50 protein-coding genes and 1 tRNA gene (2 of these 51 only partly in view) are annotated in these 56,182 nt (G+C 66.9%); 26 read left to right on the top strand and 25 right to left on the bottom strand.

Going from position 1 to position 56,182, the window contains the following annotated elements:
* The 3 genes from aroQ to R9J51_RS11760 all read right to left on the bottom strand — a co-directional run.
* Window positions 1–182, bottom strand: the 5' end (the start) of a protein-coding gene (aroQ, locus tag R9J51_RS11750; RefSeq protein ID WP_179504546.1) for a type II 3-dehydroquinate dehydratase. The gene continues 265 nt to the left of window position 1, outside the view; only the first 182 of its 447 coding nucleotides appear in the window; the start codon lies at window positions 180–182; the stop codon falls past the left edge of the window.
* Window positions 183–273: 91 nt separating this feature from the next.
* A complete protein-coding gene (locus R9J51_RS11755) occupies window positions 274–696 on the bottom strand; it encodes a hypothetical protein (RefSeq protein ID WP_218847416.1) in 423 nt (140 codons plus the stop codon).
* A gap of 143 nt (window positions 697–839) precedes the next feature.
* Window positions 840–916, bottom strand: a tRNA-Pro gene (locus tag R9J51_RS11760).
* A gap of 261 nt (window positions 917–1,177) precedes the next feature.
* Between R9J51_RS11760 and yajC the strand changes: the two genes are divergently transcribed.
* The 3 genes from yajC to secF are packed head-to-tail and all read left to right on the top strand — an operon-like array spanning window position 1,178 to window position 4,120.
* A complete protein-coding gene (gene yajC, locus R9J51_RS11765; protein ID WP_168554636.1) occupies window positions 1,178–1,501 on the top strand; it encodes a preprotein translocase subunit YajC in 324 nt (107 codons plus the stop codon).
* Between the two features lie 27 nt (window positions 1,502–1,528).
* Window positions 1,529–3,127 carry a protein translocase subunit SecD gene (secD, locus tag R9J51_RS11770; protein ID WP_168554637.1) on the top strand — a complete coding sequence of 533 codons (1,599 nt, stop codon included), beginning with the start codon at window positions 1,529–1,531 and terminating at the stop codon, window positions 3,125–3,127.
* 15 nt (window positions 3,128–3,142) lie between these two features.
* Window positions 3,143–4,120, top strand: a complete 978-nt coding sequence (gene secF / locus R9J51_RS11775) for a protein translocase subunit SecF (protein WP_168554638.1) — start codon at window positions 3,143–3,145, stop codon at window positions 4,118–4,120.
* Window positions 4,121–4,256: 136 nt separating this feature from the next.
* Here the strand turns inward: secF and R9J51_RS11780 are convergent, their stop codons facing one another.
* Together R9J51_RS11780 and R9J51_RS11785 are read right to left on the bottom strand one after the other, a co-directional pair.
* On the bottom strand, window positions 4,257–5,450 hold the full coding sequence (locus tag R9J51_RS11780) for a glycosyltransferase (protein WP_169474941.1): 1,194 nt from the start codon (window positions 5,448–5,450) through the stop codon (window positions 4,257–4,259).
* Between the two features lie 105 nt (window positions 5,451–5,555).
* Window positions 5,556–6,128, bottom strand: coding sequence for a helix-turn-helix domain-containing protein (locus R9J51_RS11785; protein WP_168554639.1), 573 nt, complete (start codon window positions 6,126–6,128; stop codon window positions 5,556–5,558).
* Window positions 6,129–6,345: 217 nt separating this feature from the next.
* Here R9J51_RS11785 and R9J51_RS11790 point away from each other — a divergent pair, with 217 nt between their 5' ends.
* The gene (locus R9J51_RS11790; RefSeq protein ID WP_432787409.1) at window positions 6,346–8,172 is read left to right on the top strand and encodes a DUF885 domain-containing protein; all 1,827 of its coding nucleotides are present in this window, start codon (window positions 6,346–6,348) and stop codon (window positions 8,170–8,172) included.
* 45 nt (window positions 8,173–8,217) lie between these two features.
* On the opposite strand, the gene R9J51_RS11795 is transcribed toward R9J51_RS11790, so the two are convergent.
* Together R9J51_RS11795 and R9J51_RS11800 are read right to left on the bottom strand one after the other, a co-directional pair.
* The gene (locus R9J51_RS11795) at window positions 8,218–8,937 is read right to left on the bottom strand and encodes a hypothetical protein (RefSeq protein ID WP_179504549.1); all 720 of its coding nucleotides are present in this window, start codon (window positions 8,935–8,937) and stop codon (window positions 8,218–8,220) included.
* A 136-nt stretch (window positions 8,938–9,073) separates the two neighbouring features.
* Window positions 9,074–10,864: an ABC-F family ATP-binding cassette domain-containing protein gene (locus R9J51_RS11800; RefSeq protein ID WP_179504550.1), complete on the bottom strand. Its 1,791-nt coding sequence runs from the start codon at window positions 10,862–10,864 to the stop codon at window positions 9,074–9,076.
* Window positions 10,865–10,968: 104 nt separating this feature from the next.
* On the opposite strand from R9J51_RS11800, the gene R9J51_RS11805 reads away from it, so the two are divergent.
* From R9J51_RS11805 to R9J51_RS11815, 3 genes are all read left to right on the top strand, one after another.
* Window positions 10,969–11,274 carry a hypothetical protein gene (locus R9J51_RS11805; RefSeq protein WP_168554642.1) on the top strand — a complete coding sequence of 102 codons (306 nt, stop codon included), beginning with the start codon at window positions 10,969–10,971 and terminating at the stop codon, window positions 11,272–11,274.
* Window positions 11,275–11,401: 127 nt separating this feature from the next.
* Window positions 11,402–12,076 (top strand): response regulator transcription factor, encoded by a 675-nt coding sequence (locus tag R9J51_RS11810; protein WP_168554643.1) that lies wholly within the window; start codon window positions 11,402–11,404, stop codon window positions 12,074–12,076.
* 118 nt (window positions 12,077–12,194) lie between these two features.
* Window positions 12,195–13,514 carry an ATP-binding protein gene (locus R9J51_RS11815; protein WP_168555483.1) on the top strand — a complete coding sequence of 440 codons (1,320 nt, stop codon included), beginning with the start codon at window positions 12,195–12,197 and terminating at the stop codon, window positions 13,512–13,514.
* A 67-nt stretch (window positions 13,515–13,581) separates the two neighbouring features.
* Here R9J51_RS11815 and R9J51_RS11820 read toward each other — a convergent pair whose 3' ends face one another.
* The 4 genes from R9J51_RS11820 to rph all read right to left on the bottom strand — a co-directional run bounded on the left by R9J51_RS11820 (window position 13,582) and on the right by rph (window position 17,132).
* Window positions 13,582–14,493 carry a tyrosine recombinase XerC gene (locus R9J51_RS11820; RefSeq protein ID WP_179504551.1) on the bottom strand — a complete coding sequence of 304 codons (912 nt, stop codon included), beginning with the start codon at window positions 14,491–14,493 and terminating at the stop codon, window positions 13,582–13,584.
* A gap of 6 nt (window positions 14,494–14,499) precedes the next feature.
* Entirely contained in the window at window positions 14,500–15,651 is a 1,152-nt protein-coding gene (hemW, locus tag R9J51_RS11825; protein WP_179504552.1) for a radical SAM family heme chaperone HemW, read from the bottom strand.
* A 138-nt stretch (window positions 15,652–15,789) separates the two neighbouring features.
* Entirely contained in the window at window positions 15,790–16,419 is a 630-nt protein-coding gene (gene rdgB / locus R9J51_RS11830) for an RdgB/HAM1 family non-canonical purine NTP pyrophosphatase (protein WP_179504553.1), read from the bottom strand.
* Window positions 16,416–17,132, bottom strand: coding sequence for a ribonuclease PH (gene rph, locus R9J51_RS11835; RefSeq protein ID WP_179504554.1), 717 nt, complete (start codon window positions 17,130–17,132; stop codon window positions 16,416–16,418). Before rph ends, rdgB begins: the two co-directional genes overlap by 4 nt.
* A gap of 132 nt (window positions 17,133–17,264) precedes the next feature.
* On the opposite strand from rph, the gene hrcA reads away from it, so the two are divergent.
* The 3 genes from hrcA to R9J51_RS11850 all read left to right on the top strand — a co-directional run bounded on the left by hrcA (window position 17,265) and on the right by R9J51_RS11850 (window position 19,334).
* A complete protein-coding gene (hrcA, locus tag R9J51_RS11840) occupies window positions 17,265–18,341 on the top strand; it encodes a heat-inducible transcriptional repressor HrcA (RefSeq protein WP_168554648.1) in 1,077 nt (358 codons plus the stop codon).
* On the top strand, window positions 18,338–18,910 hold the full coding sequence (gene grpE, locus R9J51_RS11845; RefSeq protein ID WP_179504555.1) for a nucleotide exchange factor GrpE: 573 nt from the start codon (window positions 18,338–18,340) through the stop codon (window positions 18,908–18,910). The genes hrcA and grpE overlap by 4 nt, the downstream gene beginning before the upstream one ends.
* Window positions 18,911–19,082: 172 nt before the next feature.
* Window positions 19,083–19,334: a glycine zipper domain-containing protein gene (locus R9J51_RS11850; RefSeq protein ID WP_179504556.1), complete on the top strand. Its 252-nt coding sequence runs from the start codon at window positions 19,083–19,085 to the stop codon at window positions 19,332–19,334.
* Here R9J51_RS11850 and R9J51_RS11855 read toward each other — a convergent pair whose 3' ends face one another.
* Window positions 19,335–19,784 carry a vgr related protein gene (locus R9J51_RS11855; RefSeq protein WP_179506445.1) on the bottom strand — a complete coding sequence of 150 codons (450 nt, stop codon included), beginning with the start codon at window positions 19,782–19,784 and terminating at the stop codon, window positions 19,335–19,337. It abuts the gene before it with no gap.
* 18 nt (window positions 19,785–19,802) lie between these two features.
* Window positions 19,803–20,351: a copper chaperone PCu(A)C gene (locus tag R9J51_RS11860; protein WP_179504557.1), complete on the bottom strand. Its 549-nt coding sequence runs from the start codon at window positions 20,349–20,351 to the stop codon at window positions 19,803–19,805.
* Between the two features lie 177 nt (window positions 20,352–20,528).
* Between R9J51_RS11860 and dnaK the strand changes: the two genes are divergently transcribed.
* The gene (gene dnaK, locus R9J51_RS11865; RefSeq protein WP_169474250.1) at window positions 20,529–22,436 is read left to right on the top strand and encodes a molecular chaperone DnaK; all 1,908 of its coding nucleotides are present in this window, start codon (window positions 20,529–20,531) and stop codon (window positions 22,434–22,436) included.
* A gap of 120 nt (window positions 22,437–22,556) precedes the next feature.
* Window positions 22,557–23,696: a molecular chaperone DnaJ gene (gene dnaJ, locus R9J51_RS11870; RefSeq protein ID WP_179504558.1), complete on the top strand. Its 1,140-nt coding sequence runs from the start codon at window positions 22,557–22,559 to the stop codon at window positions 23,694–23,696.
* Here dnaJ and R9J51_RS11875 read toward each other — a convergent pair.
* Window positions 23,693–26,107 carry a patatin-like protein gene (locus tag R9J51_RS11875; protein ID WP_179504559.1) on the bottom strand — a complete coding sequence of 805 codons (2,415 nt, stop codon included), beginning with the start codon at window positions 26,105–26,107 and terminating at the stop codon, window positions 23,693–23,695. The genes dnaJ and R9J51_RS11875 overlap by 4 nt on opposite strands.
* Window positions 26,108–26,309: 202 nt before the next feature.
* Between R9J51_RS11875 and R9J51_RS11880 the strand changes: the two genes are divergently transcribed.
* From R9J51_RS11880 to R9J51_RS11895, 4 genes are read left to right on the top strand one after another with little or no spacing between them, the layout of a single operon-like run.
* A complete protein-coding gene (locus R9J51_RS11880) occupies window positions 26,310–27,695 on the top strand; it encodes a TIGR03013 family XrtA/PEP-CTERM system glycosyltransferase (RefSeq protein ID WP_179504560.1) in 1,386 nt (461 codons plus the stop codon).
* Complete coding sequence (prsK, locus tag R9J51_RS11885; RefSeq protein WP_432787413.1) at window positions 27,685–29,850, top strand: XrtA/PEP-CTERM system histidine kinase PrsK; 2,166 nt, start codon at window positions 27,685–27,687, stop codon at window positions 29,848–29,850. The genes R9J51_RS11880 and prsK overlap by 11 nt, the downstream gene beginning before the upstream one ends.
* Window positions 29,850–31,214 (top strand): PEP-CTERM-box response regulator transcription factor, encoded by a 1,365-nt coding sequence (gene prsR, locus R9J51_RS11890; protein ID WP_168555487.1) that lies wholly within the window; start codon window positions 29,850–29,852, stop codon window positions 31,212–31,214. The genes prsK and prsR overlap by 1 nt, the downstream gene beginning before the upstream one ends.
* A complete protein-coding gene (locus tag R9J51_RS11895) occupies window positions 31,207–32,793 on the top strand; it encodes a tetratricopeptide repeat protein (RefSeq protein WP_179504562.1) in 1,587 nt (528 codons plus the stop codon). The genes prsR and R9J51_RS11895 overlap by 8 nt, the downstream gene beginning before the upstream one ends.
* Before the next feature lie 93 nt (window positions 32,794–32,886).
* On the opposite strand, the gene panB is transcribed toward R9J51_RS11895, so the two are convergent.
* The gene (gene panB / locus R9J51_RS11900) at window positions 32,887–33,756 is read right to left on the bottom strand and encodes a 3-methyl-2-oxobutanoate hydroxymethyltransferase (RefSeq protein WP_179504563.1); all 870 of its coding nucleotides are present in this window, start codon (window positions 33,754–33,756) and stop codon (window positions 32,887–32,889) included.
* A 216-nt stretch (window positions 33,757–33,972) separates the two neighbouring features.
* Here panB and R9J51_RS11905 point away from each other — a divergent pair, with 216 nt between their 5' ends.
* Window positions 33,973–35,493 carry an amino acid permease gene (locus tag R9J51_RS11905; protein ID WP_168554657.1) on the top strand — a complete coding sequence of 507 codons (1,521 nt, stop codon included), beginning with the start codon at window positions 33,973–33,975 and terminating at the stop codon, window positions 35,491–35,493.
* A gap of 83 nt (window positions 35,494–35,576) precedes the next feature.
* Here R9J51_RS11905 and R9J51_RS11910 read toward each other — a convergent pair whose 3' ends face one another.
* Window positions 35,577–36,059 (bottom strand): pyridoxamine 5'-phosphate oxidase family protein, encoded by a 483-nt coding sequence (locus tag R9J51_RS11910; RefSeq protein ID WP_179504564.1) that lies wholly within the window; start codon window positions 36,057–36,059, stop codon window positions 35,577–35,579.
* Window positions 36,060–36,084: 25 nt separating this feature from the next.
* The gene (locus R9J51_RS11915; protein WP_168554659.1) at window positions 36,085–36,978 is read right to left on the bottom strand and encodes an alpha/beta fold hydrolase; all 894 of its coding nucleotides are present in this window, start codon (window positions 36,976–36,978) and stop codon (window positions 36,085–36,087) included.
* A gap of 125 nt (window positions 36,979–37,103) precedes the next feature.
* On the opposite strand from R9J51_RS11915, the gene R9J51_RS11920 reads away from it, so the two are divergent.
* Together R9J51_RS11920 and R9J51_RS11925 are read left to right on the top strand one after the other, a co-directional pair.
* Window positions 37,104–38,351, top strand: coding sequence for a putative DNA modification/repair radical SAM protein (locus tag R9J51_RS11920; RefSeq protein ID WP_169474257.1), 1,248 nt, complete (start codon window positions 37,104–37,106; stop codon window positions 38,349–38,351).
* 9 nt (window positions 38,352–38,360) lie between these two features.
* Entirely contained in the window at window positions 38,361–39,743 is a 1,383-nt protein-coding gene (locus R9J51_RS11925; RefSeq protein ID WP_432787414.1) for a UdgX family uracil-DNA binding protein, read from the top strand.
* A gap of 130 nt (window positions 39,744–39,873) precedes the next feature.
* On the opposite strand, the gene R9J51_RS11930 is transcribed toward R9J51_RS11925, so the two are convergent.
* Complete coding sequence (locus R9J51_RS11930; RefSeq protein WP_179504566.1) at window positions 39,874–42,588, bottom strand: hypothetical protein; 2,715 nt, start codon at window positions 42,586–42,588, stop codon at window positions 39,874–39,876.
* Window positions 42,589–42,659: 71 nt separating this feature from the next.
* Here R9J51_RS11930 and R9J51_RS11935 point away from each other — a divergent pair, with 71 nt between their 5' ends.
* The 5 genes from R9J51_RS11935 to R9J51_RS11955 all read left to right on the top strand — a co-directional run bounded on the left by R9J51_RS11935 (window position 42,660) and on the right by R9J51_RS11955 (window position 47,345).
* Complete coding sequence (locus tag R9J51_RS11935; protein ID WP_168554663.1) at window positions 42,660–42,995, top strand: Hpt domain-containing protein; 336 nt, start codon at window positions 42,660–42,662, stop codon at window positions 42,993–42,995.
* A gap of 105 nt (window positions 42,996–43,100) precedes the next feature.
* Entirely contained in the window at window positions 43,101–44,345 is a 1,245-nt protein-coding gene (locus R9J51_RS11940) for a hypothetical protein (RefSeq protein WP_246865889.1), read from the top strand.
* Between the two features lie 10 nt (window positions 44,346–44,355).
* On the top strand, window positions 44,356–45,336 hold the full coding sequence (locus R9J51_RS11945) for a hypothetical protein (RefSeq protein ID WP_179504567.1): 981 nt from the start codon (window positions 44,356–44,358) through the stop codon (window positions 45,334–45,336).
* A 2-nt stretch (window positions 45,337–45,338) separates the two neighbouring features.
* The gene (locus R9J51_RS11950; protein WP_179504568.1) at window positions 45,339–46,787 is read left to right on the top strand and encodes a sensor histidine kinase; all 1,449 of its coding nucleotides are present in this window, start codon (window positions 45,339–45,341) and stop codon (window positions 46,785–46,787) included.
* A gap of 150 nt (window positions 46,788–46,937) precedes the next feature.
* Window positions 46,938–47,345, top strand: a complete 408-nt coding sequence (locus tag R9J51_RS11955) for a hypothetical protein (RefSeq protein ID WP_168554666.1) — start codon at window positions 46,938–46,940, stop codon at window positions 47,343–47,345.
* A gap of 54 nt (window positions 47,346–47,399) precedes the next feature.
* Here R9J51_RS11955 and R9J51_RS11960 read toward each other — a convergent pair whose 3' ends face one another.
* Genes R9J51_RS11960 through gltX form a run of 3 tightly spaced genes read right to left on the bottom strand, consistent with a single transcriptional unit; the run spans window position 47,400 to window position 50,426 of the window.
* Window positions 47,400–47,591: a hypothetical protein gene (locus R9J51_RS11960; protein WP_168554667.1), complete on the bottom strand. Its 192-nt coding sequence runs from the start codon at window positions 47,589–47,591 to the stop codon at window positions 47,400–47,402.
* A gap of 32 nt (window positions 47,592–47,623) precedes the next feature.
* Window positions 47,624–48,910, bottom strand: a complete 1,287-nt coding sequence (locus tag R9J51_RS11965; protein ID WP_168554668.1) for a citrate synthase — start codon at window positions 48,908–48,910, stop codon at window positions 47,624–47,626.
* Between the two features lie 49 nt (window positions 48,911–48,959).
* Window positions 48,960–50,426, bottom strand: coding sequence for a glutamate--tRNA ligase (gene gltX, locus R9J51_RS11970; RefSeq protein WP_169474263.1), 1,467 nt, complete (start codon window positions 50,424–50,426; stop codon window positions 48,960–48,962).
* A 115-nt stretch (window positions 50,427–50,541) separates the two neighbouring features.
* Between gltX and R9J51_RS11975 the strand changes: the two genes are divergently transcribed.
* Window positions 50,542–52,758: a ComEC/Rec2 family competence protein gene (locus R9J51_RS11975; RefSeq protein WP_432787993.1), complete on the top strand. Its 2,217-nt coding sequence runs from the start codon at window positions 50,542–50,544 to the stop codon at window positions 52,756–52,758.
* A gap of 376 nt (window positions 52,759–53,134) precedes the next feature.
* On the opposite strand, the gene R9J51_RS11980 is transcribed toward R9J51_RS11975, so the two are convergent.
* Both R9J51_RS11980 and R9J51_RS11985 read right to left on the bottom strand, forming a co-directional pair.
* A complete protein-coding gene (locus R9J51_RS11980; RefSeq protein WP_179504569.1) occupies window positions 53,135–53,764 on the bottom strand; it encodes a LysE family translocator in 630 nt (209 codons plus the stop codon).
* 107 nt (window positions 53,765–53,871) lie between these two features.
* Entirely contained in the window at window positions 53,872–54,225 is a 354-nt protein-coding gene (locus R9J51_RS11985; protein WP_168554672.1) for a darcynin family protein, read from the bottom strand.
* Between the two features lie 139 nt (window positions 54,226–54,364).
* On the opposite strand from R9J51_RS11985, the gene R9J51_RS11990 reads away from it, so the two are divergent.
* Window positions 54,365–54,949 (top strand): TetR/AcrR family transcriptional regulator, encoded by a 585-nt coding sequence (locus R9J51_RS11990; protein ID WP_432787415.1) that lies wholly within the window; start codon window positions 54,365–54,367, stop codon window positions 54,947–54,949.
* Window positions 54,950–54,975: 26 nt separating this feature from the next.
* Here the strand turns inward: R9J51_RS11990 and lexA are convergent, their stop codons facing one another.
* Together lexA and R9J51_RS12000 are read right to left on the bottom strand one after the other, a co-directional pair.
* Window positions 54,976–55,656, bottom strand: a complete 681-nt coding sequence (lexA, locus tag R9J51_RS11995) for a transcriptional repressor LexA (RefSeq protein WP_179504571.1) — start codon at window positions 55,654–55,656, stop codon at window positions 54,976–54,978.
* A 57-nt stretch (window positions 55,657–55,713) separates the two neighbouring features.
* Window positions 55,714–56,182 carry the 3' portion of a molybdopterin molybdotransferase MoeA gene (locus tag R9J51_RS12000; RefSeq protein ID WP_179504572.1) on the bottom strand. It continues 776 nt past the right edge of the window, so only the last 469 of its 1,245 coding nucleotides appear in the window; its start codon lies off the right edge, out of view; it ends in the stop codon at window positions 55,714–55,716.

Below are 56,182 nucleotides of genomic sequence, written 5' to 3' on the forward strand. Positions count from 1 at the left end.
TGGCCTTCGTGATTCGATTGGCGCACGTCCACGCTCAGGCCCAGTTCCTGTGCTCGGTCTTCCAGGCGGCCGGCAATGTCATCGAGCGTATCGTGGCCATAGATTTCCGGCTCGCGCATACCCAAGAGATTGAGGTTGGGGCCGTTGAGCACGAATACGACAGGTGCGGCGGTATCGGTCATGATCGGGCAAAACTCCTGCCGAAAGCGGTGCGCGCGTGATAGCGCGCTGCCGCTTGCGTGCAAGGGGCGCCGATAGCGCGGTGTGCGCGGCTCAGGTGGCGACGGGCGGGTTGCCCACGTCGACCGGGCCGGGCACGTTGGCCGGCGGCGGCTGGATCACCAGTTGCGGCCCTTCGCCATCGGGTGCGGCGTCGAACGAGGTGTCGTTGTTGCTCTGCTGCTGCTGCTGGTCGAAATCACCTTCCACCGGCGGCTGGTCGTCGGGGTTGGCGTCCTGGTTTTCGGTGTCGGCGCTGTCGTCTACCGTGCCCACGGTGACCGGGGAACTGGCGCCGGCGGCCGATTCCGCCGCCGCGGCGCGCTTTTCCGCGGCAGCGGCCTTGGCCTCGGCGGCGGCAATGCGCTCTTCCAGCTTGCGATCGCGCTCGCTTTCGCAGCCCGCCAGGGCAAGCGCGCCCAGGCCCAGCGCCAATAGCGGCAGGCGGACGAGCGTGGCGCGCAGGGATTTGTGCAAGTTCGGCATCTTGGCCAATGGCCTAGCAGGCAAAGGTTACTGCAAGCTAACCAGACTGATGTCTGCGCCGATCGCCGGCACGCAAACGAAAGAGGCGGCCCGCTTGCGCTGCCGCCTCTTTCGTATCGACGATGTCGAATGATTGGTCGGGACGAGAGGATTCGAACCTCCGACCCCCACACCCCCAGTGTGATGCGCTACCAGGCTGCGCTACGTCCCGACCGGTGGGGCGCCTCTAGGCGGATCGTTTGGGGATGGCAAGCCCCTTGGCGCGCATCTTTTTCGCGCTGGCCGGTTTTGCCTGTGGATTGTGGCACGGCTGAATTGTGGCGCGGTTTGGGCACGCCCTGCCGCTTCATTGCCTTGGCCCGCCCAAACTGCTAGCAGCCCCGGCCAATTGCAACAATCTGAGGGCAGCGGGGCCAAACGTGCCGCGCCGGGGTTGCAAACCCTTGTCCTCGATCCCACGAACGGTCCTGTCATGCTCACCCTTCTTTCTGCCGCCGCCGCCAATGCCGGTTCGCCGCCCGCCTACCTCCAGTTCCTGCCGCTGGTGGCGATGGCCGTGATCTTCTATTTCCTGATCCTGCGCCCGCAGATGAAGCGGCAGAAGGAGCATCAGCAGCGCATCGCCGGCCTGCAAAAGGGTGACCAGGTGATCACCGCCGGCGGCCTGGTCGCCAAGGTGGTCCGGATCGACGATCACTACGTCGATCTCGAATTGGCGCCCAATGTGCGGGTCAAGGCCGTGCGCTCCACCCTGGGCGAAGTCGTCCAGCCGGGCGACAAGGCCGCCAACGACTGACCTTATAGACTTTCCGAAAGTCCGATCATGCTCGATTTCCCGCGCTGGAAGGTGCTGATGCTATGGGGGGTGACCATTCTGGTCGCGCTTGCATCGCTGCCTTCGCTGTTTTCGGTCTCCGGCCTCAACTGGCCCGCGGCCCTGCCTTCGCCCAAGATCAACCTGGGCCTGGACCTGGCCGGCGGTAGCCACATCCTGCTCGAGGCTGATCCGTCGCAAGTGCGCCAGCAGCGGCTGGAAGGCATGGACGAATCCGTTCGCAACAAGCTGAAGACGACCGATGCGACGATCCGCATCAGCGACATCAGCAACAACAACGGCAGCCTCACCTTCCTGGTCGACGATGTCACCAAGGTGGACGCCGTGCGCGAGGCGATCCTGCCGCTCACCTCGGGCGCCGGGCTGACCGGCCAGCGCGACTGGAACATCCAGGTGGTGGACGGCAACCGCTTTGTCCTTACCCCCACCCAGGAAGGCATCGACCAGGCGGTGACGCAGGCGATGGACACCGCGGTGGAAGTGGTGCGCAAGCGCATCGACGGCCTGGGCACCAAGGAACCCACGATCCTGCGCCAGGGCGCGCAGCGCATCGTGGTGCAGGTGCCCGGCCTGCAAGACCCGCAGCAGCTCAAGAACCTGCTGGGCCAGACGGCCAAGCTGGAATTCAAGCTGGTGGACCAGAGCGCCCTGCCATCCGACGTGGCGCGCGGCATTGCCCCGGTGGGCAGCCAGATCGTGCCTTACGCCGATCCCAAGATGGGTGCGCCGATCGCGGTCAAGCGGCTGGGCGGGATTCGCGGCGATGAACTGACCAACGCGCAGACCGGCAACAACCCGCAGACCAACGAACCGGTGGTGAGCATCACGTTCAACACCGAAGGCGGCGCCAAGTTTGCCAAGCTGACCACGCAGAACGTGGGCAAGCCCTTTGCCATCATCCTCGATGGCAAGGTGCTGTCTGCGCCCAATATCAACGAGCCGATCCTGGGTGGCAGCGCCCAGATTTCGGGCCACTTCACCACCGAAAGCGCGGGCCAGCTGGCCATCGCGCTGCGCTCGGGCGCCTTGCCGGTGGACCTCAAGGTGGTGGAAGAACGCACCGTCGGGCCAGACCTGGGCGCCGATTCGATCCGCAAGGGCGTGATCGCGATGACCGTGGGCACGCTGGCGCTGGTGGTGTTCATCATCGCCACTTATGGCCGCTTCGGCGTCTATGCCTGCATCGCGCTGGTCATGAACATGCTGATGATCCTGGGCGTGATGGCCACGATCGGGGCCACGTTGACGCTGCCGGGCATTGCCGGCTTCGTGTTGACGATCGGTGCCGCGGTCGATGCCAACGTGCTGATCAACGAACGCATCCGCGAGGAACGCCATCGTGGCCGACGCGTGGTGGCGGCCGTCGAAACCGGCTACAAGGAAGCCAGCCGCGCCATTTTCGATGCCAACGTCACCAACGTCATCGCCGCCGTGCTGATGGCGGGCTTCGGCACCGGCCCGATCAAGGGTTTCGCCGTGGTGCTGATCATCGGCATCGTCACGTCGGTCTATACCTCGATGTGGCTCACCCGCATGTGGGTGGCGCAATGGCTGCGCCGCGCCCGCCCGTCCGATCTCAATCTGTAAAGGGGAGCGCAGACCATGAAACTCTTGAAGCTCGTTCCCGACAACACCAACATCCACTTCCTCAAGTGGCGCCTGCCGTTCTACATCGGCAGCCTGCTGCTGATGGCGGCCTCGCTGGGGCTGGTGTTCACCAAGGGCCTTAACCTGGGCGTCGATTTCGTCGGTGGCCAGATGATCCGCGTGACGTTCGAACGCAGCGCCGAAGCGCCCGTGGCCGACCTGCGCGAGGAAGTGACCAAGCTGGGCTATGGCGAACCGATCATCCAGCGCTACGGCAAGCCCAACGAGATCTCGATCCGCATGAAGCTGCCCAGCGGTGCGGACCACGATCCCGCGCTGTCGGACAAGATGGCCCGTACCATCACCGCCGATATCAAGGGGCACTACGCCGATGCCCGCATCGACGGGATCGATTCGGTTTCGGGCAAGGTGTCCAAGGAACTCGGCTGGGACGCATTCCAGGCGCTTGGCCTCGCCGCGCTGGCGGTGGCGGCCTATATCTGGCTGCGCTTCGAATGGCAGTTCGGCATCGGCGCGCTGTTCAGCCTGGTGCACGACGTGACGCTCACGCTCGGCATGTTCGCGCTGACGCAGATGGAATTCGATCTCAACATCGTGGCAGCCTTGCTCACGCTGATCGGCTATTCGCTCAACGACACGATCGTGGTCTACGATCGCGTGCGCGAAAACCTCAAGAAGTATCGCAAGATGCCGCTGCCCGAGCTGCTCGATCTCTCGGTCAACGAAACCCTGGCGCGCACCATCGTCACGTCGCTGTCGATGCTGATCACCCTGGTGGCGCTGCTGGCCTTCGGGCCGGAAGTGATCTTTGGCTTTACCGCCGCGATCACGCTGGGCATTTTCGTGGGGACCTACAGCTCGATCTACATGGCCGCGCCGATTCTCATCTGGCTCAAGGTCAATCCCAAGAGCTTCGTGCCCACCGAAACCGCGCTCGAAAAGCAGGAACGCCTGGCGCGCGACGGGGCTTGATCGGTCCCGGTTGCGCCAGCCTCGCACCACCCCCAACCCCCTCCTCTAGAGAGGAGGGGGCTTTTTTGTGCACGGCTTGGTTCCCCCTCCTCTTCAGAGGAGGGGGCTAGGGGGTGGTGGAAGCCTCGCGCAACGCTTATCCGCCCCTCACAACCTTCTCATAAACCCCTGCCAGCGCCGCCGCATTGGTTTCCCAGCTGAACCGCGCGGCGCAGGCTGCCACCGCTTCGGGTGCGCTGGGCTGGGCAATCAGCGCGGCCAGCGCGCGGGCGATCGCTGCCGGTTCGCGCGCGGCGATGCGGCCCGCAGCCGGCGCCGTCACCACTTCGCGCGCTCCACCGATATCGGGGATAACCAGCGGGGTGCCGCAGGCCAGCGCCTCGATCCACACGTTGGCCAGTCCCTCGCGCTCGGATGGCAAGACCACCGCGCTAGCCCCCGCCATCAGCACGGGGATGAAATCGTGGCCCAGTCCGCCCAGGAAATAGACGCGGTGTGCCACGTCGAGCTGGCGCGTCAGCGCGCGCAAGGCTGCTTCATCGGGGCCGGTGCCGGCCAGGGCCAGGGCAATGCCTTCCATGCCCGGCTCGGCCAGGGCGCGGATTGCCAGCGCCTGGCCCTTGATGCCGATCAGCGCGCCCACGCAGGCAACCAGCGGCCCGGCCGGCGGTAGGTGAAAGCGTTCGGTCAGGATCGCGCGTGCCGCCGCGCGAGGGCGGGGATGGAATCGCCCACGATCGAGCCCGGTATAGTGCACCGTGATCTTGTCTTCGGGAAGGCCCAGGTCGGCCATGTCGTCGGCCAGGGCCTGCGACACGCTGAGCAGCGCGCCTGCGCCCTGCGCGGCCGATGCCATCTGGCGCAGGGCTGCAGGGCGCTTGCCCCACACATGGATGTCGGAACCGCGCGCCTTGATCGCAAACGGCAGGCCCAATGCGCGGGCAATCCGCGCCGCGGCGGGCCCATCGGGGTAGAAGAACTGCGCGTCCACCATGTCGAACGGCTGCTCGGCATGGAGCCGCCGTACCAGCGGCAGGACTGCGCGCGCGATCAGCGCCGGGTTGAAGCGGCCCGAAAGCGCCGGCACCAGCGGAAAGCGCGGGTGATAGACCGGCACGCCGCTGCGCCGCTCCATCGGGGGAATCGTGCGCAACTGGGCATAGCTGCGCGGCAGCAGCAGGCCGGGCAAGGGCGGCAGGCCGATCGGGTTGATCACCGTCACTTCCCAGTCCGGCCGCGCCGCCAGCGCTTCCATCTGGCGGGCCACGAAACGCCCGAATCCCGGCCTGATCGAGGCGGGATAGAGGGTGGACAGGCTAAGCAGGCGCAACGTCATACCCCAGACCTAGCGTGAAAATGCTGCAAGTGCGAGGGCGTGCGTGTCGGATCGGGCAAAACGAAGCCGATCTGCCGTTGCGCCGGGAATGCTCGTCGATCAGAGCGTGCGCACCAGCACCTCGGCGACGGCGATCCACGCCGGGCGATCGATCACCAGTTGGCGCTGGCCCGGACCCGGCGGCAACAGCGCCACGCGCCCGTCGCGATGGTCGATCATGCGGCCAAAGGCAAAGCGCCCGCCCGGCCGGGGGGCCAGGATGTCGCGGTTGAGCCCGCGCCCGATGTCGGCCGCGTCAAGCCGGCGCAACCACACCTGGTCGCCCGCACGCCAATCGCCGGCGCTGGCTTCCACGGCGAGGGCCAGCAACCCTTCGCGGCCCAGCAGCGTGTCGGGCAGTTGGGCAGGAACGGGGCTGGCAAGTGGCTCGGTTCCCGCAGGCGTCAGCCGCGCCACCAACTGGGCCTGGCTGTCGTCTCCGGCGCGAACCAACAGCTCGGGATCGATGCCCAGCGCCGCGCCAATGCGGTTCATCCATTTGAGCGAGAGAGAGCGCGTGCCGGTTTCCAGGCGACCAATGGTCTGCGCCGTGGTCGGCGGCGCGCAACGCGCGGCCACATCGGCCAGCGTGAGCCCCTTTTGCCTGCGAATTTCGCGAATGCGGTTGATCATCGGGGAAGGCCCACAGCTACAGGCATCAGGTCTTGTTCTTTCTTACCCGTAATTTGCATGGCAGGGCAAGCATCCTTGCATAATTGTTCGCGTGGATTGTCATTCGTCGATCGAAATCGCGATTTGGTCGATCGCCGGTACATTTTCATTGTCGCCGGATGGGCCCCGTGGCACCTCGTCGCATCTGAAACAATCATACCGGGGAGCGACCCATTTGATGATGCACGGTTTGGAACGACGCGCTTTCCTTTCGCTGACGGGCGGGGCCATGGCCGGAACCTGGCTCTCCGGCCTGCCAACCGCGGCCTTTGCGCAAGATACTGATGACACAGCATTTGTATCCCTGCTAGACCGCATTTTCTGGTCGAGCCTGCTGATCGAGCCGGAACGCGCCACAGGCCTGGGGCTCGATAACGGGCCACGCGCCGCGCTGCGCCACCGCCTCGATGGCGCCGGGGCTGGCGCGCGCGAAGCGAGCCTGGCGTTTTACCGCGATGCCCGGGCTGCCGTTTCGGCGGTCGATCCGGCGGGCTTGAGCACCGCCGGCAAGCGCAATCGCGCTATCGTCCTGCACCGGTTGGGTGAGCAATTGGCCGGCGCGCCGTTCGATATCGACGATCCGCAGACCCCGTTCACCGTCGACCAGCAGCGCGGCGCCTATTTCTCGGTGCCCGATTTCCTCGACAACCAGCATCCGATCGAAACGCTCGACGATGCGCATGCCTATCTCGATCGCCTGGCCGCCTTCGCCCTGGTGCTCGACGACCAGACCACCGAAGTCGCGCGCCAGGCTGGCCTTGGCCGCATCGCTCCGGCCTGGGCAATCGATCTCGCGCTCGGCCAGATGGGCAAGCTGCGCAGCCCCGCGCCGGGTGAAAGCGGGCTGGTCACCTCGCTGGTTCGCCGCACGCGCGAAAAGGGCCTGGGCGGCGATTGGCAGGCCAGTGCCACGGCGATCGTCAAGGACAAGGTCTATCCCGCGCTCGACCGGCAGATCGCCTTGCACCGGCGCTTGCGTGGCAAGTCTGCGCCGGGCGACGGGGTGTGGCGCCTCAAGCGCGGCGATGACATCTACGCCGCCGCGCTGGCCAGCGCCACCACCACCACGCTCAGCCCCGAAGCGGTGCACAAGATGGGGCTGGACCAGGTGGCCGATATCACGGCCCAGCTTGATGAAGTGCTCAAGGCCGCCGGCCACACCACCGGCACCGTGGGGCAACGCCTGGCCGCGCTCAACCGCGCAAGCGACCAGCTCTATCCCGATACCGCTCAGGGCCGTACCGACCTGATCGCCGGGTTGAACAAGGGCGTCGCCGCGATGCGGGCGAAACTGCCGCGCGCCTTTGCCGATATTCCCAACGACCCGCTGGTGATCCGCGCCGTGCCCACCGAGATCCAGGATGGCGCGCCCAATGGCTATTACAACAGCGCGCCGCTCGATGGCTCGCGCCCGGCGATCTACTGGATCAACCTCAAATCGGTGAACGATTGGCCGAAATACACGCTGCCCTCGCTCACCTATCACGAAGGCATTCCCGGTCACCATCTCCAGGGTGGCTATGCCCAGGGCGGCGGGCAGCTTCCGTGGATCCTGCGCGACTACTTCATCTCCGCCTATGGCGAGGGTTGGGCGCTCTATGCCGAGCAGCTGGGCGACGAGCTGGGCGGCTACGAAGGGATCGAGCGCGCCGGCTATCTCCAGTCGTTCCTGTTCCGCGCCGTGCGCCTGGTGGTGGACACCGGCATTCACCACTATCGCTGGAGCCGTGAAAAGGCGACGGCCTACATGGTGGAGAAGACCGGCTTCACCCAGGGGCGCAGCCAGCGCGAGATCGAGCGCTATTGCACGATGATCGGCCAGGCCTGCAGCTACAAGATCGGCCACACCGCCTGGGTCGCCAATCGCAAGAAGGCGCAGGCTGCGCTGGGCGACAAGTTCAGCCTGCCCTGGTTCCACGCCGTGCTCAAGGAAGGCTCGATGCCGCTTTCCATGCTGGAAGCGCGGATTGATGAGCGCATTGCCGAGCGCCTGCGCAGCGCCTGATCCCGGATCGTGGCGGGGGTGGCCGGTGCTGCCCCCGCCACGGCTTCAGGCAAATTGGTTGACGATCTGGCCGCTGGCGCCATTGCCGGCCTGGCTTTGGCCGCCCACGGCATAGGTATCCTGGTCCTGTCCCTGGCGCAGGTTGTGCAGGAACGCCTTGAGCGCGGACAGCTTACCGTCGCCAGCGCCGTCACTGTCGCTGTCCTGGCCGCCGGTGCTGCTGCCGCTGCTGGTGCTCGACACTGTCGACGTGTCGCTGACATTATAGACCGTGGGCTGGGCATCGATGTAGTCGGGAATGCCATCGCCGTCGCTGTCGGTGGTGGTATCGGTGCTGCTGCTGTCGGCCCCGCCAGCGCCGCCGCCGCGCGGGCCACCGGCCGGTGCGGACGATCCGCTCTCCGCTGTGGGCGCCGAGGCAGTGCCATCGGCCTGGTTGCCATCCTGGCCGCCCGGCCCTCCGGCAAAAAACGCTTTCAGTTCATCGGCCTGGTCCTGGCTCAGCGTGCCATCCTTGACTTGCTGGTCGATCAACCCGTTGACCCGATCCTTCATCTGCTTGGGATCGAGCGTCGTGCCGGTCTGGTTGCTGGCGCCTGATTGCAGCGAACTGTCGATCTTGTCGAGCGCCGTCTCGATCGCGCTGGCGTCGGTCTGGCTCAGCACGCCGGCCTTGACGGCGGCGGTGATGTCTTCATCCATCCGGCTGCGCGGAGAGGGGCGCTGGCTGGCGCCGGCGGTGGAAAGGGCGGATATGGTGGACATCGGCGGGGTTCCCCTGTGGATACCCTGCCACTCTAACCGCGATTGTCTCCCATCGCCTTGCCGGGGGAATAGTCCTGGCTGCTTATGCCGCGAGCGGGCAAAGCAAACCATTGCTTCATCACAATTGCGCTTTGTTTCAGCCCTCGGCCTGCTCGGCCAGTTCCAGCCAGCGCTCCTCGGCCGCTTCCTTTTCGGCGCGCGCCTTGGCAATCGCGTCGGTCAGCGCGGCAAAGCGCTTGGGATCGCGGGTGTAGAGCGCGGGATCGGCAAGCGCGGCCTCGTCGCGCGTGATGGCCGCGTCCAGTTCCTCGATCCGCTTGGGCAGCAATTCGTAGTCGCGCTGGTCCTTGTAGGTCAGCTTGGCTTTGCGCGCCGGCGGGGGAGGGGGCGGCGGTGCGGCCTCGGCCGCCTTGCTGGCGCCCACCTTGGGCTGGGCCGCCAGGCGCGCCTTGCGCTGGCGTTCCCAGTCGGCATAGCCGCCAACCACGATATCAACCTTGCCCGAACCGTCCATGCCCAGGGTGATGTTGACCGTGCGATCGAGGAAGTCGCGGTCGTGGCTCACGATCAGCACGGTGCCGTCGTAATCGCCGATCACTTCCTGCAACAGGTCCAGCGTTTCCAGGTCAAGGTCGTTGGTCGGCTCGTCGAGCACCAGCAGGTTCGACGTGCGGGCAAATTCGCGCGCCAGCAAAAGGCGCGAGCGTTCGCCGCCCGAAAGCGTGCCCACGCGCGCTTCCACCAGGCCGGGATCGAACAGGAAGTCTTTCAGATAGCCGTGGATATGCTTGCGGACCCCGCGCACGTCGATCCAGTCGCCGCCTTCGGCCAGCACGTCGCGCACGCGTTTTTCCGGCGCCATCAGGCTGCGCTGCTGGTCGATCACCACCTCGCTCAGCGTCTGGGCCAACGTGATGGTGCCTTCGTCGGGCACCAGTTCGCCGGTCAGGATTTTCAGCAGCGTGGTCTTGCCCGCGCCGTTGGAGCCGACCAGGCCGATGCGATCGCCGCGCTGGATGCGCAGCGAAAAGTCCTTGATGATCGTCCGCTCGCCAAAACGCTTGGTCACGTGGTCGGCCACGATCACTGACTTGGTCTTGCTGTCGTCGCTGGCGATGGCCAGCTTGGCGGCGCCCTGCGGCCCGGTCATCGCCGCGCGTTCGGCGCGCATTTCGTGCAGCTTTTCCAGCCGGCCCATATTGCGCTTGCGCCGCGCGGTCACCCCGCGGTGCAGCCAGTGTTCCTCGATCTTGAGCTTGGCATCGAGCTTGTCGGCCGCGCGCGCTTCCTCGGCATGGACCTGCTCCATCCAGGCGTCATAGCCGCCAAAGCCCACTTCCTTGCGGCGCAGGCTGCCCCGGTCGAGCCACAGCGTGGCCCGCGTCAGCCGCGTCAGGAAGGTTCGGTCGTGGCTGATCACCACGAAGGCGCCGTTGAAGCGTTGCAGCCAGTCTTCCAGCCATTCGATCGCGGCGAGGTCGAGGTGGTTGGTCGGCTCGTCGAGCAGCAGCACGTCAGGGTCTTGTGCCAGCGCGCGGGCCAGCGCCGCGCGGCGCCGCTCCCCGCCCGAAGCGCTGTCGGCCTGGCGCGAGAGGTCGATGCCGAGCTGGTCGGCAATGGCTTCCACTTCGTGGGTTTCGGGGGCATCGGACCCGTGCAGCGCGAAATCGCGTAGGCTAGCAAAGCCCTTGAAGAACGGGTCCTGTTCCAGCGTCACCACGCGCGCGCCGGGCTGCACCGAACGCTTGCCCTTGTCGGCATCGATCGTGCCGGCAATCAGCTTGAGCAGGGTGCTCTTGCCCGCGCCGTTGCGCCCGATCAGGGCGAGCCGGTCACGCGGGGCGATCTGGATGTCCAGGTCCTGGAAAAGCCAGCCGGTGCCTTGATGCAGGCCCAGCCCTTCCCAACTCAAAATCGGTGCTGCCATAGGGGGCTGCGCTTAGCGGCCCATCTGCCACAGGTCCACCTGAACCTGCCGAAACCGCGCTATTCACAACTTGTTCAATAGGATTGTTGCAGGCAGAAGAAGTGATGATGCTCCGCCGCCTTCTTCTTGCTGCCGCCAGTGTGCTGGCGCTGGCTGCCACTGCGCCGCCGGCGTTGGCCCAGATTCGCAACGAACAGGACCGTGCCCGCCAGGATCTGGCGGCCGGCCATGTCCGCTCCCTGCGCGAGATCGAGGCGCGGGTGCTACCCATGATGCGCGGCGCGCAATACCTTGGCCCGGAATACGATCCGCAGGCGCGCGCCTATCGCCTCAAGTTCATTCGCGAAGGCCGCGTGGTGTTCGTCGATGTCGATGGCCGCACCGGCCAGGTGATGGGCGAATCGCGCTGAATGGCGGGGAAACGGCAGGGAGCGGGAACCGTTTCTTGACCGTTCAGGTTCCTGCCGTCATCTAGCCACCATCCAAGCACGTGTGCGCTGCCCGGTTTGCCGGCTGCGCCAGAAGGGGCCAATTGCCATGCGTATCCTGATCGTCGAGGACGAACCGACCCTGGGGCGGCAGCTCAAGTCCACGCTCGAACAGAACGGCTATGCCGTGGACCTGTCCACCGATGGCGAGGACGGGCACTTCCTGGGGTCGACCGAAGACTATGATGCAGTGATCCTCGATCTGGGCCTGCCCGAGATCGACGGGCTGACCGTGCTGGGCATGTGGCGCAAGGAAGGCCGCAAGTTCCCTGTGCTGGTGCTCACCGCACGCGACAGCTGGTCGGACAAGGTCGCCGGGCTCGATGCCGGGGCCGATGACTATCTGGCCAAGCCTTTCCAGACCGAGGAACTCATCGCCCGCCTGCGCGCGCTGATTCGCCGCGCTTCGGGCAATTCCTCGTCCGAACTGATCGCGGGCGACGTGCGCCTCGATACCCGTTCGGGCCGCGTCACGCTCAAGGGCGAGCCGGTCAAGCTCACGGCGCAGGAATACAAGCTTTTGTCCTATCTCCTCCACCACAAGGGCAAGGTGGTGAGCCGCACCGAACTGATCGAGCATATCTACGATCAGGATTTCGACCGCGATTCCAACACGATCGAGGTGTTCGTCACGCGCATCCGCAAGAAGCTGGGTGCCGATGTGATCACCACCATCCGGGGCCTGGGCTACAGCCTCGACGATCCGGCAGCCGTGCGCGGCTGATAGGCCAGTGAACCGGCTGGCCCGCCTCCTGCTGCGGCTGGGCTTCGGGCGCCACCGCGCCGAAGCCGCCGCCGCCACGGCAGGCGGGCGCCAGCACACCGGCTCGCTGTCGCGGCGCATGCTGCTGATCGCGTTTGCCTGGGTCACCGTGCTGTTGCTGGGCGGCGGTATCGCGCTCGATCGCACGCTGACCGGCCTCGTCACCCGCAATTTCGACGACCAGCTGGGCTACATGCTCACCGCCATGGTCGCTTCGGCCGAAATCGGCCCCGATGGCGAAGTGTTCTTCAACCGGCCCTTGGGCGATCAGCGCTTTCTCGAACCCAACAGCGGGCTCTATTGGCAGATTTCGGGGCAGGGGCATGACGATTTCCCCTCGCGCTCGCTGTGGGACCGCACGCTCAAGCTGCGCGGCGACCATGTCGATACCGCGCCGCACATCTATGATTCCAACCAGTTCGGCAATGGCGAACGGCTGCGCATGATCGAGCGCTCGGTGATCCTGCCGGGCAGCAACACGCTCTGGCAATTTTCCGTGGCGGCGAGCAGGGGCGAGCTCGACGCCCAGATCAGCCGCATCCGTTCGATCCTGGTCTGGTCGTTCCTGGTGCTCGGTATGGGCCTGTTCATCATGGCCGGCTTGCAGACCTACTACGGGCTTGGCCCGCTGCGCCGCGTGCGCCGGGCGATCGCCGCGATGCGCGATGGCGGCGCGGCCCGCGTGAACGAGCCGCTGCCGCTCGAAGTCCAGCCGCTGGTGGAGGAAATCAACCTCCTGCTCGCCCATTCGGAAAAGCAGGCCGAAGAAGCGCGCACCCATGCCGGCAATCTGGCGCACGCGCTGAAAACCCCGCTGACCGTGGTGATGAACGCGGCGACGGCGCACGCCTCTGATCTTTCCGATACGGTGATCCGCGAAGCGGCGGTCATGCGCCGCCAGGTTGATCACCACCTTGCCCGCGCCCGCGCCGTGGGCCGCCGCGCCACCGGCCTTTCGCGCGCCACCGTGTGGGAAAGCGCCGATGCCGTGGTTCGCGCCGTTACCCGGCTCTATCCCCAGGTGCGGTTCGACCTTGATGGCAATCGCGAGGCCGGCGTGGCGATCGAGCGCCAGGACCTTGACGAAATCCTCGGCAACCTGGTGGAAAATGCGGCCAAGTATGGCGGCGGCTCGGTGTTCATCACCATCGATGCGGTGCTTACCGATCCCCGCTTCTGCGACATCTGGGTGGAGGATGACGGCATGGGCATCCCCGAAGCCGAACGCGAACGCATCTTTGACCGCGGAGCCCGGCTCGATACCGGCAAGCCCGGCACGGGCCTGGGCCTGGCCATCGTGCGCGACGTGGCCGAACTCTATGGCGGCGCGGTGACGCTGGGGGAAAGCGAAGACCTCGGCGGCCTCCTCACCACGCTACGCCTGCCCCGCGCGAAATAAAGATCCTCCCTCCGCAAAGCGGGGGGAGGGGGACCGCCCGCGCAGCGGGTGGTGGAGGGGGGATCGCCTACTCTCCACGCTCCCGCGGATGCGCATTGCGATAGGCATCCAGCAACGTCGCCGCATCCACCCGCGTGTAGATCTGCGTGGAAGACAGGCTGGCATGCCCCAGCAGTTCCTGCAGACTGCGCAAGTCCGCCCCGGCGCCCAGCAGGTGCGTGGCAAAGCTGTGGCGCAGCGCGTGCGGTGTGGCCGTGGCCGGCAGGCCCAACGCCACACGCGCGCGGGCCATCGCGCGCTGCACCATGCCGGGGGAAAGCGGGCCGCCCTTGGCCCCGCGAAACAGTGGTTCGTCGCGCGCCAGGGGCCAGGGCACTTGGCCGGCATAGTCGGCCACCGCCTCGCGCACCACGGGCAGCAGGGCGATCACGCGCTGGCGCCCGCCCTTGCCGGTCACCGTCAGTCGCTCGCCCAGGGGCAGCACGCTGGCGGGCAGGGCCAGCGCTTCGGCAATGCGCAGGCCCGCGCCATAGAGCAGCAGCAATACGGCCCGGTCGCGCGCGGCGATCCACGGCGCGGCCTCTTCCGAAACCATTTCGGCCAAGGCCACGGCATCATCTGGCGAGATCGGGCGGGGCAGGCCTTTCTTCACGCGCGGGCCGCGCAGGCGGGGTGGCGCGGCATCGGGCAATCCGGCCTGCGCGCGGGCGAATGCAAGGAACGCCTTGAGCGCGGAAAGCTCCCGCGCGGCAGAGGTGTTGACCAATCCATCGGCCCGCCGCTCAGCCAGGTGCTGGCGCAGGCGCGGCGCGTCAAGCCGGGCAAGGCTGGCCCAGTCCTGACCGGGCGGCAAGGCGTCAAGCAGGCGTACCGCCGTCTTGTGATAGGCGCGCACCGTGTGGGGGGAGCGGCGCAGCGACAGCGCCAGATGATCGTGCCAGGCGATGAGCAGGCTGGCCCTGTCGATGGCGCTTTCCATGGTCGGTCAGGCGACCAGGTCTGCCGGCACCAGTTCGGCCAGCAAGGCATCGAGCAGCGGCATCCCCGCCTCGGTCACCACCAGCCGGGTGCCGGTTTCGCGCAGCAGGCCATTGCGGCCGTGAAACGCGCGCTTGGCCGGATCGATCAGCAGCGCTTCGGGCAGGCCGAACCGGGTGGCCAGCGCGCCCACGTCCACCCCTTCGGCCAGGCGCAGGCCCATAAGCAGCGCTTCGCTGGCCTGTTCGCTGCGGCCCAGCGCGCGTTCCTGCGCCAGGCCATGGCCTTGCTGCGCCACGGCGCGCAGATAGTTTTCGGGCTTCTTGTGGCGCACCGTGGCGGTGTGCAGCCGCCGGCCGTGGGCACCAGGCCCGATGCCGGCATAGTCGCCATAGCGCCAATAGGTCAGGTTGTGGCGGCTTTCCTCGCCCGGCCTGGCGTGGTTGCTGATTTCATAGGCAGGCAGGCCGGCCGCGTTCATCCGCTCGCGTGTCAGCGCGAAGAGATCGCCGGCGGCATCGTCATCCAGCGGGGTGAAGCGCCCCTCACGCACCAGCGTGGCAAAGCGCGTGCCGGGTTCGATCGTCAACTGGTACAGCGACATATGACCGGTGCCGAGCGCCAGCGCGCGGTCCAGTTCGGCCAGCCAGCTTTCGGGCGTATGGCCGGGGCGGGCATAGATCAGGTCGAACGTCACCCGCGCGAAATGGCGCTGCGCTACGTCAAGCGCGGCCAGTCCCTCTTCGGCATTGTGCAGCCGCCCCAGGAAATGCAGCGTCTCGTCGTCCAGCGCCTGGAGCCCAAGCGACACGCGGTTGATGCCAGCACCTGCCAGCGCGGCAAAATTGGCCGCTTCGACCGAGGATGGATTGGCTTCCAGCGTGATCTCGATGCTGTCGGACAGGCGCCAGTGCTGCCCGGCCGCCTCGATCAACCGCGCTACCAGCGCGGGCGGCATCAACGAGGGCGTGCCGCCGCCGAAAAAGATCGAGGTCAACTCCCGCCCTGGCAACAGCGCCGCCTCGTGCGCCATGTCGGCCAGCAAGGCGGCTTCCCATGCGGCCATGTCGGTCTTGGCGCGGACATGGCTGTTGAAGTCGCAATAGGGGCACTTGGCGAGGCAGAACGGCCAATGGATATAGAGGGCGAGTGGGGGCATTTTTACTCCAGATAGGGTTGTTTCAGGCTTCCACCACCCCCCGACCCCCTCCTCTGAAGAGGAGGGGGAGTAGTCGGCTTCCAAAGCCCCCTCCTCTTCAGAGGAGGGGGTTGGGGGTGGTGCGAACCCTAAAGCAACCTACCCCGCAAACTGCGCGGCGACCAGCTTGGCAAAGGCCCGCGCGCGATGGCTCACCGCGTTCTTCTGCGCCGGGTCGATCTCGGCAAAGGTTTGCGTCCCACCCTCCGGCACGAACACCGGGTCATAGCCAAAGCCCAGCGTGCCGCGCGGCGGCCAGGTCAGCGTGCCGTCGATCCGCCCTTCAAAGGTCTGCGTCTCGCCATCGGGCCAGGCCAGTGCCAGCATCGAGGTGAACCAGGCGTCGCGCGGCGCATCGGGGCCAAGCTGGGCCAGCTTGCCCTCCACTTTGCCCATCGCCATGTACCAATCGCGCCCGGGGCCGCCTTCCAGCGGGCTCGCTTCGGCCCAATCGGCGGTATAGACGCCGGGCGCGCCGCCCAGCGCCGCCACGCTCAGCCCGGAATCATCCGACAGCGCGGGAAGGTTGGCGGCCTTGGCGGCGGCATGCGCCTTGATCAGCGCGTTTTCGGCAAAGGTCGTGCCGGTTTCTTCCGGTTCGGGCAGGCCCAGTTCCCCGGCCGACAGGCATTCCATGCCATAGGGCGCCAGCAAGGCCTGCATTTCCTTGAGCTTGCCCTTGTTGTGCGTGGCGATCACCAGCTTGCCGGGGGTGAGCTTGCGTGTCACCGCGTGACGGCCTTTTCCTGGGCGGCAAAGATGTCGTTGCAGCCCAGGCGCGCCAGGCGCAGCAGGCGCAGCAGCGCTTCTTCGTCATAGGTCGCGCCTTCGGCGGTCGCCTGCACTTCGGCGATATGGCCGCCTTCGATCAGCACGAAGTTGGCGTCGGCATCGGCCGAGCTGTCTTCGATGTAATCCAGGTCGAGCACCGGGGTGCCCTTGACGATGCCGCAGGAAATCGCCGCCACCTTGCGCGTCAGCGGATCCTCGGCAATCGCGCCGGCATCCATCAGCTTCTGCACCGCCAGGCGCAGCGCCACCCAGGCGCCGGAAATCGACGCGGTGCGCGTGCCGCCATCGGCCTGGATCACGTCGCAATCCAGGGTGATCTGGCGTTCACCCAGCTTCTTGAGATCGGTCACGGCGCGCAAGGAGCGGCCGATCAGGCGCTGGATTTCCTGGGTGCGGCCCGATTGCTTACCCTTGGCCGCCTCGCGGCTGCCGCGGGTGTGGGTGGCGCGGGGTAGCATCGAATATTCCGCCGTCACCCAGCCTTCGCCCTTGCCGCGCAGGAAGGGCGGCACGCGTTCTTCGACCGAAGCAGTGACCAACACCTTGGTATCGCCAAAGCCGATGAGGACGGAACCCTCGGCATGCTTGGTGAAATTGGTCTCGATAGTGATCGCCCGCATCTGATCGGCGGCGCGGCCGGAAGGACGCATGTAGAAATTCCTTGATGGTGGGTGCCTGAATTGGGCGCTGCCTTGGCCGATTGCGTGGCCAGTCGCAAGCAAATCCCTCCCGCAAGCAAATCCCTTGAGCCCCGGGCCAATGCTTCTACATAAGGGCGCGGTATGCATGGTCCCACGCTCACCGAACTGTCCAATCGCGCGCGCGACATTTTCCGTCTGGTCGTGGAAGGCTATATCGCGTCGGGCCAACCCGTCGGGTCCAAGACGCTGGCCGGCAGTGGCAGCGTCAATCTCTCGCCAGCCTCGATCCGCTCGGTGCTGCAGGAACTGCAGGATGCCGGGCTGCTTGCCGCGCCCCATACCAGCGCCGGACGCATGCCCACCGAAATGGGCCTGCGCTTGTTCGTCGACGGGATCATGCAAGTGGCCGAACCTTCGGCGGCCGAGCGTGCCCAAATCGAGCGCGGGCTGGAACGCAGCCGCGCGGGCGGCGGCACGATCGAGGCGGCCTTGGCTGCGGCCACCACAGCGCTCTCCGATCTTTCTGCCGGGGCGGCGGTGATCATGGTGCCCCGCCGCGAACCGCGCCTGGTGCAGCTTTCCTTCGTGCCGCTCTCGCCGTTGCGGGCGCTGGCCGTGCTGGTGGCCGAAGACGGCGCGATCGAGAACCGCGTGATCGACCTGCCGGCGCCGATCGCGCCGTTCGTGCTCGATCAGGCTTCCAACTATCTCACCGCGCGGCTGGCCGGGCGCACGCTGGGCGAGGCGGTCAGCGCCATTCGCGACGAGATCGCGGGCGGGCGCAGTGCGCTCGATGCGGCGAGCGCGGATCTGGTGCAGCGCGGGCTGGCGGTGTGGAGCATGGACGCGGCGCAGCGCCCGGTCCTGGTGGTGCGCGGTCAGGCCAACCTGCTCGATGAAACTGCGCTGGGCGATATCGAGCGCGTGCGGCAATTGCTGGACGAGCTGGAAAGCGCCGAGGCGATTGCCGGCGTTCTCGATGCCGCGCGCGAGGCGCAGGCCACGCGCATTTTCATCGGCAGCGAGAACCGCCTGTTCTCGCTCTCGGGTTCCTCGGTCATCGCCTCGCCCTGGCGCGATGGCGAAGGCCGGGTGGTCGGCGTGGTCGGCGTGATCGGCCCAACGCGGTTGAATTATGCGCGCGTCGTCCCCATGGTGGATTTCACGGCCCAATCCTTGGGCAAACTTATCGGACAAGACGGATTTTCACGCAAATGAGCGATAACGAGACGCGCCCCCATGACGCCGAAGTCGAAGCCGAACTGGCCGGCGTGCCTGATGATCTGAAGGACCAGGGCGCTCCTTCGGCCGATCATGCGGCCGAACTGGCCGCCCTGCGCGAATCGCTGGAAGTCGCCAAGCAGGACGTGCTTTACGCCAAGGCCGAAACCCAGAACGTGCGCCGCCGCATGGAAAAGGACATTGCCGACGGGCGCGCCTATGCCGCCACCAGCTTTGCCCGCGATATCCTTTCGGTGGCCGACAACCTTGCCCGCGCGCTGGAATCGATCCCGGCTGACTTGCGCGAGGATGAGAAGTTCAAGAACCTGGTGACCGGGCTTGAGGCCACTGGCCGCGAGATCGAAAAGGTCTTTGGCAACCACGGCATCAGCCGCATCGCCGCACGCGGCCTGCCGCTCGACCCGCATCAGCACCAGGCGATGATGGAAGTGCCCTCGGCCGAGCATGAACCCGGCACCGTGGTGCAGGAACTCCAGGCCGGCTACACCATCAAGGACCGCCTGCTGCGCCCGGCGATGGTCGTGGTCGCCAAGAAGCCGGATTGACCCGACAGGTCGCTCCAGGCCCCGCATCAGACAAAAGCCCCCGCCTGGGAAAAGGTGGGGGCTTTTGGTTTCGAGGCCTCATATCGCTTGCCAGCAACACGCTAACACGGAACCAAACCTGCCCCTCCATCGTAACCTCTCGTGACAACGGGAGGCATATGGAGGATTTCTCATGGGTAGGAAGTTCCTGATTCCCGCTTCTATGGCTCTGGCGGCGCTTTCGCTGGCCGGGTGCGCGCGCAACTATGCGGGCGAAGGTGGTTTGGCTGGTGCCGGCGTTGGCGCGGCGGTGGCCGGTGTTTCCGGCGGCAATATCGGCACGGGCGCGGCCATCGGCGGCGCGGTGGGCGCGGCGGCCGGTTCGCAGGTCAAGAAGGACTGCTGGCGGACCGACGCCGACGGGCGCAACTACCGCGTCTGCTGATCAGAATGGCAGCACTGCCCGATAGGCCGGCAAGGGCGGCCGATCGGGCAGTTGCGCGCCTTGCTGCAACAAGAAGGCATGGCGCACGATTTCGGCCTGCTGTTCCAGGCCATAGCGGGCAAATCGCTTGCCCGGTTCCAGCCGATACTCATAGCGGCAAAATGGATGCCGCCGCAAAGGCAGGAAAATGCCTTGTTGCCATTGCCATACGTGGCAAAGCTCATGGATGAGCAAGCCCTGCAGGCTCAACCGTTCGCGCGAAAAGTCGGCTGACCAGAAATCGGCGCGCGGGTGAAAATGAATATGCCCAGCCGGCGCCATGACCACGTTGGTTTTCTGGAACGGCCACCAGCGCCGCCGGCGCAACTCCACGCGCGGCCAGTCTATGGCATCGCGAAAGATGCTGCGCCCCAGCGCCACTTCCCCGGCCGTGAGCGGGCGGGCATGCATCGCCGCCACGCGCCGCCCTCACATATGGTCCATGTGTCCCATATCGCCCGCGGCTTCGGCGCCGCCGGGGCCCACCACCTTGGCCTTGGTCGTCGCCTTGTCGCCATTGTCGAGCGTGATCGTCAATTCGGTCACGCCGCCCGCCTTGAGGCTGGGCGCAAGGTCGAACAGCATGACATGGTTGCCACCTGGCTTGAATTCCACGCTCTTGCCCGATTGCAATGCGACCGTCTGCAGGGGTGACATCTGCATCATGCCATCCTTCATCGCGCTTTCGTGCATTTCCGCGCGGCCAGCGCCATCCACATGCACCGCCACCAGTTGGCGGTCAGGGCCGCTGCCCTGGGCCACGGTGAAATAGGCGACGCCGGGATTGCCGGCCACGGCGGGCAGTTGCACGGTGGCGTCGGTCAGCGTGGTGCCCGGTGCGTTTTCCGGCGTGGCATCGAGGCTTGCCGCCGCGCTCGGGCTTTCCTGCGGCGCAGGCTTGCTGCAGCCAGCCAGTGCCAGGGCGAGGCCAAGGCTCACGGTTGCAAAGGCAAGGCGGGCAGGAACTTGTGCGCGCATGGCGGGCGATCCTTCTTTTCGATAAGCGTGAAAATGTGGGCCAGCCATAGCACGCGCGGGGCTTGTGCCAAGCGCAAGCGCACCTATATCCCGCCCGTAACGAGCCGCCAAGGTGGCGCCTGCCCACAAGGGGGACGCCCGAGTTAGCGGTGTCAACACGCAAGGATATGGGGAAACATGGCTAAAGTTATTGGTATCGACCTCGGCACGACCAACAGCTGCGTCGCGGTGATGGATGGGGGTACGCCCAAGGTCATCGAGAATTCGGAAGGCGCACGCACGACGCCTTCGATCGTGGCCTTCACCAAGGACGGCGAGCGCCTGATCGGCCAGCCGGCCAAGCGCCAGGCCGTGACCAACCCTGACAACACGATCTTCGCGGTCAAGCGTCTGATCGGCCGTCGCTTCGACGATCCGCTGACCCAGAAGGACACCGAACTGGTGCCCTACACGATCACCAAGGGCAAGAACGGCGATGCTTGGGTCAAGGCCGGTGGGCAGGATTACAGCCCGTCGCAGATTTCGGCCTATACCCTTCAGAAGATGAAGGAAACCGCCGAAAGCTACCTCGGCGAAACCGTGACGCAGGCGGTGATTACCGTGCCGGCGTACTTCAACGACGCACAGCGCCAGGCAACCAAGGATGCCGGCCAGATCGCGGGTCTTGAAGTGCTGCGCATCATCAACGAACCCACGGCGGCCGCGCTCGCCTATGGCCTCGACAAGCAGGACGGCAAGACCATTGCCGTGTACGACCTTGGCGGCGGCACCTTCGACATCTCCATCCTGGAAATCGGCGATGGCGTGTTCGAAGTGAAGTCCACCAACGGCGATACGTTCCTGGGCGGCGAAGACTTCGACACCGCGCTGGTCGAATACCTGGCGGACAAGTTCAAGAGCAAGGAAGGCCTTGACCTGCGTGGCGACAAGCTTGCCCTGCAGCGCCTCAAGGAAGCGGCGGAAAAGGCCAAGATCGAGCTGTCTTCGGCCCAGACCACCGAAATCAACCTGCCCTTCATCACCGCGCGCATGGAAGGTGGCAGCACCACCCCGCTGCACCTGGTGGAAACCATCACCCGTTCGGATCTTGAGCGGCTGGTCGGCAAGCTGATCGATCGCACGCTCGAACCCTGCCGCAAGGCGCTGGCCGATGCCGGCCTCACCGCCAAGGACATCGACGACGTGGTGCTCGTGGGCGGCATGACCCGCATGCCCAAGGTGCGCGACGTGGTGAAGGACTTCTTCGGCAAGGACCCGCACACCGGCGTGAACCCTGACGAAGTCGTGGCCATGGGCGCGGCCATCCAGGCCGGCGTGCTCCAGGGCGACGTCAAGGACGTGCTGCTGCTCGACGTGACCCCGCTTTCGCTGGGTATCGAAACGCTGGGCGGCATCATGACCAAGATGATCGACCGCAACACCACGATCCCCACCAAGAAGAGCCAGGTCTATTCGACCGCGGAAGACAACCAGCAGGCCGTGACCATCCGCGTGTTCCAGGGCGAACGCGAAATGGCGCAGGACAACAAGCTGCTGGGCCAGTTCGACCTGCTCGGCATTCCGCCCGCACGGCGCGGCGTGCCGCAGATCGAAGTGACGTTCGACATCGACGCCAACGGCATCGTCAACGTTTCGGCCAAGGACAAGGGCACCGGCAAGGAACAGCAGATCCGCATCCAGGCATCGGGCGGCCTGTCCGACGCCGATATCGACCAGATGGTGCGCGATGCTGAAAAGTTCGCGGCCGACGACAAGAAGCGTCGCGAAGCGGCCGAGGCCAAGAACAACGCCGAAAGCCTGGTCCACGCCACCGAGCGCCAGCTCGAAGAGCATGGCGACAAGGTTGACGCTGGCCTCAAGGCCGAAATCGAAGCGGCCCTGGCGGAAGCCAAGACCGCGATCGAAAGCGGCAATGTTGAAGAAATGACCGCCAAGACCCAGGCTCTCACCGACAAGGCGATGAAGCTGGGCCAGGCGATCTACGAGAAGGAACAGGCCGGTGCCGCCTCGCCCGGCGCGGAAGCGCCCAAGGACGATGGCGTTGTCGACGCCGAGTTCTCGGAAGTGGACGACACCAAGGCTTGATCTGCAACATGACCCCCTCCCTTGCCCCGATACCGGGCAGGGGAAGGGGAGAGGGGACCAGGAACGCCTAATCATGGCTTTCGCCCAGGCCCTCTCCCCTTGTGGGGAGAGGGCTTTCTTATGGCAGTCGAAGCCGATTATTACGAATTGCTGGAAGTGGAGCGCACGGCTGATGACAAGGTCATCAAGACGGCTTTCCGCAAGCTGGCGATGAAATACCACCCGGACAAGAATCCGGGTTGCCAGGATTCCGAGGCCAAGTTCAAGCAGATCAACGAGGCCTATGCCTGCCTCTCTGATCCGCAGAAACGCGCCGCCTATGATCGCTATGGCCATGCCGCGTTCCAGCAGGGCGGCCCCGGCGGCGGCGGTGCAGGCGGCTTTGGCGGCGGCGATTTCGGCGACATCGGCGATATCTTCGAAACGATCTTCGGCGGCGCCTTTGGCGGCGGCGGTGGCCGGCAGCAAAGCCGGCGCGGCGCAGACTTGCGCTATGACATGGAAATCACGCTGGAAGAGGCGTTCCATGGCAAGACCGCCGAAATCAAGGTGGAAGTCTCGCAGCCGTGCGAACCGTGCAAGGGCTCGGGCGCCACGCCCGGTACCTCTGCCCGTCGCTGCAACTTGTGCGGCGGCCATGGCAAGGTGCGGGCGCAGCAGGGCTTCTTCATGGTCGAACGCGCCTGCCCCAACTGCCACGGGCGCGGCGAAGTGATCGAAAAGCCCTGCCGCCATTGCCGCGGCGAAGGCCGGGTAGACATGCCGCAGACCCTGGCGGTGGACGTGCCCGCCGGCGTGGATACCGGCACCCGTATCCGCCTGGCCGGCAAGGGCGAGGCCGGGCCGAATGGTGCCCCGGCAGGCGATCTCTACATCTTCCTGCACATCGCGCGGCACAAGGTGTTCGAACGCGACGGCACCACGCTGCTGACGCGCGCGCCGATCAGCTTCACCACGGCCGCGCTGGGCGGGGAAATCGAAATCCCCGGCCTCGACGGCAGCCGTCACACCATCGAAATTCCCGCCGGCATCCAGTCGGGCAAGCAGCTGCGCAAGCGCGGCGCGGGCATGCCCGTGCTGCAAGGGCGCGGTTCGGGCGATCTCGTGGTGGAAATCCAGGTGGAAACCCCAAGCCGGCTTTCGGCCCGCCAGCGCGAATTGCTGCGCGAATTCCAGGCCACCGAAACCGGCGAGGAATGCCCCCAATCCAAGGGCTTCTTCGAACGCATCAAGGACGCCTGGACCGATCTGACGGACTAAGGTCGGGTAAACTCCAACACTACCCCGACCCCCTCCTCTTCAGAGGAGGGGGTCGGGGGGTGGTGGAACCCTGGCTCCCCCGTTGCAAACCGCGCCTCAACCTCCCCGCGAATCCCCGGCACCAACCCCCGCTCGGCCCGCAACCTCGGCTCTTCCTCATCCAGGATCGCCAGAAAGGCATCGCGCTTGAAGCCGTCCACCAGCGCGGGATCGAGCGGCACGTCAAGCGTGGAGCAGACCATGTCGATCAGCCGCTCTGCGCCGTTGAGGCGACCCCACAAGTAGTCGTTCTCGCGCCAGGCACGGCTGAAGAAGGCGCCAAAGTGGGTGAAGGCAATGCCCTTGAGGCAGGCGCGCGTGCCGCCGTCGCGGATCGCGGTGGCGTCTTCGGGTGAAATGCGGTCCACTTTGACCGGATCGAATTCGCCCAGGCCATCGCCCTGGAACAGCGGCAGCGTGGCCACGTCATAAAACGGAAAGCCCAGGTAGGCGTGGAGGAAACGGCGGCGCAGCGCCTTGTCCATCGCGCCCAGCGCATGGACGAACATGCCATCCACTTCATCGTCCAGCCGCGCCAGATCGCGCCGGGCGGCAATCGCCGCCAGCACCGCGCCGGGGTCTTCGCGCACCACGGCGGCGCTGGCGGCAAAGCCGGGGCCCAGCCCGTGCAGGCTGGCGCGCGCCTGGTACAGCGCTTGCGCGCGATAGACCACGTCGCGCGCCGCCTCGCGCGCGGCGGGCGCGATCTCGGCCGCCTCGTCCCAATCGGTGGTCAGCCGCCGGGCCAGCAGTTTCAGGCGGCGGATGCGAAATGACAGGTCGTGCGCGCGGAAAAAGGCAATGGCCGGGGAGGTTGCGCCGCCGCCTCGCGCGCTCAGGTTGTCCAGCCCCTGCTGCGCCAGGTGATGCCACAGGGCTTCTTCCACCCCGGCGTTGTCGTCGGCGGGCAGGGCCTGGGTGATCAACTCGGCCAGATCGCCCACGATTCCCGCCAGCTTGACCTGGGCATAGCCGTGAAAGGCATAGCCGGCCTGCTGGGCGGCGGCCTGCTGCGCCCGTGCGCGCCAGCCGATCAGCCGCTTGGGATTGGGCCAATCGAAGAACAGCGTGTGGCCGAACAGGCGCGCCACGGTATCCTCGATCTCGCCCTGCAGCGAATCGACGATGGCGCGCAGCCGCAGCCGCTCGCGCGATTGCCGTTCCAGCGCTTCCAGGTTGTCGCGGATCGGCTGCTCGCGGGGGATTGTGGAAAGCGCGCCAAAGATGGCAGAGAGAAAGCCAACCGGCGCGGCGGGCTGCGGCCCTTGCGCCGGGGCATGCGGCGCGGGATCGAGATAGACGAAGCGCCGGTCCACTTCGCGCCGGGAGGGCCGGCTGCCCAGCGCCGCCATCGCGGGCGCAAACGGCCGGTTGACCAAGACCGCCCCATCGACAAGCGCGGCCTGGTCCAGCGTCCCGCGCCGCCAACGCTGCGGCATGATGCGCTGCAGGAAAGCCGATCGGCTCGGCCAGGCCTCGCCCCGCTCGGCCGCCAGCATGTCGATCTCGGCCAGGGTCAGCGGCGGAAAGGCGCCGGGAAAACTCGCCGTCGCGCGCGCGGCCATGACCAGTTCGGGCACCGGCGCCAGGCCTTCGCCGGTATGCGCGCGCGCTTCGGCGCGAAAGCCGATGGCCAGGCGGTGTTCGTTTTCCTCCACCACCGGCGGGCTGTTGAGCCGCAGCGGGGCAGGGTGCCCGGCAAAATCGGTGGCCGTCACCATCAGGTCGATCGGGTGGCCCGGCGGCAAGAGCGGCGCGGCATTGCCGCTGCGCGCCATGGCATCGAGTGCCTCGGCCAGCAGGCGGGAAAAGCCGATGCCGCTGAACGGCGGGGCAAACCAGCGCGCGCGGATCAGCCGCGAAACCTTGCGGCGCACTTCCCCGCGCGTTTCAGGCCCCACTTCCTGTGCCAGTTCGCCGCCGCTGCGGCGCAGGGCTGGCCAGCGCAGCACGGCCCAGACGAGCGGCTGGGCCCAGAACTTGGCGAAGCGCCCCCACGGCCGCGCATCGGGATCAAGCAGCACGTCGCTGTCGGCCCGCGCCAGCCACAGCCGGGTCAGTGGCTCCAGGCTTTGCCCGGTGACCAGGGCCTGGGCCAGAAACACCGCGTTGATGCCTCCGGCACTGGCGCCGGAAAGAATGTCGACCAGCACGCGCAATCGCTGCCCGCGCTGGGCGTGGATGGTGTCGAGCAGCCGCATCCACACGTCTTCGATGCCGGGCTTGGGCGTCACCATCGGCGGGCCCTTGGCATGCACCGCGCAACTCGCGCGCGAGAGGTGCCACAACTCCTTGGTAACCCCATGCATATAGACCGCCAGGCTGATGCCGCCGGTGGAAACAAGGGCCAGGCGCAGTTCTTTCTGCCGCATGCGCGCCAGCATGGCAGGGATTGACGCACTCGGCCAGTAGGGAGGAGAGGCTGTAAGCCAAGCCGACGTTGTTAACCGTGACTTGTCAGATTCACCGACAATTTACCCACGCGGGCTTATGCCGCTGCTAACGATACGCCCGTTCACGCAATGCCAGTCAACGAAGCGCCCATGCCGGGCACAGTGGGATACCCTTGGCCTGATGATCCGCCTGTTCAAACACTATATCCCCAATGCCGTTTTCCTGCTGGGAATGATCGATTTCTGGCTGCTGATCCTGGCGGGTGAACTGGGCTGGATGGTGCGTGCGCACCAGATCGGCATCGATGTGGGCAGCCCGGCCGACCGGGTCATGCCGCTGCTCACCTTTGCCGTGCTGGTGCATACCGCGATGGTTTCGGTGGGCGTCTATGGCTCCGATGCGCTGCGCTCGATGCGCTATGCCACGGCGCGGCTGATGGTGGCCGTCAGCCTTGGGATCATCGCGCTATCGGTCGTCTATTTCCTCATCCCGGGGCGCACGCTGTGGCGCTCCAACCTGTTCTACGCCATGGTCATCTCGCTGGTGCTGCTGGTGGGCGTGCGCCTGGTGCTGGGCGGGTTTCTGGGCACCGCCGCGTTTCGCCGCCGCGTGCTGGTGCTGGGCGCCGGCAACCGCGCCGACCGGCTGCGCAAGCTGGGCGAGCGGCCCGAATCCGGCTTCGTCATCGTTGGCTATGTGGCGATGAGCGGCCAGCCCCCCGTGGTGGAAGAGGCGATCAGCCGTGACGCATTGCCCAATCTCACCCGCTTTGTCGAAAACCTGGGGGTGAGCGAAGTGGTCCTGGCGCTGGAGGAGCGGCGCAACGCCCTGCCGCTCAAGGACCTCCTGCGGATCAAGACCACCGGCGTCCACGTGAATGATTTCTCCACTTTCGTGGAGCGCGAGACCGGCCGCGTCGATCTCGATACGGTCAATCCCAGCTGGCTGATCTTTTCCGACGGATTTTCCTCTGGCCGGATGCTGTCGGGCGCGATCAAGCGGGCGTTCGATATCTGCGCCAGCGTGATTCTGCTGGTGCTCACCGCTCCGATCATCGTGCTGTTCGCGATCCTGGTAAAGCTCGACAGCAAGGGCCCGGCGTTCTTTCGGCAGACCCGCGTGGGTCTTTATGGCGAGACGTTCAATCTCATCAAGCTGCGCTCCATGCGCACCGATGCCGAAGTGGATGGCGCGCAATGGGCCGCCAAGAACGACCCGCGCGTTACCCGCATCGGCCGCCTGATCCGCAAGCTGCGCATCGACGAACTGCCCCAGACCTGGACTGTGCTCAAGGGCCAGATGAGCTTCGTGGGCCCGCGTCCCGAACGGCCCGAATTCGTGTCCGACCTGGAAGAGCACCTGCCCTATTATGCCGAGCGGCACATGGTGAAGCCGGGCATCACCGGGTGGGCGCAGATCAACTATCCTTACGGCGCCTCGATCGAAGATGCGCGGCACAAGCTGGAATACGATCTCTATTACGCCAAGAACTACACCCCCTTCCTCGACCTGCTGATCCTGCTGCAGACCCTGCGCGTGGTGCTGTGGCACGAAGGTGCGCGCTGAGGGGCTGCGCACGATGCTCGCCCCGGTGGGATGGATAGGGCTGGGCCAATGGGTCTTCGTGCTGGCGGCGTTCGGCGCGCTGGTGCTGGGCATGTGGCAGGTGGAACGGCAGCGGCGGGGCAAGCCGGTCAGCCGCGCCGCCGTGGGGGCCGTGCTGGTCAGTGCCGTCTGGGCGCTGCTCCAGGCTGCGCTCGCCCCGGGCGATCCGCTGGCGTTGATGGCCGACGTGGCACGCAACCTGGCCTGGCTGCTGGTGATCTATGCCCTGTTCGCGCGCGACGGGCGGCACGAATCGGTTGCGCCGGTGCGCCCGGTGCTGGTGGTGCTGGCCGTGGTGGAACTGCTGCAACTGGCGCTGATGGTGCTCGACTGGCGATTCCGCATGGTTGCGCCGGCCGTGGCGATGATCTTCCAGATTTCGGTCATGCTGCGCCTGCTGGTCATCACCGGCGCGCTGGTCCTGGTGCACAATCTTTATGCTGGGGCCATGACCGCCCAGCGCGCGGCTGTGCGGTGGACCTGCGCGGCGCTGGCCCTGATCTGGGGCTACGATCTCAATTTCTACACCATCGCCTATCTGGTGCGCGGCACGCCGGCCGAACTCGTCGCCCTGCGTGCGCTCGCGGCGCTGCTCGGCGTGGTGCTGCTGGCCACCGGCGCGGCGCGAGAGCGCGCAACGGGGCGTTTTTCCCCCTCGCGCGCGGTGGCGTTCCAGTCGCTCTCGCTGCTGGTGATCGGTGGGTACATGCTGGTCATGGTGGGCGTGGCGCAGTCCGTTGCCTGGGCAGGGGGCAATGCCACCATGCTCACGCAACTGGGCTTTGTCTTTGCCACCACGGTGCTGGTGCTGGCGCTGATGCCCTCGGGACGGCTGCGCAGCTGGCTCAACGTGATGGTGTCCAAGCACTTTTTCCAGCACCGCTATGACTATCGCGCCGAATGGCTGCGGTTTACCAACACCATCGGGCGCGGCGGCGCGCGGGTGGGCGCCGATGGCGGCGCCGATGCCGTGCCCTTGCACGCCCGCGTGGTCCAGGCCGTGGCCGATATCACCGACAGTGCGCGCGGCGCGCTGCTGGTGCCGGCCGACGGTGGCGAGCTGGTCCTGGCTGCCCGCTGGCAATGGGCCACGCTCGATGTGCCGGCGCAAGCGATGGACGCGGCCGGCGCGGCCTTTTTCGAACGCGGTGGCTTCATCGTCGATCTCGACGAAGTGCGCGGCGGGATCGACCACCAGGGGGAGGCCGCCGTCACCCCGGCGTGGATGATCGCCGAAGAGTCGATCTGGGCGCTCGTCCCGCTGCTCCACTTCGATCGGCTGGTTGGCCTTGTCGTGCTGGGTCGCCCGGCCGTGGCGCGCAAGCTCGATTGGGAGGATTTCGATCTGCTGCGCGTGGTCGGCCACCAGCTCGCCAGCTATATCGCCGAAAGCAACGGGCAGCTTGCCCTGCTCGAAGCCAGCCGGTTCGATGAATTCAACCGCCGCATCGCCTTCGTGATGCACGATATCAAGAACCTGGCGAGCCAGCTTGGCCTGCTGGCGCGCAACGCGCAGCGCCATGCCGACAATCCCGAATTCCGCAAGGACATGCTCGTCACGCTGAGCAATTCGGCCGACAAGCTCAATGCCCTGCTGGCCCGCCTTTCGCGCTATGGCGCGGGCAATGTCGAGCAGCTTTCCCCGGTCGATGCCGGGGCCGTGGCGCAGGCGCTGGCCGCGCGCTGGCCCCAGGTGGCCGGCCACGCCCACGTGGCGCTGGTAGAGGCCGATCCTTGCGTGATCATGGCCCATCGCGAAACGCTGGACCAGGTTCTGGCCCATCTCGTGCAGAATGCCGTCGATGCCAGCCCGCCCGCGCGCACCGTGGTGATGCAGGTGCGCAGCGAAGGCCTGCACGGCTGCATCGACGTGATCGACACCGGCAGCGGGATGAGCGCCGAATTCGTGCGCAATGGCCTGTTCAAGCCATTCGTTTCCACCAAGCCGGGCGGCTTTGGCATCGGCGCGTTCGAAGCGCGCGAACTGGTCCGCGCGATGCGCGGCCGGCTCGATGTGGAAAGCCGCGAAGGGCTGGGCAGCCGCTTTTCCGTGCGCCTGCCGCTGGCCAGCACCGCCGCCCTGTCTAACCCGGATTCCCAGCAGGACATTGCATGATGACCGATTCCCGCCCCAAGCTGCTTATCGTGGAAGACGATCCGGGGCTTCAGGCCCAGCTCAAATGGGCCTACGAGGATTTCGAGGTGTTCATCGCCGGTGATCGCGCCACTGCGCTCACGTTGCTGCGCGCCGAGGAGCCGGCGGTCGTCACGCTGGATCTGGGCCTGCCGCCCGATCCCGACGGTGTGAGCGAGGGGTTTGCCGTGCTGGATGCGATCATGGCGATCAAGCCCGATACCAAGGTCATCGTCGCATCGGGCCATGGCGCGCGCGAATCCGCGCTGCGTGCCGTGGCGCAAGGCGCCTATGACTTCTATCCCAAGCCGGTGGATATCGATGCGCTGGGCCTGATCGTGCGCCGCGCGCTGCACCTGCACCGGATCGAGGCGGAAAACCGCACGCTCGCCACCCGCGCCCCGGCCGATAACCGCGTGCTGGGCAACATGATCACGGCCGCGCCGGAAATGGTGAAAGTGGCCCGCACGATCGAACGGGTGGCCAACACCAATGTCTCGGTCATGCTGTTGGGCGCCAGCGGCACTGGCAAGGAATTGCTGGCGCGCGGTTTGCACGAGGCGTCGGGCCGGGCCAGCGGTGCGTTCGTGGCGATCAACTGCGCCGCGATCCCGGAAAACCTGCTGGAAAGCGAGCTGTTCGGCCACGAGAAGGGCGCCTTCACCGGCGCGGTCAAGACCACCGAGGGCAAGATCGAGCAGGCCAGTGGCGGTACGCTGTTCCTCGATGAAGTGGGCGACATTCCGCTCCAGCTCCAGGTCAAGCTGCTGCGCTTCCTGCAGGAACGCACGATCGAGCGGATTGGCGGGCGGCGCTCCATCGCGGTGGACACGCGCATCGTCTGTGCCACGCACCAGAACCTGGAAGCGATGATCGCCGACGGGCGCTTTCGCGAAGACCTGTGGTATCGCCTCGCCGAAATCGTGGTGAAGATCCCTGGCCTGGCGCAGCGGCCAGGCGATGCCACTTTGCTGGCCAAGGCGTTTCTCACCCGTTTTGCGGCGCAGATGAACCCGGCGGTCAAGGGCTTTGCCCCCGATGCCCTGGCTGCCATCGATGGCTGGGGCTGGCCGGGCAACGTGCGCGAACTGGAAAACCGGGTGAAGCGCGCGGTGATCATGGCCGACGGCAAGCTGGTGGCGGCCGCCGATCTCGATCTGCCCAATCCCGATGCGGCGGCAGACAATCCGCTCAATCTCAAGGCCGTGCGCGAGGCAGCCGATCGCAAGGCGATCCGCCATGCCCTGGCGCGCAGCGAGGGCAACATTTCCAGCACGGCGCGCCTGCTCGGCATCAGCCGGCCCACGCTCTATGACCTGCTCAAGCAGTATGACATGCATGGGTGATCGCGCCCGCGCCTTGCTAGCGCCCCTGCTCGGGCTGCTGCTGGCGCTGGTGCCGGTGGGGCAGGCGGTGGCCGATGGACCCCCGCTCGATGCCGTGCGGGCCAAGGCGCGCGCGGCCCTGGCGCGGCGTGACCCGATCTCTGCCGAAGTGGCCCTGCGCGAGGCCCTGCGCCATGGCGCCCCGGCCGATGCCCTGCGTGCCGATCTGGCCGCCGCGCTGCTGGCGCGCGGGGCGCGGGGGGATGCCCATCTCCTGCTTGATGGCGGCGCTGCCTTCACGCCCGATACGGCGGCTCTGGGTTGGCGCATGCGCGGCGAATTGGCCCTGGCCGATGGGCGCTTGCCCGACGCTGGCAAGGCTTTCGACCAGGCCTTGCGCCTGGCCCCGGCCGACGCGGACCTGTGGGTGTCGATCGCCCGCCTGCGCTTTGCCGGCGGGGAACAGGCCCAGGCGGTGGAAGCCGCCACGCGCGCCGTCGCGCTGGCGCCGCAGAACCCCCACGCCCTGGTGCTGCGCGGCATGCTGGTGCGCGAACAGTTCGGGCTGCGCGCCGCGCTACCGTGGTTCGAACAGGGCCTGGCGATTCGGCCCCAGGATCCCGATCTGCTGGCCGAATATGCCGCCACGCTGGGCGACATGGGCCAGGCCCGCGCCATGCTGGTGGTGGTGCGCAAGCTGGCCGAGGTCGATCCCGGCAATGTTCGCGCGCTCTATTTCCAGGCGGTGATCGCCGCGCGCGCCGGGCAGACCGATCTGGCCCGCAGCATTCTGCAACGCACCGGCACTGCGCTGCGCGACATGCCCGCCGCCATGCTCCTGGGCGGCGTGCTGGAATTCCGCGCCGGCAATTTCAGCGTCGCGTCAGGCCTGCTGGCGCGGCTGGTGCGGCTGCAACCCGATAATCTCCAGGCCCAGCAGTTGCTGGCCCGCGCGATCGCGCGCGAAGGCGATGTGCGCCAGGTGGCATGGCGCTGGGACGGCGTGGCGCGCCAGCCTTTCGCGCCGCCCTATCTCCAGGCGTTGGTGGCGCGTGCCTGGCAAAGGCTGGGCCAGCCGCGCCGCGCGCAGGGCTTGCTGGCGCCAGAGGCAAAGTCGCGCCCATTTGTTGCCATTCCGCCCGACTTGCCGCTCGGGGCGCTCGCCCTGCGCTATCAGGACGGGCCCAACTTCGCCGTGCTGGCCGTTCCCTATGCGCGCGGCCTGCTCGCCGCCCGGCAGTTCGACCAGGCTCGTGACGTGGCAGACCGCCTGCGCGCCGCCAATCCCGGCGCGGCCGAAGCCTGGCTTCTGGCGGGCGACACGCGCATGATGGCAGGCGACGCCCGCGGCGCGCTGACGCAATACGAAAACGCCGCCGCCATCCGTTTCAACGAACCCGTCCTGCGCCGCATGGACGCCGCCCTGCGCGCGGCCGGGCGCGGCCGGGACGCCGACGCCATGACCGCGCGCTACCTGGTGCAAAACCCCGCCAGCCTCACCGCCATGCGCCTGCTCGCCACGGCCTGGGCGGGCGGGGGGCGCCAGGCGGAAGCCCAGGCGATGGCCCAGGCGCTAAGGGCGCGCGATCAGGTGCTATGAGGTTCAACTCCCCCTCGTTTTCAGAGGAAGGGGGCAAACCCTCGCCCCGTTCGGGCCCAGCTTGTGGACGCTCCCCGCCGCCAAATGCAACCCTCACTTGGGCTGATAGGTCTGCTCAACGCCCGGAAACGCACGGGCCCGCACTTCCTGGGCATAGCGGGCAGCCGCTTCCTCGATCGTCGTCGCCACTTCGGCATAGCGTTTCACGAAGCGCGGCACGCGCTCGAACATGCCCAGCATGTCTTCGGTCACCAGAACCTGCCCGTCGCACTGCGCCGATCCACCGATGCCGATCACCGGGCAGGGAACGGCCTGCGTAATTGCGATCGCCAGTGGCTCCACCACCCCTTCGGCCACGATGGCAAAGGCGCCCGCATCGGCCAGGGCGCGCGCATCGGCCAGGATCTTGTCGGCTTCGGCCTGGCTACGGCCGCGCGCGCCATAGCCGCCCAGCACGTTGACCGCCTGCGGGGTCAGCCCGACATGGCCCATCACCGGAATGCCGCGCGCGGTGAGGAACGCGACCGTCTCGGCCATGGCCGCGCCGCCTTCCAGTTTCACTCCGGCGCAGCCGGTGTCCTTGAGCAGGCGCGCTGCCGCCTCGAACGCTTGGGCTGGCGAGGCTTCATAGCTGCCGAACGGCATGTCCACGATGACCACCGCGTGATACGAGCCGCGCACCACCGCCGCGCCGTGGGCCGCCATCATGTCCAGCGTCACCGGCACGCTCGATGGCAGGCCATAGATCACCTGGCCCAGCGAATCCCCCACCAGCAGCAGGTCGCAATGCGCGTCGAGCAGTTGCGCCTGGCGCGCGGTATAGGCGGTCAGCATCACGATCGGCTGTGCCGTGTGCCCATCGGCCTTGCGCTGGCGGATGGTGGGCACCGAAAGCCGCTTCATCGGCGCGGGCGTAGGATGCGCGCGGCTGGTCGCGGTATCGAGCTGAAACGTCGTGGACATGGCTGCCATTTCCCCGAAAAAGCCGGTCAGGTAAGGCGCTCGCCTCTATAGCATGGGGAAAAACCCGCAAGGGCGGGCCTCTTGCCGGCACGAGATGAAAAAAGCCTCTTTGACAAGGCAGGGGTTGCCGCTAGCGTTGCGGCCCATGACCTGGTTACCGGTGCAACGTCTTGGCGTGGGGGTTCCCGCCGCACCGGTCCAAGGCGGGAGATTTCAATGTTTGGACGCGTCAAACCACTCGACGCTATTCTGGCGACAGCCGAAAAGAAATCGCTGCACCGCTCGCTCGGTGCCTTCCAACTGACCATGCTGGGCGTCGGCGCCGTGATCGGCACCGGCATTTTCGTGCTCACGGCCGAAGCCGCGCAAAAGGCCGGGCCGGGCATGATGATCAGCTTCATCATCGCCGGCTTCGTCTGCGCCGTAGCCGCGCTGTGTTACGCCGAAATGGCAGCCATGGTGCCGGTTTCGGGATCTGCCTATACCTACAGCTATGCCGTCATGGGCGAACTCGTCGCCTGGATGGTGGGCTGGGCGCTGATCCTGGAATACGCGATTGCCGCCGGGGCCGTGTCCGTCGGTTGGTCGGGCTATATGATCGGCTTTGTCCAGAACAGCCTGCATATAACCGTGCCCCTGGAATTCGTGCGCGGGCCGTTCGATGGCGGGTTGATCAACCTGCCGGCCATGGCCATCGCGGCGGTGATCACTGGGCTGCTGGTGCTGGGCACCAAGGAAAGCGCCACGGTCAACGCGGTGCTCGTGGCGATCAAGATCGTCGCCTTGTCGCTGTTCATCGTCCTGACCATCCCGATGCTCAAGGCCGGCAATTTCGAACCGTTCGCGCCGCTCGGCTTCACCGGCATCTCGGGCGCGGCCGCGTCGATCTTCTTTGCCTACGTGGGGTTTGACGCGGTTTCGACGGCTGCGGAAGAAACCAAGAATCCCCAGCGCAACATGCCGATCGGCCTGATCGGCAGCCTGGCGATCTGTACCGTGTTCTACATGCTGGTGGCGGCCGGCGTGATCGGCACGGTTGGCGCGCAGCCGGTGTTCGGTCCGGGCCACGAAGCTCTTTCGCCCGGCTCGCACGATCTTTCGCAGGCGTGCAAGGCCATTGCCGACAATGCGGTGGTCTGCTCCAAGGAAGCCTTGGCGTGGACGCTGCGTTCGGTTGGCCATCCGATGGTGGGCTGGCTGGTCGGCCTTGCCGCCATCCTTGCGCTGCCCTCGGTCATTCTCATGATGATGTTCGGCCAGACCCGCATCTTCTTCGTGATGAGCCGCGACGGCCTGCTCCCGGAATTCTTTTCCAAGGTGCACCCGCGCTTCCACACGCCGCACGTGATCACGCTGATTACGGGCGTGTTCGTGGCGCTGTTTGCCGCGTTCTTCCCGGTGGGCCTGCTGGCCGACGTGTCGAACTCGGGCACGCTGTTTGCTTTTGCGGCCGTGTCGATCGCCGTGCTCGTGCTGCGCCGTACCGACCCGTCGCGCAAGCGCCCGTTCCGCACCCCGGCCGTGACCGTGGTTGCACCCATCTCGATCCTGGGCTGCCTCTATCTGTTCGGCAGCCTTTCCGCCGCCACGATCCAGCTCTTCGTGGGCTGGGCCGCGATCGGCTTGGTCGTCTACTACGCCTATAGCCGCAACCGCAGCCATGTGGGCCGCGGCCTCACCGAAGTGCACGAGGCCGATGCCGATCTGCCGCCCAGCTCGGTGCCGCCGATCGACTGACATTCTGCCTGTCAAACAGCAAAAGGCCGCCGTTTCCCCAAGGGAAGCGGCGGCCTTCGCTTATTGGAACGGTTTCGTTCTATTTAAAGGCCGGTTTCGGCATAGCCGCCCTTGAGGCTGTCACCGATCGGCAGGCCCAGCGCCATCTTGACGACGCCGACGACGCCGACTTCGCCCGACCAGATCGCCGCTTCGCCCAAGTCCATGCGCAGGAACAGCAGGTTGGGGTCCGTCTTGCCCTGGGGATACCAGGATTCGACCGTCTTGCTCCAATGCTGTTCCAGCACGGTGCGATCGGTTTCCTCGGTCAGCGCGCCGGAAAAGCGGGCGAACAGGTCGTGCCCCTTGGCGGCATAAGTTGCCGTTGCCCCGCCTTGCGCGGCAAAGCGATTGTCGCGCGTGGTGAAGAACCAGATCGCGTGGTTGGCGTGCTTGTCCAACTGCGCCGTCATCGGAGCCGCGCTTTCCGGATCGGCATCCAGTTGCAGCATGACAAAAGGCGAATGGTCCAGTGCCTTCCAGAACTTTTCCTTGAGTTCGGTGGGATTGCCTTGGTCGTAATGCATCAATTCTCTCCTGCTCAAGGGCGTTTTACATCATCGGGTTGGCGAGCATTGCCGCCGGCAATGCGTCGATCACGGCCTCGCGATCCTCTGGCCGCTTGCCAGCCAGGAAATCGATGAGATCAGCGATCAGGCGATCGGTGGCCGTGGCAAACACGCCGTGCGGCGCGCCGGAATATTCCAGCAACGTGGCATGGGGCACCGCACGGGCCACGGCGCGCCCGGTCGCTTCGATCGGCACGGTCTTGTCCGACGTGCCATGGATGACCAGGGTGGGCACGGTGAAGCTGGGCAGGTCACCCCGGAAATCGGTAGTGGCAAAGGCATTGGCCGCAGCGAGGGTGGGCAGCAGGCCCGCTTGCATGGTGTGGTTCCACGAAAGCTTGAGCTGTTCGTCGCTCACCGGCTGGGTCAGTAGCCCAACGCCATAGAAATCCTTGAGAAACTGGGCCATGAACTTGGCACGGTCGGTCAGCATGCCATCAGTCATTTCGGCAAAGGTTTCCGCCGGCACGCCTTCGGGATTGTCGTCGGTCTTGGCCATGTAGGGCACGACCGAGGAAACCAGCGCCACCCGGTTGATGCCATCGGCGCCATGGCGCGAGAGATAACGGGCGATTTCGCCGCCACCCATGGAAAAGCCCACCAGCGCAGCCCCCGGCCGTGCTTCGGTCGCTTCCAGAACATCGGCCAGGTCATCGGCAAAGGTATTGTAATCATAGCCGTGGCCGGGCTGGTCCGACCGGCCGAACCCGCGCCGGTCATAAGCAATGGCACGATACCCGGCCTGGGCCAGGGCATGCATGACGGGGTCCCAGCTGTCCGAATTGAGCGGCCAGCCATGGATCAACACCACCGCAGGGCCTTGGCCCCACGACTTGACATAGAGCCGGGTGCCGTCGCGCGTTTCGATCATGGGCATTGTCGGAAAACTCCGCAAAAAGTCTTCCCCCTCCGCGCCTATAACCGGCGCGAGGCCCGGTCCGTTCCAACCCATTGCCCAAAATGCCGCTGGCGCCGGCGCGATATGGAACGTATAAGGAACAAATGTCGCAACCTACGGTGATGGAACGTCTGGGCATCCTGGCCGATGCCGCCAAATACGATGCCAGTTGCGCATCTTCGGGCACGGCCAAGCGCAACAGCGCGGGCGGCAAGGGCCTGGGCTCGACCGAGGGGATGGGCATCTGCCATGCCTATGCGCCCGATGGCCGGTGCATCTCGCTGCTCAAGATCCTGCTGACCAACCACTGCATTTTCGATTGCCACTATTGCGTCAATCGCAAGAGTTCCAACGTGCGTCGGGCGCGGTTCACCCCGCAGGAAGTGGCTGACCTGACCATCGCATTCTATCGCCGCAACTATATCGAGGGGCTGTTCCTGTCCTCGGGCATCGTGCGATCATCCAACCATACGATGGAGCAGTTGATCGAGGCGGCGCGGATCCTGCGCGAAGAGCACGAGTTTCGCGGCTATATCCACTTGAAGACGATTCCCGAGGCCGATGCCGAACTGGTCGCCCGCGCGGGGCTCTATGCCGATCGCGTCTCGATCAACGTCGAATTGCCCACCCAGGCGGGCCTGGCGCGGCTGGCGCCCGACAAGTCCACTCCGGTGATCGAAGGGGCGATGGCGCATATCGGCAGCGCGATCGTGGAAGCCAAGGACGCGCGCAAGCGGTTCCGCCACGCGCCGCGCTTTGCCCCCGCCGGGCAATCCACGCAGATGATCGTGGGCGCGGACCAGGCCAGCGACGCTGATATCGTCGGCCGCTCGGCCACGCTCTACAGCCGCTTTCGCCTGCGCCGCGTCTATTATTCAGCGTTCAGCCCGATCCCTGACGCCAGCGCCGTGTTGCCGCTGCAGCGCCCGCCCTTGATGCGCGAACATCGGCTCTATCAATCCGACTGGCTGATGCGTTTCTATGGCTATGCCCCGCACGAAGTGCAGCAGGCCGCCGGGGCAGACGGCATGCTGCCGCTCGATATCGATCCTAAGCTGGCCTGGGCGCTGCGTTTTCGCGAGTCTTTCCCGGTGGATGTAAACCGCGCCGGGCGCGAGGCGCTGCTGCGCGTGCCGGGGCTGGGCGTGCGCGCGGTCAATGCGCTGCTGGCCGCCCGCCGCCAGCGCCGGCTGCGCCTGGAAGACGTGGGCCGGCTCACCGTTTCGCTGGCCAAGGTGCGTCCGTTCATCGTCACCGCCGATTGGCGGCCCACCCTGCTGGTCGACCGGGCCGACCTGCGCAGCCGCCTGGCGCCGCCCAAGGCCCAGCAGCTCGAACTGTTCGGGGCATGACCCTTGCGCGTGTGCCTGCCTGCCCCTGACGATACCGAGGCCTGGCGCGATGCGGCGCGCAGCCTGATCCTGGCCGGCGTGGCGCCAGACGACGTGGTGTGGGAAGAGCCGGGGCAGGGCACGGGTGACCTGTTTGCGCAAGGCCCCGCGCCGATCCCGCCACCGTGCCCAGGCGCAGCGCCGGTGCGGGCCAGCAAGGCGTTCCTTGGTCTGGTGCGCATGGCCCTGTTGCATCGCGCGCCGCAGCGGTTCGACCTGGCCTATCGCCTGCTCTGGCGCTTGCAGGATCGGCCCCGCGCGGCGCAGGACGCGGCCGATCCGCTGGTGCGGCGCCTGGACCAGCTGGCGCGCCCGGTGCGCCGCGACATTCACAAGATGCGCGCCTTCCTGCGCTTTCGCGGGGTGGGCGATGGGCCAGGCGATGCCGAACGCTTCGTCGCCTGGTTCGAGCCGGACCATCACATCCTGCGCGCCAATGCCGGCTTTTTCGTGCGCCGCTTCGGCACGATGCGCTGGTCGATCCTGACGCCGGACGGTTCGCTGCACTGGAACGGTTCGGTACTGGAAGAAGGGCCACCGGCCACGCGGCTCGACGCGCCCGGTGGCGACCCGCTGGAAGAGCTGTGGCGCACCTATTACGCTAACATCTTCAATCCGGCGCGGCTGAAAGTGGGCGCCATGCTCAAGGAGATGCCGCGCAAGTATTGGAAGAACATGCCCGAAGCGGCCCTGATCCCCGATCTGATCGCCGGTGCCCAGGCGCGCGAGGCGGCGATGGTCGATCTGGGCCGCCAGGCTTTCGGGCCGGCGCCCGAAAGCCTGGCCGGTCTTGCCGATGGCATTGCGGCGTGCCGCCAGTGCGCCATCGGTTGCAACGGCACCCGCGCGGTGCCGGGCGAAGGCACCCGCCGCCGGGCCTTCATGATTGTGGGGGAGCAGCCGGGCGACAACGAGGAACGCGAAGGGCGCCCGTTCGTGGGCCCGGCCGGGCAAGTCCTGCGCGCGCAGCTTCAGCAGGCGGGCATCGATCCGGCGCAGGGCTGGCTGACCAACGCGGTGAAGCATTTCAAGCATGAACCCACCGGCAAACGGCGCCTGCACCAGACGCCGACAGCCGGCGAAATCGACACCTGCCGTTGGTGGCTGGACCGCGAGCGTGACCTGGTTGCGCCGCGCCTGATCCTGGCCCTGGGCGCCAGCGCTGCCCGCGCCCTCATCGGCCGCACCGCCAGCGTGCAACGCGAACGCGGGTTGCTGGCCCGGCAGGACGGGGCAGAAATCTGGCTGACCTGCCACCCCAGCTACCTGCTGCGCCTGGATGGCGCCGCGCGCGAGGCGGAGGAAGCGCGGTTCGCAGCCGATTTGCGGGGGTTTGCAGCGGCGTTGGCTTGAGGGTTCCACCACCCCCCAACCCCCTCACCTAAAGAGGAGGGGGAGCTAACGAGCTGAAACAAAAGCCCCCTCCTCTTTAGAGGAGGGGGTTGGGGGTGGTGCGAAGCCTAACGCAAGCTCTAGCTCATGCTCACGCCCGCAGCCGCTCGATCCCCTGCGCCAGCGCGACATAGAGCTTGCCCATGTCGGACGAGAGCAGCGTCACGCCCAGGGCATTGCCATCGCGGGTGGACAGCAATTGGCGCAGCATGCCTTCGAAATCGTGGATATAGCGGTTCACGTGGCCACGGAACTCGGCGTCGCCGGCATAGTGCTGCTGCACGGCCTTGGCATCGGCGCTATCGAGCAGACTGACCGCGCGTCGGGTAAAGATGCCGCGGTCGCCGCGCAGGTAGGAAGCCCAAGCGGTTTCCGAAACGTCGGCCGAAAGCGCCTGCGCAATGTCGATCGCGGCGGAATTGAGCGATTCGGTGATCAACGCGGTGCGGCGGGCAAAATCGTTGTCCACCTGCTCCTCGGCGCGCTCGCGGGCGCGCGCCACGCGATTTTCCAGGTTGGCGGCCAGTTCGTCCACCTTGGCCAACTGGTCGCGCATCTGCACGGCGCTGTCGCGGCTGGCGGCGGCGGCACTGTCGATCGCCTGTTCGAGCCGGGCGATCAATTCCGCCCCGCGCCCTTGCAGCACGCGCGCGATGGCGGCGTTGCCTTCATCGCCCAGGCGCGCGGCCAGGGCGTCGATCTCGGTGTGCAGCGTGCTGCCCATGGTTTCGCCGGCAGCGCGGGCTGCGGCGTTGAGCCGGTCGATCGCGGTGGCCATCGTGCCGGTCATGTCACCGGAAAGGGCCTCGGCCTCGCCACGCGCGGTTTCCAGGCTGGCGCGCAGTTCCTGCAACTGGGTGCGCTCGGCTTCGGCCTGCTCGGCGAAGGCCTGGTGCAGGCGGGCAACGTGGGCCAGCGTGGCGGCAATATCGGCGCTGGTGTCGCGCACGGTCTCGGCCAGGGCCGCGCCCTTGCTACCAGCTTCGCCCAGGCCGGCGTGCAGCGCGGCCACGCGCTGGTCCAACTGGTCCAGCCCGGCCTCGCTGGCGCGCAGCACTTCGGGCAGTTCGGTGCGGCTGTGCTGGCCCGTCGCCTGGATCAGTTCGAGCAGGCGCACGGCGGCATCGGTGGTGCGCGCGATGTGATCGTCCTGCGCGGTCAGTTCGATGCCGGTTTCGGACAGGCGCGTGCGCAGCAGTGCCAGCGCGCGATCCACCGCCTGGGCCGTGGCATCGCCGGTGGCGGCCGATGCCGCCAGCGTTTCGGCCAGTTCGGCAGCGCGCGAGGCGGCGGTATCGCATTGCGCGGCCAGGCGCCGTGCCTCGTCCTGCTGGCGGTTGCGCTGGGTATCGAGCGCGCGGTCGAGATCGGCGAGTTTGTGGGCCAGCGTTTCGGTGGCTTCGTTGGCGGCGGCGGCCAGCGCGGTGCGGCGCTCGGCAATCGCGCGGTCGATTTCCACCATGCGGCGGGCGAGCGTCTCGCGCTGCTCGTCGGCGCCGGCGGCCAGGGTGGCGCGCCGTTCGGCCACGGCCGCGTCGATCGCCGCGCCTTCGCTATCGAGCGCGGCCACCAGGGTGCGGCTTTCCTCGGCAAACTGGGCGAGGCGGGCCTGCGCCTGTGCCTGGCTGCGATCCTGCGCCGCGGCCAATTCGTCCAGCCCAGCACGAAGGCTGCGCATCTGGGCTTCGCTGCGCGCCTGCCAGCTTGCCAGCGCGGCGCTTTCCTGCTCGGCCACCGCGGCACCCAGCGTGCTGCTGGCTTCCTGCAATGTCGCCAGCCGCTGTTCCAAGGCCGCCAGGCTTTCGCGCTCGGCGCGGGCGAGGGTGCGGCGCTGCTCCTCCAGGGTGTCGGCCAGGGCCTGGGCACGGGCGCGGATCGCGGCCAGCGCGGCATGCTCTTCCTGGTCCAGCGCGGCGCGGTGGCTGCCCACTTCCTCTTGCAGGGTGGCAAAGCGCGCCTCGGTCTGGCGGGCAAGGTCTGCCCCGGCAGCGTTCAATGCGCCCAGCGCGGCCTGCACCTGCTCGCGCACGGTGCTGACCTGGCGTTCGCTGGCCAGGCCGAATTCATTCAGGCGCTGGAACCCTGCGACCATGTCTTCCAATTGCACGTGCGCATTGCGCCCGGCATTGGCGATGGAATTGGTCACGTCCTTGGCGCTGTTGGCGATCACGGGCAGCTGGCTGCGCAGCTTTTCCATGTTGTCCAGCGCATTGGCCGAAACGTCGGCAATCGCGTTTACTTGCGCGCCGTTGTCCTGGATCAGGCCGCGCAGGCTTTCCGCATGGGTGGAAAGCCGATCGGCCGCCATGCGGCCCAATGCATCAAGGTCGCGTGCCTGGGCAGCGATGAAATCGCGGGCAAGGGCCAATTCGGTGTTGATCGTGCCGAGCCGGCCATGCAGCTGCGCCGATTCGCGCGAGAGGCCGCTGGCAATGCTGGCAAAGCGCCGCGCCTCGCGCCCGCTGCCACGCTGCACCAGCAACAGTCCCACCAGCACGACAAGCACGGGGGCAGCCCACTGGCCGGTGGCCGAGGCCCAGGCCGCCGCGCTGTGCACGGCGATCAGGCCGGGCACGCTGGCCCATAGGTAGAACCCCGTCCACACGGCGATCAGCGCGCCGGCCAAGGCCAGCGGCCAAGGCGTTGGAGCGGCGGGCGCATCATCCTCGACATCGTCTTCGGATTGGGGTGCAAGTTCTGGCAATAACAGGGAACCTTCCGCGTGTTCGCGATCCAGCGCCAGGCCTTTCCCGCCGGATTCCGGCTGGTTGGCTTCGATCGGAATGATCCGTGGTCCCCCGTTCATGGCGGGCTTGTATCACGGAAAAGGCCACCGGTTAAACCCGCCTTAAGCCCTGATGCGACACTATCAACAGCATGGCCTATCTTGGTGACCCGATCGATGCCCAGCTGGCGGCCGTGGCCGGCAGCGATCCCGCGCTGTTCGTGGAACTGCGCAGCGCGTTTCTCGACAGCGCGCAGCGCCAGCTTGATCTGATGCGCCGGTCGCGGTGCGACGGAAACTGGTCGATGGCGGGCATGCGGCTCAAGGGTCTGGCGGCATCGTTTCATGCCGAGGGACTGATGGCCCTGGCCGAGCAGGCCCTGGCCGGCGCACCGGGCGATCCGGCGGTGCTGCGGCGCATCGCCGCCTGGCTCGACGATTTTCGCGCCGGACCCGACATTCTGCCCGAGGGCGGCCAGACAGCCTGAACGGCGACGCTGCCGGGCTTAACGGATTGCCGCACGTCGGCGCCGGACGGGCGCTTGGCATGTCGGGGCTGGCGCCCTACCATGCGGCGATCAGGAGGCATTCACTTGCGGGTCGCGCTCATTTCGTTGATGGAAAACATGCCGGTCGATCTGACGGGCGAGGGGGCCGGCCAGCCGGGCGGAAACCCCGGTTTCCTGCCGATCGCCGGCCACAGTATCGCCCGCCACCAGCTTGGCCTGGCCCTGGCGCTGGGCGCCACGCGAATCGTCGTCCATGCCGAAATGCTCTCAGCCGAGATCGTGGAGATCCAGCACGTCGCCGAACAGCGCGGTGCCCGCTTTCACGTGATCACCGCTGCGCGCGCCCTGGTGCCGCTCGTTTCGGCCGAGGACGAACTCTTTGCCTTTGCCGAAGGGTTCCTGGCGATGCCCGAGGACGCGCGCCGCATCCTGGACGAGGCGCCCGGCGTGCTGGCCCTGCCGGTGGAAGCGGGCGTTGCCGCCGGGTTCGAGCGGATCGACATCAACCACGCCTGGGCGGGTGCCTTGCGGATGCCCGGGCGCGTGGTTGCCGGGTTGGGCGATCTGCCGCCCGAATGGAATCCGGTCGCGGCGCTCCTGCGCCTTGCCACCCAGGCGCGCTTGCCATTGCGCAACGTCCCCCAGGCCTTGCTCGATACCGGGCGCTGGCGCCTGGTGCGGGGCGAGGCCGATGCCCATGCCGCCGAAAACGATTGGCTGGCCCAGCATACTGCGGCCAGCCACGTCCGCTCTCCGGGTGAATGGCTGGCGGTGCAGGCCGTGCGGCGCGCCGGCCCGGCGCTGCTCCATGCGCGCACGCGGCCCTGGGTGGTGGCGATGGCGGCGCTGTTGCTGGTGTTCCTGGCGCTGGGCGCTGGGTGGTGGGGGCGCGCGGGCCTTTCCTTTGCCCTGCTCGGCCTGGGCTGGGTGGTGTTGCAGACCGCGCGGCTGCTGGCCAAGGTGGAGGAGGATTCGCTGCTGGAGCCGGCCGGCCACTTGCGCGGCGTGGCGATGTTCGGCCCGCTCCTCGATGCCGCGCTGGTCGCCACGTGTGCCTGGCGCGTCGCCGGCAGTGCCACGGCGCAGACGGCGTGGTTTCCGCCGCTCGTGCTGGTGCTGATCCTGTGGCTGTTCCCCGCGATCCTGCGCGATTTCCGCTGGACGACCTGGCTGTGCGACCGTCTGCTGGTGGCGCTGGCCTTGCTGGTGGTGGGCCTGTTCATGCCGCTGGAAACCGGGTTGCGCCTGATCGTTCTGGCCCTGCTTGCAACGGCTCTGGCACAGGCGCATGGTCTGTTTCCTAACCGCTTGCTAACCAATGGAACCTAGAACCACGGGCATGCAAAACCCTGCGCCCTATTCCCTTGGCGACGATGCCTGGTTCGCAGCCGGCCTGGCGCGCGCGTCTGCCGCGCTCGACAGCACGGCCCCGATCCTGCGCCATCTCGTGCTGGGGGAAGAGCGCGAGGTGTTTGGCGACGCGGTGATTGCCCATGTGCGCGGGATGGTGGACGACGTTGCTCGCCAGCTTGCCGTCGCGCTGGCCCAGGCCGGTGGCGCCGACGCCGGTGCCGCGCCCGATGTCGATGACGTGGCGGGATTTTCCGGCCTGCTTTGTGCCAACGGGGCGTTCCTGGCGGCTGTTCACGGCCAGGCGCTGGAATGGCAGATGGCCTGCCGGCTCGAGCAGGCGCACGGCGTGGACATGATCGTGCCGCCCTTGATCGAAGCGGCCATGGCCGCCGTCGACCACCCCGCAGAAGATGGTTCAGGCCAGCAGGGCGATCGGGCTGCCCTGGCCATGGCCGTGCTGGTGGCGCAGGCGCGGTTCTGCCAGGCGCAGCGGCGCATGGCTTTGCCGCTCGACGAATTGCCCCAGGATCTGCTGCGGATCGCATTGGGCACGCTGCACGCCCGCGCCCACGACGATGCCGAGGCGCAGAGCCGCGCGATCATTGCCGAGCGGTCGCTGCGCTTGCGCTTCGATGCCGAACGCGGCCGGCTGGCCCTGCTGCGCCGGCTGGTCGATGCCTTGCCCGATCCGGCTGCGGCGCTCGATCCGCTGCACGCCGGCCCGGCGCTGTTCCTGACGGCGCTGGCCCGCGCCATGGGCGCCCCGCGCGAGGATGCCGCGCTGCTGGCCGCGCCGGCCCAGGTCGCACGCCTGGCCCTGGTCCTGCGTGCAGCGGGGCTTGATGGCGATGCCGTGCGCGCGCACGTGGCGGTGTTCCATCCTGAGGCGGTGGTTCCTGCGAGCCTGGCAGCGCTGGCCCCTCAGGCGGCCGTGGCGCGGCTGGCGCAAGCCGGGCTGGGCACCTGACCTTGGCCGCGGCCGATCCGATCCGCGCCCGGTGCGATGCGGGCGACCAACTGGTTGCGGCCGACGAGGCACTGGCCCGCTTGCAGGCTGCTGCCGGTGGCACCCTGCCGGGCTTGCTCGCCATTCCCGCCCTTCTTGCCCTGGTGCGCCAGGTGCGCGCCACTGGCCTGGCCCAGGCGCGGCCGATCCTGGCGATGGACGGCGAATGCCCCATCGCGTTTCAGGCGCGCGCCGTGCCTGATGGCGACAGCATCGATCTTGTCCTGCGCGATTGGCGCCGCGCGCCCGCGCCGGATTCGGGCCTGCCGCCGGCCGATGACGCCGCGCTGTGGCATCATCTGGCACAAGGACACGTGCTGCTCGATGCGCAGCAACGCGTGATCGCGGCCGATTGCCCAGCGCCAGACCTGGTCGAACTGGCCACCGATCTTGCTGGCGCCACCGGCCGGCATTGGACCGCCTGCGCGGCCCTGTCGCTCGGCCTGGGTGAAGATGGCCGGGACGGCGGCCGGAATGGCGGTCGTCCGGGCCGGGTCGACATGGCCCGGCTGCACTGGCGCCTGTTGGACGACATGGTGGTGGACGTGGCCGGATCGCCGCGCCGCTGGCGTGTGCGCCTCTTGCCCAGGGTGGGAAGCGGGTTCGACCTGCTGCTGCTGCCCGAAACGATCCTGGCCCTGCCGGCCGATCCGGCGCTGCTGCCCCAGGCCGAACCGGCGCCAGCGGGGGCCGGCGCCGCCCTGCCGCCCTGGACCGGCTTTCTCGGGAGAGATCTTGCCCCGGCGCTGCGCCAGCCGATCAGCCGGATCATCGCCAATGCCGAAACCATCCGCAGCCGTCTGGCCGGGCCGCTGGCCGATGCCTATGGCAACTACGCCGCCGATATCGCCGAGGCGGGGCGGCATCTGCTGGGCCTGGTGGAGGATCTGGCAGACCTCGACGCGGTGGAAGCCCCCGGCTTTGCCCCCGCGCCCGACCATATCGACCTGGCCGATTGCGCACGCCGCGCCGCTGGCATCCTCTCGGTCCGCGCGCGCGAGCGCGGCATCGTGCTGGCCCTGCCGGAAGAGGATTGCCATGCCCCGGCCATCGGCGAATTCCGCCGCGTGCTCCAGGTGCTGCTCAACCTGCTCAGCAATGCGATCCGCTATACACCGGCACAGGCCACGGTCACGCTGGCCTGCGGGGTGGAAGGCGCCACCGCCTGGATCGCGGTGGAAGACAACGGCGAAGGGCTGACTGCCGAGCAGGCGTCGCGGGTGTTCGAGAAGTTCGAAAGACTGGGGCGCAGCGGGGACGGGGGCTCTGGCCTGGGCCTCTATATCTCGCGCCGCCTTGCCCGCGCCATGGCGGGAGACCTGACCGTTTCCAGCACGCCGGGGGCAGGGGCGCGCTTCATGCTCACGCTGCCGGCCGACGTGCCGAGCGCCGGGATCGTCAACGCGCGCTGAACCGGGCCATCCCGACCCCGCCTGTCCCAACGTGAACGGCAGATTTGCCGGTCATTCCAACCACATTCAGATCGCAACCGGTAAGCCTGCTGCCGTTGGGGACCACCTGGCGTCTTTCTGGAAAGGTTCGCGATGATCAGGATGATGGTAATGGCCGGCTTGGCCGGTGCATTGGTGGCCAGCCCGGCGCTGGCCCAGGCAGTAGATCCCAACCAGCCCTTCAACGACGGGTCGGCCGCGGCATCGGTATCGTCGCCGCCGGGCGTGGTCGCGCCCGGCTATGATCCCGGCACGCGCGCCGCCAATGTGGACATGGGACAGGCTCTGGCTGCGGACATGGCCAGCGTTCAGGCCCGGCAGCACGCCGAATTGCAGCGGTACCACCAAGCCCTGAAGGGCCGCGCGCAGACGATCGCGATGATCCGCACCACGCAGGCGCGGCGCGAAGCAGCCTATGGGCGCGCGATGGATGCCTGGCATGCGCAAGTCGCAGCCTGCCAGGATGGGAACCGGCAGGCCTGCCTGGCGCCCACGCCCGATCCCGCCGCGTTCGAATGAGCGGCGCCTTGGGGATTGGATAATGCAATGAAGTGAGGCGGAAATGCCCGGGCGTCAGCGACGGCGCCCGGCGCGCCATACGGCCGCGATGCCAAGCAGCGCCAATGCCAGCCCGCGCCACGCCCACGGGCGCTGGTCGAGCATGAAACTTTCGCGGGGCCAGTGCACCAGGCCAAGCCCCTGGGCCATCCACAACAGGCCCATCAAAAAGGCGGCCACGCCAAAAATCCGCAGGATCATTGCCATGGCCGCCTTCCTTTTCATCTATCGATACCCGCTCAGCGGCTTTCGATCGGCACATAGTCGCGCTGCGTCGGCCCGGTGTAGAGCTGACGCGGGCGGCCGATCTTCTGGCCGGGATCGCTGATCATTTCGTTCCACTGGGCCACCCAGCCCACGGTGCGGGCCAGGGCGAACAGCACGGTGAACATGGTGGTCGGGAAACCGATCGCCGACAGGATGATCCCCGAATAGAAGTCCACGTTGGGGAACAGCTTCTTTTCGATGAAGTAGGGATCGTTCAGCGCGATTTCTTCCAGGCGCAGCGCGGTTTCGAACAGCGGATCGTTGACCTTGAGCGCGTCGAACACTTCGCGCACAGTCTTCTGCATCACCGTGGCGCGCGGATCGTAGTTCTTGTAGACGCGGTGGCCAAAGCCCATCAGGCGGAACGGATCGTTCTTGTCCTTGGCGCGCTCGATGTAGTGCGGGATCTTGTCGGGCGTGCCGATCTCGCGCAGCATGTTGAGCGCCGCTTCGTTGGCGCCGCCGTGTGCCGGGCCCCACAGGCAGGCAATGCCGGCCGCGATGCAGGCGAACGGATTGGCACCCGACGAGCCGGCCAGGCGCACGGTCGAGGTCGAGGCGTTCTGCTCGTGGTCGGCGTGCAGGATGAAGATGCGATCCATCGCGCGTTCGACTTCGGGGATCACTTCATATTCCTCGGCCGGAACGCCGAAGGTCATGCGCAGGAAGTTGCCGGTGTAGGACAGGTCGTTGCGCGGATAGAGGAACGGCTGACCGACCGAATACTTGTAGGCCATCGCCGCGATCGTGGGGATCTTGGCAAGCAGGCGATGCGAGCTGATCGTGCGGTTCTGCGGATCGGCGATATCGGTCGAATCGTGATAGAACGCCGAAAGCGCACCGACCACGCCGCACATCACGGCCATGGGGTGGGCGTCACGGCGGAAGCCGCTGTAGAAGCTGCTGAGCTGTTCATGCACCATGGTGTGGCGCGTGATCGTGCGGGTGAAGCTGTCCAGCTCGTCCTTGTTCGGCAGTTCGCCGTTGAGCAGCAGATAGCTCACTTCCATGAAGCTGGAATGCTCGGCCAGCTGGCCGATCGGATAGCCGCGGTGCAGCAGGACGCCTTCGTCACCATCGATATAGGTGATCGCGCTGTCGCAGCTGGCAGTGGAGGTAAAGCCCGGGTCGTAGGTGAACTTGCCCGACTGGCCGTAAAGCTTACGGATGTCGAGGACGTCCGGCCCGATGGTGCCGCTCTTGACCGGAAGGTCGATGGTCTTGCCATCAATGGTCAAAGTAGCCTGATTGTCGCTCACGCTAGGCTCTCCTGTACAAAGAAACAGTGTGTTCTGTGTGCTGCCCTCGTCAGGCAGCGTGGTCACGCAAACGGGCCAGGCTCTCCTCCTTGCCGAGGAGAACCAGGACATCGAAAATTCCAGGTGAGGTCGCTTGTCCCGTCAGGCTTGCGCGCAAAGGCTGGGCGATTTTGCCCAATCCCACTCCCAGCTCCTCGGCCATTTGCTTGAGATTGGCCTCCAGCGCCGGCGCTGTCCAGTCGTTTGCGCCCTCAAGCCGCGTCACGACTTTGGCAAGGATTGCCCGCGCATCCGCGGTCAGCAACCCTTGCGCCTTTTCATCGAGCGCCAGCGGGCGTTGGGCAAACAGGAACACCGCACCCTTGGCCAGTTCGTTGAGATCGGCGCTGCGCACCTTGAGCACCGGCATGGCCTCGACCAGCTTGGCGCGGTCGTGCGCGGGCACGAGCGATTCCAGGCGCGGCGCAACCAGGTCGGCCAGGCGCGCATCGTCGGCTTCGCGCAGATAGTGCCCGTTGAGGTTGAGCAGCTTCTTGAGGTCGAACCGCGAGGCGCCCTTGTTGACATTGGCGATGTCGAACCATTCCACCGCCTGGTCGCGGCTGATGATTTCCTCGTCGCCATGGCCCCAACCCAGGCGCAGCAGATAGTTGAACACCGCTTCGGGCAGCAGGCCCATCTCGTCGCGATAGGCGTCCACGCCCAGTGCGCCGTGGCGCTTGGACAGCTTGGCCCCATCGGCGCCATGGATCAGCGGGATATGGCCATAGACGGGGTCGGGCCAGCCACCCTCGATCGCGTCCATCGCGCGGATCACCACGAGCTGGCGGAACGCATTGTTGATGTGATCGTCGCCCCGGATCACGTGGGTCACGCCCATGTCATGATCGTCGACCACCACGGCAAGCATATAGGTGGGCGTGCCATCGCCACGCAGAATGACGAAATCGTCGATTTCCACGTTCTGCACGGTGATCGTGCCCTGAACGGCATCCTCGATCACGGTTTCGCCCTCGCGCGGCGCCTTGACGCGGATGACATAGGGCTTGTCCGCCGGCCAGGTGGCCGGATCGGCATCGCGCCATTCGCTTTCGAGGCGGAAGGGGCGGCGCTCTTCCTGCGCCTTGGCGCGGCGGGCGGCGAGTTCTTCCTGCGTCAGATAGCAGCGATAGGCGTGCCCTGCGTCCAGCAACTGGTTGGCGACCTGCGCATGGCGATCGGAGCGGGCGAACTGGAACACCGGATCGGCATCGCCGCCCAGGCCAAGCCAGTTGAGACCGTCGAAGATCGCGTCGATTGCCGCGTCCGTGGAACGCGCGCGATCGGTATCCTCGATGCGCAGCAGATAAGTGCCGCCGTGATGGCGGGCATAAAGCCAGTTGAACAGAGCGGTGCGGGCACCACCGATATGCAGGAAGCCCGTGGGCGATGGAGCAAAGCGGGTGACAACGCGTGCTGCCGGGCTGGCGCTGGCCGTGCCCGATCCTGCAGAAACGGTGTCAGTCTGGCTTGCCATCGAGGGCGCATTCCTTCCTATTCGGCGCATGGCCGGTTCTCTCGCGACACCGCTTGTTCGTCCTGCGCCGCAAGGCGAAGGCGCTGGTGCCGGCCCGGTTGAAACCGGTCTTGATATGGGACCGAACGGGCTCGGGCGCCATTGGGCCAAAGCGGCGCGTTTGTCCAGCATGCTCGCGCATGCGAATGCGTGGATCGATCAACGCGGGACTGAGCGCGGTCCCTGGCTAAGTGTAGCGTTTGCCGCGGGAATCTGCGCTTGGGTGGTGCTCCCGGGGGTATACCACTGGGTTGCTTTTCTGGCTGGAATCGGTGGAATTTTGCTGCTGGTGCTGCCTCGCGATCGAGACGGCCGACTCGCCCATTTGCGACTGGCCGTGCTTTCGCTGGGGCTGATGGCGGCGGCCGGCTGCGCCACGATCTGGGTCAAGTCTGCCTTTTTGGGCACGCCGCCGATTCCCCGGCCCATGCTCGCCGTGCTGGAAGGCACCGTGGTCGATCGCCAGGTTCAGGCCGCGCAAGGCCGCATGCGGTTGACGCTGGCCACCCAGATCCTGTTGCCGTCGGGCATGGTGAGGGCCGGGCAGGTGCGGATCAACGTCCCGCTGCCGCCGGGCGATTCGGCCGGCAGCGACACCAGGCTGGGCGATGGCGCGCGGGTGCGCCTGCGTGCGCGCCTGATGCCGCCCGCTCCGCCGATGGTGCCCGGTGGCTTCGATTTTGCCCGCAGCGCATGGTTTTCGGGATTGATGGCGACGGGCAGCAGTGTGGGCCCGCTCACGCTGATCGCGCCCGCCCCGCCGGGCACGCGGCTCGATGCCGTGCGCCAACGCCTGGCCGATCATATCCGTGCGCAACTGGGCGGATCGCCCGGCGCGATCGCCGCTGCCTTTGCCAGTGGCGATCGCGGCAGCATTGCGCCGAGCGACGAAGACGCGATGCGCGACGCGGGCCTGACGCACCTGTTGTCGATCAGCGGCTTGCACGTCAGCGCCGTGGTGGGCGCGGTCTATTTCATCACCGCGCGGTTGCTGGCGCTGGTGCCGTTCCTTGCCCTGCGCCTGCGCGTGCCGCTGGCCGCCGCGGCAATGGGGGCGCTGGCCGGCATTGGCTATACCCTGCTGACCGGCGCAGAAGTGCCCACGATCCGCTCGTGCCTGGGGGCGCTGCTGGTGCTGCTGGCCTTGGCGCTGGGGCGCGATCCGCTCTCGCTGCGCATGCTGGCGGTGGCGGCGTTCATCGTCATGCTGTTCTGGCCCGAAGCCGTGGTGGGACCCAGTTTCCAGATGAGCTTCGGCTCGGTCATCGCGATTATCGCGTTCGACAGTTCGGCCCCGGCGCGGCGGTTCCTGGCCCACCCGCACGAAGGCTGGCCGATGCGGCTGGCGCGGCACCTGGCGCTGGTGCTGGCCACCGGCCTGGTGATCGAACTGGCGCTGATGCCGATGGCGCTGTTTCATTTCCACCGCGCCGGCATCTATGGCGCGGCGGCCAACGTGGTGGCGATCCCGCTGACCACGTTCGTCACGATGCCGCTGATCGCACTGGCGCTGTTTCTCGATCTGGCCGGCTGGGGCGCGCCGGCCTGGTGGGCGGTGGGCAAATCGCTCGATGGCCTGCTGTGGCTGGCCCATGTCACCGCCGCGCAGCCGGGCGCGGTGACGCTGATGCCGGGCATGCCGGGATGGGTGTTCGGCCTGCTGGTGGCGGGCCTCCTGTGGCTGGCGCTGTGGACCGGCAAAGTGCGGCTGTGGGGTTTCGTGCCCATATGTCTCGGCGCCATGCTGACAGCGTTGCAGCCCACGCCCGATGTGCTGGTGACCGGCGATGGGCACCATGTCGGCCTTGCGGGCGAAGGGCCCGACCTGCTGATGCTGCGCGACACGCGCAGCGACTATACCCCGTCCACGCTGCTGGAAAACGCCGGGCTGGAGGGTGAGGCGCGCAGTCTCGACACCTGGCGCGGCGCGCGGTGCAACGAGGATTTCTGCCGCGCCGTGCTGGTGCGACAGGGCCAGGCTTATACCGTGCTGATGAGCCGGGGCCGCGACCGCGTTGACCTACGCGAACTGGCCCGCGCTTGCTCCCACGCCGATATCGTCATCGCCGATCGCACCCTGCCGGTCACGTGCCACCCGCGCTGGCTCAAGGCCGATCGCCGCCTGTTGCGCCAAACCGGCGGGCTGGCGATCTACCTCGCCAGAGGCAAAGTGGTGACTGTTGCCCAAGGCGAAGGCCAGCACGGCTGGTTTCCGGCGCCGGAGCCGTGGGCGAGGCGCCCTGCCTTGGCGGGGACGCAGCCCTGCTGCCAGACGAAGGTGGCTGGGCGGTGATGCCGGCGTTGGCAGCGCTGGACGGCTGCGTGGATGATCTGATGCAAAGCTGGGGCTGTAAGCGACGATGGCGGAAGCCCCGCCAGCCTCGGGGTTAGTGTATTGATCCTGGCGATTTTCCCGGCGGTCCGTTGCAGGCCGGGGAGCAAGCCCAACTGCGCTTTCGGCTCGGCGTGGACGCTGATGGAAGCCCGAGCGCTTGGCGAACAACAGGATCCACCGTGGATTCCGATAGCAAGTTTGCCCAATCCAGTTGCGCCGCCCTGATGCGGCGCGCCCGCTTCCGGCCGTTATGCGATGCAGCCGGCCAGTCGACAAAGGGCTGGTTTTTCGGCCAAGTGCATTACGTTTTCCCGCGAAGGTGAAATTCTGCGGTCTAGCGGGCGGAGGAAACAGCCAGCTTCAGGCCGAAGCCCACGAAGACCCCGCCCGTCAGACGATCGAGCATGGTAACAAGGCGAGGTTTCTGCAGGGCCGTGCCCAGTCGCGCGGTGGCTGCGATCAGCGCCGCGAACCAGACCAGTCCCAGCACGACATGGACGCAGGCCAGCCCGAACGAATAGGCCGCCACGTTTGTGCCAGGCGGCACGAACTGGGGCAGGAAGGTGACGTAGAACACACCCACCTTGGGATTGAGCAGGTTGGTGAGGAAGCCGCGCCAGAACGCGTTCGTCGCCGTGTTGGCGCGGGTTGAACCGGCGCCGCTATCCAAGGAGCCGCGCGGTTTCCACAAGAGCTTGATGCCCAGCCACAGAAGGTAGGCCGCGCCCGCCAGTTTCACCACGGTATAGGCGATCTTTGAGGCGCCCAGCACAGCGCCGAGGCCGAGCGCGGCCGCCGCGCCCCAGGCCAGGCAGCCAAGTGCGATCCCCAGGGCAGCGCGCGCGGCGGCAGGCTTGCCTTCCACCGCTGCCGCGCGAAGCACCAGTGCCGTGTCTACACCCGGCGTGATCGTCAGGATGGCAACAGCTGCGAGAAACGCGAGCAGCAAGGTGATTTGGGCCATGTGCGCTTCTACCATGCTGGCCGATCGCGAGCCAGTTCTTGCCGTGCCGGTTGTCCCGGCGCCGGCGGCGTGGGGCGGGCGGCCGGCTCGTCCCACGCCAGCGGTGCTCAAGCCGTTAGGGCTGGCCGATCATAATTGTTGGCATAGGCGTTCTCGACGCCGGGCAGGATTTCGACGATCGAGAAATACCGGTCCCAAAACGGGGTTTCGCGCAGGCTTTCGACCAGCAACTCGTAGCTGTGGTGATCGACTGCTTCCCACATCCACACGTCGGTGACGCGCGTGGCGTAGAATTCCACGTCGAAAAAGCGCAGCGACACCCTGTCGGCATATCTTTCGAGGATCGGGCTGACATGCTCGCCCAGCAGGGCGAAGCGGCGATCGATGGAGAAGCCGAGCCATTCGGGCGAGGTCTTCACCAGCATGAAGACGGTGAGCGCGGGGGTAAATTGCTTGGTCATGGTGCATCCTTGCATCGTGCAGTGAGGCCCCTAGAATGCGAGCAGATCATCACATTTGGCTACTCGCATTCCCGCCATGCCCGAACCGTCTCCCCCTCCGCGCCAGGTCCCCCGGAAACTGCCGAGACAGGCGCGGGCGGTGGAAACCGTGGCGGCCATCGTCGAGGCGGCGGCTCGCATTCTGGAGCAGGGGGGAATCGCCGCGCTGACCACCAACGCGGTTGCGGCGCGGGCGGGCGTCAGCGTGGGTTCGCTCTATCAATATTTCCCCGGAAAGGAGGCGCTGGTTGGCGCGCTGATCGTGCGCGAGACATCGATCCTGATTGCCGAGTGCGAAGAGGCGCTGGCGCGCGTTTCAGGCCAGGAGGCACTGGTCCGGATGATCGGCGCGGCCGTGGCCCATCAATTGCGACGGCCCAAGCTGGCGCGCCTGCTCGATGTGGAAGAGGCACGAATGCCGCATGACCCGGAAACGCAGCGCGTATCGCGCCATCTCCATGGGATTTTGCGCACTGTTCTGATGCAAACCGACCTTGGCACGCAGAGCGATCTGGACGAAGCGGCGCACGATGTGATGGCCATCGTCAAAGGGATGATCGATGCCGCCGGCGAGCGGCAGGAACAGGACCAGGCCGCGCTCGCCGGGCGGGTGTGGCGGGCGGTCCATGGCTATCTTGCCACTGCCGCCCCGCCTGTTGCGGTCATCCCCATGGCGGATGCATGATCATCCGCCGCGGCGGGCATCAATGATCAATGATAGCGGCGTAGCAGCCCGGCGAGTTTGCCTTGCACTTCCACTTCGTCGGGCGCGTAGAACTGCGGGTTATAGGCCGCGTTGGCAGGATCGAGCCGGATCTGGCCCTTTTCGTGGTGGAGGTATTTCAGCGTGGCTTCCTCACCACGCACCAGGGCGACGACGATTTCACCGTCGCGGGCGGTGTTGGTGCGGCGCACCAGGGCATAGTCGCCATCGAGAATGCCCGCCTCGATCATGGAATCGCCGGACACTTCAAGCGCGTAGTGCTCGCCAGAGCCGAGCAGGGCGGCGGGCACGGGCAGCATGGCCGAGCCTTCCAGCGCTTCGATCGGGGCGCCGGCGGCGATGCGGCCGTGCAGCGGGATTTCGATCACGTCGTTCGCCGCCACCGGAGTGGGGCGGGCCGCCGCAGGAGCGGGGCGTGGCGTGGCATTGCGCGGGGCAGCCTTGGTGGCCAGGCTTTCCGGCTCACGGATCACTTCAAGCGCGCGGGCGCGGTTGGGCAGGCGACGAATGAAGCCGCGCTCTTCCAGCGCGGAGATCAGGCGGTGCACGCCAGACTTGGACTTGAGATCGAGCGCTTCCTTCATTTCTTCAAACGAAGGGGAAATGCCGGAATCATCAAGGCGCGTCTGGATGAACGAGAGCAGTTCGTGCTGCTTGCGCGTGAGCATCCGCAAGTCTCCTTTGGCGAACGAATGCGGAACGAATAAGCAACCAAACCGAACCCGTCAAGCAAATCCGCCAAAATCGAGCAGATAGATCGGCACAAGGCTCCCTTCCGGTTGCATCGGTACGCCGGGTTCGCGCCGCACCAGGCAATTGGCCCGCGCGATGGGGGAAATGGCGCCAGAATCCTGCAGCGGATCGAGCGTCACGCCGTGGCCATCCCATGTGCCACGCAGGAATTCGGTGCGGCTGCCGCCAGCGGGCAACGCCTGGGCCAGCGCGGCATGGAGCGGCGCGGGCAGGGGTTGCGCTGCGCCCAGGGCCGCGCGCAGCAGCGGCAGCAGGAACAGATGCGCCGTGACATAGGCCGAGGCCGGATTGCCTGGCAGGCCGAGGATCACCTGCGGGCTGGCGAGCGAGGTTGCGGCGCGATGGCCCACCAGCAGCGGCTTGCCCGGCTTGATTGCCACGCGCCAGAAATCGATGCGCGCGCCCACCGCTTCCAGCGCCGGACGGACGAGATCGTGATCG

Origin of the sequence: Novosphingobium rhizosphaerae (assembly GCF_050920675.1) — a bacterium.
GTDB lineage: Bacteria > Pseudomonadota > Alphaproteobacteria > Sphingomonadales > Sphingomonadaceae > Novosphingobium > Novosphingobium rhizosphaerae.

Excerpts from the sequence above, each read along its gene's own strand:
- yajC (WP_168554636.1), top strand. The coding sequence starts at position 1,178 with ATGCTCACCCTTCTTTCTGCCGCCGCCGCCAATGCCGGTTCGCCGCCC.
- secD (WP_168554637.1), top strand. The coding sequence starts at position 1,529 with ATGCTCGATTTCCCGCGCTGGAAGGTGCTGATGCTATGGGGGGTGACC.
- secF (WP_168554638.1), top strand. The coding sequence starts at position 3,143 with ATGAAACTCTTGAAGCTCGTTCCCGACAACACCAACATCCACTTCCTC.
- R9J51_RS11785 (WP_168554639.1), bottom strand. The coding sequence starts at position 6,128 with ATGATCAACCGCATTCGCGAAATTCGCAGGCAAAAGGGGCTCACGCTG.
- R9J51_RS11790 (WP_432787409.1), top strand. The coding sequence starts at position 6,346 with ATGATGCACGGTTTGGAACGACGCGCTTTCCTTTCGCTGACGGGCGGG.
- R9J51_RS11795 (WP_179504549.1), bottom strand. The coding sequence starts at position 8,937 with ATGTCCACCATATCCGCCCTTTCCACCGCCGGCGCCAGCCAGCGCCCC.
- R9J51_RS11800 (WP_179504550.1), bottom strand. The coding sequence starts at position 10,864 with ATGGCAGCACCGATTTTGAGTTGGGAAGGGCTGGGCCTGCATCAAGGC.
- R9J51_RS11805 (WP_168554642.1), top strand. The coding sequence starts at position 10,969 with ATGATGCTCCGCCGCCTTCTTCTTGCTGCCGCCAGTGTGCTGGCGCTG.
- R9J51_RS11810 (WP_168554643.1), top strand. The coding sequence starts at position 11,402 with ATGCGTATCCTGATCGTCGAGGACGAACCGACCCTGGGGCGGCAGCTC.
- R9J51_RS11815 (WP_168555483.1), top strand. The coding sequence starts at position 12,195 with ATGCTGCTGATCGCGTTTGCCTGGGTCACCGTGCTGTTGCTGGGCGGC.
- R9J51_RS11820 (WP_179504551.1), bottom strand. The coding sequence starts at position 14,493 with ATGGAAAGCGCCATCGACAGGGCCAGCCTGCTCATCGCCTGGCACGAT.
- hemW (WP_179504552.1), bottom strand. The coding sequence starts at position 15,651 with ATGCCCCCACTCGCCCTCTATATCCATTGGCCGTTCTGCCTCGCCAAG.
- rph (WP_179504554.1), bottom strand. The coding sequence starts at position 17,132 with ATGCGTCCTTCCGGCCGCGCCGCCGATCAGATGCGGGCGATCACTATC.
- hrcA (WP_168554648.1), top strand. The coding sequence starts at position 17,265 with ATGCATGGTCCCACGCTCACCGAACTGTCCAATCGCGCGCGCGACATT.
- grpE (WP_179504555.1), top strand. The coding sequence starts at position 18,338 with ATGAGCGATAACGAGACGCGCCCCCATGACGCCGAAGTCGAAGCCGAA.
- R9J51_RS11850 (WP_179504556.1), top strand. The coding sequence starts at position 19,083 with ATGGGTAGGAAGTTCCTGATTCCCGCTTCTATGGCTCTGGCGGCGCTT.
- R9J51_RS11855 (WP_179506445.1), bottom strand. The coding sequence starts at position 19,784 with ATGCATGCCCGCCCGCTCACGGCCGGGGAAGTGGCGCTGGGGCGCAGC.
- R9J51_RS11860 (WP_179504557.1), bottom strand. The coding sequence starts at position 20,351 with ATGCGCGCACAAGTTCCTGCCCGCCTTGCCTTTGCAACCGTGAGCCTT.
- dnaK (WP_169474250.1), top strand. The coding sequence starts at position 20,529 with ATGGCTAAAGTTATTGGTATCGACCTCGGCACGACCAACAGCTGCGTC.
- dnaJ (WP_179504558.1), top strand. The coding sequence starts at position 22,557 with ATGGCAGTCGAAGCCGATTATTACGAATTGCTGGAAGTGGAGCGCACG.
- R9J51_RS11875 (WP_179504559.1), bottom strand. The coding sequence starts at position 26,107 with ATGCGGCAGAAAGAACTGCGCCTGGCCCTTGTTTCCACCGGCGGCATC.
- R9J51_RS11880 (WP_179504560.1), top strand. The coding sequence starts at position 26,310 with ATGATCCGCCTGTTCAAACACTATATCCCCAATGCCGTTTTCCTGCTG.
- prsR (WP_168555487.1), top strand. The coding sequence starts at position 29,850 with ATGACCGATTCCCGCCCCAAGCTGCTTATCGTGGAAGACGATCCGGGG.
- R9J51_RS11895 (WP_179504562.1), top strand. The coding sequence starts at position 31,207 with ATGGGTGATCGCGCCCGCGCCTTGCTAGCGCCCCTGCTCGGGCTGCTG.
- panB (WP_179504563.1), bottom strand. The coding sequence starts at position 33,756 with ATGTCCACGACGTTTCAGCTCGATACCGCGACCAGCCGCGCGCATCCT.
- R9J51_RS11905 (WP_168554657.1), top strand. The coding sequence starts at position 33,973 with ATGTTTGGACGCGTCAAACCACTCGACGCTATTCTGGCGACAGCCGAA.
- R9J51_RS11910 (WP_179504564.1), bottom strand. The coding sequence starts at position 36,059 with ATGCATTACGACCAAGGCAATCCCACCGAACTCAAGGAAAAGTTCTGG.
- R9J51_RS11915 (WP_168554659.1), bottom strand. The coding sequence starts at position 36,978 with ATGCCCATGATCGAAACGCGCGACGGCACCCGGCTCTATGTCAAGTCG.
- R9J51_RS11920 (WP_169474257.1), top strand. The coding sequence starts at position 37,104 with ATGTCGCAACCTACGGTGATGGAACGTCTGGGCATCCTGGCCGATGCC.
- R9J51_RS11930 (WP_179504566.1), bottom strand. The coding sequence starts at position 42,588 with ATGAACGGGGGACCACGGATCATTCCGATCGAAGCCAACCAGCCGGAA.
- R9J51_RS11935 (WP_168554663.1), top strand. The coding sequence starts at position 42,660 with ATGGCCTATCTTGGTGACCCGATCGATGCCCAGCTGGCGGCCGTGGCC.
- R9J51_RS11945 (WP_179504567.1), top strand. The coding sequence starts at position 44,356 with ATGCAAAACCCTGCGCCCTATTCCCTTGGCGACGATGCCTGGTTCGCA.
- R9J51_RS11955 (WP_168554666.1), top strand. The coding sequence starts at position 46,938 with ATGGCCGGCTTGGCCGGTGCATTGGTGGCCAGCCCGGCGCTGGCCCAG.
- R9J51_RS11960 (WP_168554667.1), bottom strand. The coding sequence starts at position 47,591 with ATGGCAATGATCCTGCGGATTTTTGGCGTGGCCGCCTTTTTGATGGGC.
- gltX (WP_169474263.1), bottom strand. The coding sequence starts at position 50,426 with ATGGCAAGCCAGACTGACACCGTTTCTGCAGGATCGGGCACGGCCAGC.
- R9J51_RS11975 (WP_432787993.1), top strand. The coding sequence starts at position 50,542 with ATGGGACCGAACGGGCTCGGGCGCCATTGGGCCAAAGCGGCGCGTTTG.
- R9J51_RS11980 (WP_179504569.1), bottom strand. The coding sequence starts at position 53,764 with ATGGCCCAAATCACCTTGCTGCTCGCGTTTCTCGCAGCTGTTGCCATC.
- R9J51_RS11985 (WP_168554672.1), bottom strand. The coding sequence starts at position 54,225 with ATGACCAAGCAATTTACCCCCGCGCTCACCGTCTTCATGCTGGTGAAG.
- lexA (WP_179504571.1), bottom strand. The coding sequence starts at position 55,656 with ATGCTCACGCGCAAGCAGCACGAACTGCTCTCGTTCATCCAGACGCGC.